Source organism: Citrobacter sp. Cpo091, from assembly GCF_030332645.1.
Lineage (GTDB): Bacteria > Pseudomonadota > Gammaproteobacteria > Enterobacterales > Enterobacteriaceae > Citrobacter > Citrobacter portucalensis.
Map to the genome: position 1 here is coordinate 1,095,758 of NZ_JAOWHL010000028.1, position 57,671 is coordinate 1,153,428.

At 51.3% G+C, this 57,671-nt stretch carries 55 protein-coding genes and 1 tRNA gene (1 of these 56 cut by a window edge); 26 read left to right on the top strand and 30 right to left on the bottom strand.

What is annotated here, in order from left to right:
- The 7 genes from OGY04_RS08810 to OGY04_RS08840 all read right to left on the bottom strand — a co-directional run.
- Positions 1-378, bottom strand: the 5' portion of a protein-coding gene (locus tag OGY04_RS08810) for an ArsR/SmtB family transcription factor (protein ID WP_125363224.1). Its footprint begins 330 nt before the window's first position; 378 of the gene's 708 nt are visible here — the first part of the coding sequence; it begins with the start codon at positions 376-378; its stop codon lies beyond the left edge, outside the window.
- A gap of 69 nt (positions 379-447) precedes the next feature.
- The gene (locus tag OGY04_RS08815) at positions 448-1,203 is read right to left on the bottom strand and encodes a sulfite exporter TauE/SafE family protein (RefSeq protein WP_286585118.1); all 756 of its coding nucleotides are present in this window, start codon (positions 1,201-1,203) and stop codon (positions 448-450) included.
- Positions 1,204-1,337: 134 nt separating this feature from the next.
- The gene (locus OGY04_RS08820; RefSeq protein ID WP_048235675.1) at positions 1,338-1,844 is read right to left on the bottom strand and encodes a protein disulfide oxidoreductase; all 507 of its coding nucleotides are present in this window, start codon (positions 1,842-1,844) and stop codon (positions 1,338-1,340) included.
- Positions 1,834-2,457: a DsbA family protein gene (locus OGY04_RS08825; RefSeq protein WP_008784317.1), complete on the bottom strand. Its 624-nt coding sequence runs from the start codon at positions 2,455-2,457 to the stop codon at positions 1,834-1,836. Before OGY04_RS08825 ends, OGY04_RS08820 begins: the two co-directional genes overlap by 11 nt.
- Positions 2,454-4,334, bottom strand: a complete 1,881-nt coding sequence (locus OGY04_RS08830; protein ID WP_286585120.1) for a cytochrome c biogenesis protein CcdA — start codon at positions 4,332-4,334, stop codon at positions 2,454-2,456. The genes OGY04_RS08825 and OGY04_RS08830 overlap by 4 nt, the downstream gene beginning before the upstream one ends.
- A gap of 48 nt (positions 4,335-4,382) precedes the next feature.
- On the bottom strand, positions 4,383-4,745 hold the full coding sequence (locus OGY04_RS08835) for a hypothetical protein (protein WP_008784315.1): 363 nt from the start codon (positions 4,743-4,745) through the stop codon (positions 4,383-4,385).
- Between the two features lie 70 nt (positions 4,746-4,815).
- Complete coding sequence (locus tag OGY04_RS08840; RefSeq protein ID WP_003832040.1) at positions 4,816-5,220, bottom strand: VOC family protein; 405 nt, start codon at positions 5,218-5,220, stop codon at positions 4,816-4,818.
- A gap of 396 nt (positions 5,221-5,616) precedes the next feature.
- On the opposite strand from OGY04_RS08840, the gene dsbA reads away from it, so the two are divergent.
- The 4 genes from dsbA to OGY04_RS08860 all read left to right on the top strand — a co-directional run bounded on the left by dsbA (position 5,617) and on the right by OGY04_RS08860 (position 8,467).
- The gene (gene dsbA / locus OGY04_RS08845) at positions 5,617-6,240 is read left to right on the top strand and encodes a thiol:disulfide interchange protein DsbA (RefSeq protein ID WP_008784313.1); all 624 of its coding nucleotides are present in this window, start codon (positions 5,617-5,619) and stop codon (positions 6,238-6,240) included.
- A gap of 205 nt (positions 6,241-6,445) precedes the next feature.
- Positions 6,446-7,366, top strand: a complete 921-nt coding sequence (cbpA, locus tag OGY04_RS08850) for a curved DNA-binding protein (protein WP_071444952.1) — start codon at positions 6,446-6,448, stop codon at positions 7,364-7,366.
- On the top strand, positions 7,366-7,659 hold the full coding sequence (gene cbpM, locus OGY04_RS08855; RefSeq protein WP_003832033.1) for a chaperone modulator CbpM: 294 nt from the start codon (positions 7,366-7,368) through the stop codon (positions 7,657-7,659). Before cbpA ends, cbpM begins: the two co-directional genes overlap by 1 nt.
- Positions 7,660-7,780: 121 nt before the next feature.
- On the top strand, positions 7,781-8,467 hold the full coding sequence (locus tag OGY04_RS08860) for a Crp/Fnr family transcriptional regulator (protein WP_286585122.1): 687 nt from the start codon (positions 7,781-7,783) through the stop codon (positions 8,465-8,467).
- A 47-nt stretch (positions 8,468-8,514) separates the two neighbouring features.
- On the opposite strand, the gene OGY04_RS08865 is transcribed toward OGY04_RS08860, so the two are convergent.
- The 6 genes from OGY04_RS08865 to OGY04_RS08890 form a co-directional block, all read right to left on the bottom strand.
- The gene (locus OGY04_RS08865; RefSeq protein WP_353655328.1) at positions 8,515-9,351 is read right to left on the bottom strand and encodes a nucleoside-specific channel-forming Tsx family protein; all 837 of its coding nucleotides are present in this window, start codon (positions 9,349-9,351) and stop codon (positions 8,515-8,517) included.
- A 96-nt stretch (positions 9,352-9,447) separates the two neighbouring features.
- A complete protein-coding gene (gene tsgA / locus OGY04_RS08870) occupies positions 9,448-10,602 on the bottom strand; it encodes an MFS transporter TsgA (RefSeq protein WP_286585124.1) in 1,155 nt (384 codons plus the stop codon).
- 38 nt (positions 10,603-10,640) lie between these two features.
- The gene (gene deoD / locus OGY04_RS08875) at positions 10,641-11,348 is read right to left on the bottom strand and encodes a purine-nucleoside phosphorylase (RefSeq protein ID WP_048214493.1); all 708 of its coding nucleotides are present in this window, start codon (positions 11,346-11,348) and stop codon (positions 10,641-10,643) included.
- 162 nt (positions 11,349-11,510) lie between these two features.
- Complete coding sequence (locus tag OGY04_RS08880) at positions 11,511-11,870, bottom strand: YcgJ family protein (protein WP_103014513.1); 360 nt, start codon at positions 11,868-11,870, stop codon at positions 11,511-11,513.
- A 78-nt stretch (positions 11,871-11,948) separates the two neighbouring features.
- Positions 11,949-12,036: transfer RNA gene (locus OGY04_RS08885), tRNA-Ser, on the bottom strand.
- A gap of 142 nt (positions 12,037-12,178) precedes the next feature.
- Positions 12,179-13,807: an ABC transporter substrate-binding protein gene (locus OGY04_RS08890; protein WP_208744471.1), complete on the bottom strand. Its 1,629-nt coding sequence runs from the start codon at positions 13,805-13,807 to the stop codon at positions 12,179-12,181.
- 270 nt (positions 13,808-14,077) lie between these two features.
- Here OGY04_RS08890 and yccA point away from each other — a divergent pair, with 270 nt between their 5' ends.
- Both yccA and tusE read left to right on the top strand, forming a co-directional pair.
- Positions 14,078-14,737 carry an FtsH protease modulator YccA gene (gene yccA, locus OGY04_RS08895; RefSeq protein WP_008784297.1) on the top strand — a complete coding sequence of 220 codons (660 nt, stop codon included), beginning with the start codon at positions 14,078-14,080 and terminating at the stop codon, positions 14,735-14,737.
- Between the two features lie 88 nt (positions 14,738-14,825).
- On the top strand, positions 14,826-15,155 hold the full coding sequence (tusE, locus tag OGY04_RS08900) for a sulfurtransferase TusE (protein ID WP_008784296.1): 330 nt from the start codon (positions 14,826-14,828) through the stop codon (positions 15,153-15,155).
- Here tusE and yccX read toward each other — a convergent pair.
- Positions 15,152-15,433, bottom strand: coding sequence for an acylphosphatase (gene yccX / locus OGY04_RS08905; RefSeq protein ID WP_020996508.1), 282 nt, complete (start codon positions 15,431-15,433; stop codon positions 15,152-15,154). The two genes, tusE and yccX, sit on opposite strands and share 4 nt — an antisense overlap.
- 94 nt (positions 15,434-15,527) lie before the next feature.
- Here yccX and rlmI point away from each other — a divergent pair, with 94 nt between their 5' ends.
- A complete protein-coding gene (gene rlmI, locus OGY04_RS08910; RefSeq protein ID WP_008784294.1) occupies positions 15,528-16,718 on the top strand; it encodes a 23S rRNA (cytosine(1962)-C(5))-methyltransferase RlmI in 1,191 nt (396 codons plus the stop codon).
- 57 nt (positions 16,719-16,775) lie between these two features.
- Positions 16,776-17,093: a heat shock protein HspQ gene (gene hspQ, locus OGY04_RS08915; RefSeq protein WP_003035905.1), complete on the top strand. Its 318-nt coding sequence runs from the start codon at positions 16,776-16,778 to the stop codon at positions 17,091-17,093.
- Positions 17,094-17,160: 67 nt separating this feature from the next.
- Here hspQ and OGY04_RS08920 read toward each other — a convergent pair whose 3' ends face one another.
- Positions 17,161-17,574: a CoA-binding protein gene (locus tag OGY04_RS08920; protein WP_286585127.1), complete on the bottom strand. Its 414-nt coding sequence runs from the start codon at positions 17,572-17,574 to the stop codon at positions 17,161-17,163.
- A 172-nt stretch (positions 17,575-17,746) separates the two neighbouring features.
- Between OGY04_RS08920 and csgI the strand changes: the two genes are divergently transcribed.
- Together csgI and mgsA are read left to right on the top strand one after the other, a co-directional pair.
- A complete protein-coding gene (gene csgI / locus OGY04_RS08925; protein ID WP_016149882.1) occupies positions 17,747-18,409 on the top strand; it encodes a curli synthesis inhibitor in 663 nt (220 codons plus the stop codon).
- 93 nt (positions 18,410-18,502) lie between these two features.
- Positions 18,503-18,961 (top strand): methylglyoxal synthase, encoded by a 459-nt coding sequence (gene mgsA / locus OGY04_RS08930; RefSeq protein WP_003035897.1) that lies wholly within the window; start codon positions 18,503-18,505, stop codon positions 18,959-18,961.
- Between the two features lie 32 nt (positions 18,962-18,993).
- Here the strand turns inward: mgsA and helD are convergent, their stop codons facing one another.
- Positions 18,994-21,048, bottom strand: coding sequence for a DNA helicase IV (gene helD, locus OGY04_RS08935; RefSeq protein WP_048235691.1), 2,055 nt, complete (start codon positions 21,046-21,048; stop codon positions 18,994-18,996).
- Between the two features lie 125 nt (positions 21,049-21,173).
- Here helD and OGY04_RS08940 point away from each other — a divergent pair, with 125 nt between their 5' ends.
- Entirely contained in the window at positions 21,174-21,620 is a 447-nt protein-coding gene (locus OGY04_RS08940; protein ID WP_003831998.1) for a YccF domain-containing protein, read from the top strand.
- An 18-nt stretch (positions 21,621-21,638) separates the two neighbouring features.
- Positions 21,639-23,792 carry a YccS family putative transporter gene (gene yccS / locus OGY04_RS08945; RefSeq protein WP_286585128.1) on the top strand — a complete coding sequence of 718 codons (2,154 nt, stop codon included), beginning with the start codon at positions 21,639-21,641 and terminating at the stop codon, positions 23,790-23,792.
- Here yccS and OGY04_RS08950 read toward each other — a convergent pair.
- Positions 23,770-24,384, bottom strand: coding sequence for a TfoX/Sxy family DNA transformation protein (locus tag OGY04_RS08950; RefSeq protein WP_003831996.1), 615 nt, complete (start codon positions 24,382-24,384; stop codon positions 23,770-23,772). The genes yccS and OGY04_RS08950 overlap by 23 nt on opposite strands.
- Positions 24,385-24,601: 217 nt before the next feature.
- Between OGY04_RS08950 and sulA the strand changes: the two genes are divergently transcribed.
- Together sulA and ompA are read left to right on the top strand one after the other, a co-directional pair.
- Positions 24,602-25,108, top strand: a complete 507-nt coding sequence (gene sulA / locus OGY04_RS08955; protein WP_153687008.1) for an SOS-induced cell division inhibitor SulA — start codon at positions 24,602-24,604, stop codon at positions 25,106-25,108.
- A gap of 357 nt (positions 25,109-25,465) precedes the next feature.
- Entirely contained in the window at positions 25,466-26,524 is a 1,059-nt protein-coding gene (ompA, locus tag OGY04_RS08960; protein WP_048235693.1) for a porin OmpA, read from the top strand.
- Positions 26,525-26,612: 88 nt separating this feature from the next.
- On the opposite strand, the gene matP is transcribed toward ompA, so the two are convergent.
- Complete coding sequence (gene matP / locus OGY04_RS08965; protein WP_032942905.1) at positions 26,613-27,065, bottom strand: macrodomain Ter protein MatP; 453 nt, start codon at positions 27,063-27,065, stop codon at positions 26,613-26,615.
- A gap of 185 nt (positions 27,066-27,250) precedes the next feature.
- On the opposite strand from matP, the gene OGY04_RS08970 reads away from it, so the two are divergent.
- On the top strand, positions 27,251-29,011 hold the full coding sequence (locus OGY04_RS08970) for an AAA family ATPase (RefSeq protein WP_286585132.1): 1,761 nt from the start codon (positions 27,251-27,253) through the stop codon (positions 29,009-29,011).
- 68 nt (positions 29,012-29,079) lie between these two features.
- Positions 29,080-29,598 (top strand): bifunctional 3-hydroxydecanoyl-ACP dehydratase/trans-2-decenoyl-ACP isomerase, encoded by a 519-nt coding sequence (gene fabA / locus OGY04_RS08975; RefSeq protein ID WP_003035875.1) that lies wholly within the window; start codon positions 29,080-29,082, stop codon positions 29,596-29,598.
- A gap of 107 nt (positions 29,599-29,705) precedes the next feature.
- Here the strand turns inward: fabA and rmf are convergent, their stop codons facing one another.
- From rmf to rlmKL, 6 genes are all read right to left on the bottom strand, one after another.
- Positions 29,706-29,873 (bottom strand): ribosome modulation factor, encoded by a 168-nt coding sequence (gene rmf, locus OGY04_RS08980; RefSeq protein ID WP_003035871.1) that lies wholly within the window; start codon positions 29,871-29,873, stop codon positions 29,706-29,708.
- 256 nt (positions 29,874-30,129) lie between these two features.
- Complete coding sequence (gene pqiC / locus OGY04_RS08985) at positions 30,130-30,693, bottom strand: membrane integrity-associated transporter subunit PqiC (protein WP_003035868.1); 564 nt, start codon at positions 30,691-30,693, stop codon at positions 30,130-30,132.
- Positions 30,690-32,330 carry an intermembrane transport protein PqiB gene (gene pqiB / locus OGY04_RS08990; RefSeq protein ID WP_048235695.1) on the bottom strand — a complete coding sequence of 547 codons (1,641 nt, stop codon included), beginning with the start codon at positions 32,328-32,330 and terminating at the stop codon, positions 30,690-30,692. Before pqiB ends, pqiC begins: the two co-directional genes overlap by 4 nt.
- Positions 32,331-32,334: 4 nt before the next feature.
- Complete coding sequence (gene pqiA / locus OGY04_RS08995; RefSeq protein ID WP_234692927.1) at positions 32,335-33,588, bottom strand: membrane integrity-associated transporter subunit PqiA; 1,254 nt, start codon at positions 33,586-33,588, stop codon at positions 32,335-32,337.
- A 15-nt stretch (positions 33,589-33,603) separates the two neighbouring features.
- On the bottom strand, positions 33,604-35,511 hold the full coding sequence (locus tag OGY04_RS09000; RefSeq protein ID WP_286585134.1) for an ABC transporter ATP-binding protein: 1,908 nt from the start codon (positions 35,509-35,511) through the stop codon (positions 33,604-33,606).
- Between the two features lie 12 nt (positions 35,512-35,523).
- Positions 35,524-37,632 carry a bifunctional 23S rRNA (guanine(2069)-N(7))-methyltransferase RlmK/23S rRNA (guanine(2445)-N(2))-methyltransferase RlmL gene (gene rlmKL / locus OGY04_RS09005; RefSeq protein ID WP_286585135.1) on the bottom strand — a complete coding sequence of 703 codons (2,109 nt, stop codon included), beginning with the start codon at positions 37,630-37,632 and terminating at the stop codon, positions 35,524-35,526.
- A gap of 98 nt (positions 37,633-37,730) precedes the next feature.
- Here rlmKL and OGY04_RS09010 point away from each other — a divergent pair, with 98 nt between their 5' ends.
- Positions 37,731-38,837 (top strand): YcbX family protein, encoded by a 1,107-nt coding sequence (locus OGY04_RS09010; RefSeq protein ID WP_032942901.1) that lies wholly within the window; start codon positions 37,731-37,733, stop codon positions 38,835-38,837.
- Here the strand turns inward: OGY04_RS09010 and zapC are convergent.
- Both zapC and pyrD read right to left on the bottom strand, forming a co-directional pair.
- On the bottom strand, positions 38,834-39,376 hold the full coding sequence (gene zapC, locus OGY04_RS09015; protein WP_003035852.1) for a cell division protein ZapC: 543 nt from the start codon (positions 39,374-39,376) through the stop codon (positions 38,834-38,836). The two genes, OGY04_RS09010 and zapC, sit on opposite strands and share 4 nt — an antisense overlap.
- Before the next feature lie 165 nt (positions 39,377-39,541).
- Positions 39,542-40,552, bottom strand: a complete 1,011-nt coding sequence (pyrD, locus tag OGY04_RS09020) for a quinone-dependent dihydroorotate dehydrogenase (protein ID WP_003831973.1) — start codon at positions 40,550-40,552, stop codon at positions 39,542-39,544.
- Between the two features lie 243 nt (positions 40,553-40,795).
- Between pyrD and ssuE the strand changes: the two genes are divergently transcribed.
- From ssuE to ssuB, 5 genes are read left to right on the top strand one after another with little or no spacing between them, the layout of a single operon-like run.
- Entirely contained in the window at positions 40,796-41,371 is a 576-nt protein-coding gene (ssuE, locus tag OGY04_RS09025) for an NADPH-dependent FMN reductase (RefSeq protein ID WP_048235697.1), read from the top strand.
- A complete protein-coding gene (locus tag OGY04_RS09030; RefSeq protein WP_048235698.1) occupies positions 41,364-42,338 on the top strand; it encodes a sulfonate ABC transporter substrate-binding protein in 975 nt (324 codons plus the stop codon). Before ssuE ends, OGY04_RS09030 begins: the two co-directional genes overlap by 8 nt.
- Positions 42,335-43,480 carry an FMNH2-dependent alkanesulfonate monooxygenase gene (ssuD, locus tag OGY04_RS09035; RefSeq protein WP_286585137.1) on the top strand — a complete coding sequence of 382 codons (1,146 nt, stop codon included), beginning with the start codon at positions 42,335-42,337 and terminating at the stop codon, positions 43,478-43,480. The genes OGY04_RS09030 and ssuD overlap by 4 nt, the downstream gene beginning before the upstream one ends.
- Positions 43,481-43,490: 10 nt before the next feature.
- Complete coding sequence (gene ssuC / locus OGY04_RS09040) at positions 43,491-44,282, top strand: aliphatic sulfonate ABC transporter permease SsuC (RefSeq protein WP_286585138.1); 792 nt, start codon at positions 43,491-43,493, stop codon at positions 44,280-44,282.
- Entirely contained in the window at positions 44,279-45,046 is a 768-nt protein-coding gene (gene ssuB, locus OGY04_RS09045) for an aliphatic sulfonates ABC transporter ATP-binding protein (RefSeq protein ID WP_032942896.1), read from the top strand. Before ssuC ends, ssuB begins: the two co-directional genes overlap by 4 nt.
- 96 nt (positions 45,047-45,142) lie before the next feature.
- On the opposite strand, the gene pepN is transcribed toward ssuB, so the two are convergent.
- Positions 45,143-47,755 carry an aminopeptidase N gene (gene pepN, locus OGY04_RS09050; RefSeq protein WP_286585141.1) on the bottom strand — a complete coding sequence of 871 codons (2,613 nt, stop codon included), beginning with the start codon at positions 47,753-47,755 and terminating at the stop codon, positions 45,143-45,145.
- Between the two features lie 266 nt (positions 47,756-48,021).
- Between pepN and pncB the strand changes: the two genes are divergently transcribed.
- The 4 genes from pncB to aspC all read left to right on the top strand — a co-directional run bounded on the left by pncB (position 48,022) and on the right by aspC (position 53,841).
- A complete protein-coding gene (gene pncB / locus OGY04_RS09055) occupies positions 48,022-49,224 on the top strand; it encodes a nicotinate phosphoribosyltransferase (RefSeq protein WP_003836860.1) in 1,203 nt (400 codons plus the stop codon).
- A 166-nt stretch (positions 49,225-49,390) separates the two neighbouring features.
- Positions 49,391-50,791: an asparagine--tRNA ligase gene (gene asnS, locus OGY04_RS09060; RefSeq protein WP_020996514.1), complete on the top strand. Its 1,401-nt coding sequence runs from the start codon at positions 49,391-49,393 to the stop codon at positions 50,789-50,791.
- A 599-nt stretch (positions 50,792-51,390) separates the two neighbouring features.
- Positions 51,391-52,467, top strand: a complete 1,077-nt coding sequence (ompF, locus tag OGY04_RS09065) for a porin OmpF (protein ID WP_048235705.1) — start codon at positions 51,391-51,393, stop codon at positions 52,465-52,467.
- Between the two features lie 183 nt (positions 52,468-52,650).
- Entirely contained in the window at positions 52,651-53,841 is a 1,191-nt protein-coding gene (aspC, locus tag OGY04_RS09070; RefSeq protein WP_048235707.1) for an aspartate transaminase, read from the top strand.
- 52 nt (positions 53,842-53,893) lie between these two features.
- Here the strand turns inward: aspC and OGY04_RS09075 are convergent, their stop codons facing one another.
- The 3 genes from OGY04_RS09075 to ldtD all read right to left on the bottom strand — a co-directional run bounded on the left by OGY04_RS09075 (position 53,894) and on the right by ldtD (position 57,047).
- A complete protein-coding gene (locus tag OGY04_RS09075) occupies positions 53,894-54,541 on the bottom strand; it encodes an MBL fold metallo-hydrolase (protein WP_003831949.1) in 648 nt (215 codons plus the stop codon).
- A 28-nt stretch (positions 54,542-54,569) separates the two neighbouring features.
- Positions 54,570-55,118 carry a peptidoglycan L,D-endopeptidase MepK gene (mepK, locus tag OGY04_RS09080; protein WP_003831948.1) on the bottom strand — a complete coding sequence of 183 codons (549 nt, stop codon included), beginning with the start codon at positions 55,116-55,118 and terminating at the stop codon, positions 54,570-54,572.
- Positions 55,119-55,295: 177 nt separating this feature from the next.
- Entirely contained in the window at positions 55,296-57,047 is a 1,752-nt protein-coding gene (gene ldtD / locus OGY04_RS09085) for a L,D-transpeptidase (protein ID WP_191238687.1), read from the bottom strand.
- Between the last annotated feature and the right edge of the window lie 624 nt (positions 57,048-57,671).

Here is a 57,671-nt window from a genome sequence, read left to right on the forward strand (position 1 = left end):
GGCGAGATGGTCGTAGCAGGTGCGGGCATGCCGCAAATCTGGCGGTGTAGTGATTCTGCGGGGCGTTGATGTCGCCCACGCAACGCCCATCAGGCGTTCCAGCAGTTCAGCGATATCGGAACCTGCAAGGCGAAAATAACGATGTCTGCCCTGCGCCAACGCGACAACAAAACGTTGTTCGCACAGACGCGCCAGATGCGCGCTGGCGGTCGACGCGGATATATCCGCCACCGCGCTGAGCTCAGTTGCAGTCCAGGCGCAGCCATCCATTAGGGCGCACAACATACGCGAGCGCGATTTATCGGCCATCACTGCCGCAGTGAGTGCCATTTTTGACTCCAGATCGCCCTCTTCTTCATGTAACATCACGGATGCCATAACGACCTCATTGGCCCTGAATATCTGAATTAACGATGCCATGAAAGTCGCGCAAAGTCACCGCACCGGTCACACAGCACGCAGCATCATCTCTGTACCCAACCCTACCAGACAAAACAGAAAACAGCGTTTAAACACGAGCGGAGAAATAACCCTTCGCACACGGGTACCTATCCATTGGCCAATCAGCGCAGGAACAATGGCCAAAGCCGACAAACTTAGCGATTGTATGGGCAGCGCGTTGTGCCACCACAGACCCAGCGCCAATGCCAGGGTCGAAAAGGTAAAAGAGATCCCGAGCGCCTGCACCAGTTCATCTTTCTCAAAGCCGAGGGACTGGATCCAGGGCACGGCGGGCATCACAAACACCCCGGTTCCGCCGGTCAATAAGCCGGTCACAAATCCAATAACGAGGGAGTACGGTTTTTCACGCTGCGGGGCCACCGCGATTTTCTTTCCCGCCAGCGTCCAGATAGCGTAGGCCACCAGTGCTACGCCGAGTGCAAACTGGGTTCGGGTGGTGTCACCACCGGTAATCCAGGCGCTGGCAAGCAGTGTCGCCACCACTACTGTCAGCAGCATTGGCCACAGTCGTTTGAGTAATTGGCGTGTATTTCCACCACCGCCAAACTGGAACAAATTGCTTATCAGCGAAGGCAATAACAGCATGGCCGCCGCGGCAACCGGCGAAATAAGCGATCCGAGGATCCCCATTGCCACGGTGGGTAACCCCATACCCGTAACGCCTTTCACCATCCCGGCGAGGACAAATGTGACGGCAATCATCACCACCAGAGCGGGTCCAAACGCTAAAGAACTCGTCATGTTGCACTTTCCTGGAAAAGAGAAGATGACTGATTCTGGACGTTAATCACCGTGTTTGCTTCGTCAGGCAACGAAATATGCCTTCCTGGGGAGGGCGACGCCATAAAAAATGCCGGGTTTCCCCGGCACATTTATCAGAACGTTTTCGCCCACCACAACCGAAGTTTCATGCCCCAGTAGCTGGTCCAGCCGCTGGTGGTTGATACTACCCGACCTTGTGACATCACCACCAGCGTTGGCGTGACGCTGATTGCCCAACTGCGGGAAATGGCCCCGTTCGCATCATTGATGACCGGAAAGTCCACGCCTTTACGCGACAGCCAGCGAGATACCTCAGCTTCATTTCCGGAACGTAACGCAATGGTCATCACATTTTCCCCTTCCGAACGCAGCCTGGCGACTTCCGGCGTCGTGAAGCGGCATACGCCGCACCAGCTCGCCCAGAAATAAAGCAACACCGGCTCGTCTTTGCTGAGCGCCGCCAGCGTGACGGTTTCACCATCCAGTGTTTGTAAAGGCGTGCTGTCAAAGGAGGCAGGGAGCTGCGGCGCGCGCCAGACATCCATCAGCAACATTGCCCCCGCCAACAGTGCCAGTAAGATCAGCCCTTCGCGCAACCAGCGGCGCAGTTTACTGAGCATTGGCCGCCGCCAGTTTTTCTTTTACTACTTCCTCAAGGGTTTCCCACGGCACCGCGCCGGGAATAAGTTCATCACCAATAATCGTTGCCGGGGTTCCCTGCACCCCCACCAGTCGCGCCAGTTGCAGGTTAGTGCTCAGCGTTTCAGCACTTTGGGCGTCCAGCGTCACCGGACTGGCCCCCGCTTTTTCCTGCGCCTGTTTGATACTGACGTCGGTATGATAGCCCTTCTTCTGCATCAATTTTTCATGTAATGCCAGGGACTGTTGCGGATGCTCATGCCATGTCGTCAGCACGGTCCGCGCCGCCAGTTCCGAACTTTCACCTTTAAACGGCAGCGGTTTAATTACTACCGCCACGTCAGGATATTTCTGCACAATTTTTTCCAGCATTGGATCCAACTGCTTGCAGTATGGGCAGTTGTAATCGGTGAAGTTTATCAGGGTCAGTTTCGCCTGCTTCGCGCCAATCCGCGGGCTGTTAGGATCGTTAAACAAGGCTTCCTGAATTAATGCTTCAATTTGCTTTTCCTGTTCCGGGGTAAACGGCGCAGGCTCTTTCGCGATACTGACGGCAGAAAACAGGGTCAACAGCAGAACAATCATCATTTTCATGGGGTTACTCCTTTGGCATCATTCAACGTTTGCAGTACCGCATCGCGGGTTAACAACGTGGGTAACGCCTGGCCATCCGGCAGACCGGGGCCATAAATTTGGTTATACGGCACAGCAACCTGGCCGCGTTTTTTTAGAAATTCTGTAATAGCTTCAGAAGGGAGTGTCCAGTCGCCGCGCAGCGCCACCACATCCGGCTGTTGCAATGCGGCCTGTACGTCTTCTTTATGCAACACGTTGTATTTGTTTACCTTACAGGTGATGCACCAGTCGGCTGTGACGTCAATGAATACGCGCTTATGTTGCGCCAGCGCATCCTCAATCGCCTGCTCGCTTAGCGGTTGCCAGTTCACGCTTTCTTTAGCGCTACTTTGTCCGCTAACCCCTAAGTGTGGGAGCAACAACGTCGCAAGCCAGATAGCCGAACCCAGCATCATCACGCCAAGCAGACGCCGCAAAATATTCATCCACCGCCCTGGCCGCGGCAAACGCAGCGCCAGACCGGGACGCAGGGCCACCAGCAGCCACGGTAAGCTCATCCCCAGCCCAAGTGCGATAAACAATCCCCACAACGTCGGCAGCGAAGCAGTCAATGCTACCGCCACCGCCGTTCCCAGAAACGGGGCACTGCACGGCGTGGCAAGCAGTGTCGCAAATGCACCTTGCCAGAAATGTCCCGACAGTCCGTTGCCGCCGTGAGTCGCCAGCGTAGTGGTCATCGCAGAAGGGAGTCGGAATTCAAACCACCCGAACAGGCTGGCGCTGAACGTCAGCATCACTAGCACCATGACGCCAATGAACCACGGATTCTGAAACTGGATCCCCCAGCCAAGGGCCTGATTGGTTAAACGCAGCACCGTCATCAATAGCGCCAGTGCCATAAACGAGACCAGTATTCCGGCTACCGATGCGAGGAACTGACGACGGATCTGGCGACGACTTTTTTCCTCGACCAGCAAAATAGAGCCCAGCTTCATGCCCAGAACCGGTAACACACAAGGCATCAGATTGAGGATCAAACCGCCCAGCAGCGCCATGAGCACCACTTGCCACAGTGGGAGTGAGGCGTTCTCAATAACCGGGGCTTCGCCAATCGCAAGACGACTCTCCTGGGCAACACCGTTGTCTGCCAGCACCAGCGTGACTGACTTACCACGCAGATCCGGCGCGCCTTCTCCCCAACCGTCATGTACAGGTACCGTAGCGCGTAACGTCTCCCCCGCAACATGAATTTGCGGCATGCCAAAATCCGCATCATCAACAGCATCCAGATACAGCCCTGGTTCAGTCCAGCCTCCCGCACGGCGAGCCTCGACGACTAACTCTCCCGCCCGTGCTCCAGCGCTCAGAGCATCGGTCAGGCCGCTGGCAAGTGGGATCTGTCCCATCGCCTGAGCATAGTCATGTGCAAAAGTCGGGTCCTGGGCTGTGGGCGTCACGGAAAAAGGAAAATCCGTCAACAGGCAAACGTTGCTACAGGTGGATAGCGTCAAAACGCCGTTAAGCGTGGCGGGCGCTCTACCGCGCACCACCATCGGGAACGTCACCTTATCGTGATACCCCTGGGTAGTGATATTGGCGACCTCAAAACGAGCAGGGGTTGGCCAGGACCAGTCGACCGCGGGCATTTCCCCTTTCCAGACGATAGCAGGTGCAACGCCTCCCTCGCCCGGAGAACGCCAGTAGGTTTTCCAGCCGTCCTCCAGTTTGACATCCAGCAACAGACGGGTTTCTCCACCTGCGGACGTATCAGCGCGTAACCGCACGCTGGCGTGATCGTTATCGGGTGAACGCAGCCAGCCGGGTTCAGCCGCCCAGGATACGGGCAGCCATAGCAATAACAGACAGAGCAGCGCCTGTCTGAAAACAGTCATCATAGTTTTTCTCCGTGAATAATTATCTAACAGTCAGCAACGGCTGTTCTGTCATTCACGGAAGACGCAAAATCGGAGATGCACCCGGAGAGTGGGCGGCGAGATGGCTCGCGGTGGGAAAAAAGGTAGACGAAACGCCCGTACTGGCGCCAGCAATGACAGCAGCAGGCACAGCACCAGAATAGCACCTTCAAACAATACGGGTGGCGCAGCCAGTAATGATTTCGCACTCAGTTCACAAGGGGTAACGGGTGAGGCCTCATCGGTCTGCACTTGTGCGCTGGCGACAACGCTTGTAACGGCGGTATCCATCTGCAACGCGTGCAGGCCCGCCATGCGTTGTGCGGTGCAAACCATCACCACAACACATGCCAGACAGAGGAACCACCATCCCATCCGTTGACGTTTCGCCATTATACCCTCACTCATTGATGCGAGTTATCTTAACCACTCGCCAGGTTTTGGCAACCTTTCCGCTGTAAAGTTATGTCCTGCTATCTGCTGGATATACCGCGATTTCAATCAGATTAAGATCGGGATCCCTGACATACACCGAGCGAATAGGTCCTGTCGCACCGGTACGTGCAACGGGCCCTTCAATAATCTCGACTCCGTGGGTTTGAAACGTCTCCATCACCTCTTCCAGCGTACGCGTGGTGATAAAACATAAATCCAGCGCCCCCGGCGTTGGCGCGTAGGCTTTGGGTTCAAACTCTTTTCCCCGAATGTGGAGATTGATTTTCTGATTGCCAAAGACGAAGGCTTTCCGACCTTGCGCGAAGGTTTCCAGCCTCATGCCTAAGAGCTCGACATAGAAACGAACGCAAGCCTCTTCATGATTGGTGGTTAGTACCAGGTGATCCAGGTGGTCAATCATAGCGATATCCATTTGGGTTGCTCATCTCTGACACTTACCCTATTCATTCACGCGCGACAAGAAAAAGAAAATCTACGGAGTTATTTGCAGAACTTAACGCAACAACCTGTAATTCACGCTTTAAAAACGAAATGATAATTAATCATATTTCCGCCTTTATTTATTACGCTATAACATTGCTAAAAACATCCCTGAAAATATCACGCAAGTTATCATTCACTATTTACGAAGAATGCCAAAAGATATTTCCATGACAGCACACAGATAATGCCCACCACGTACTGATGCGTAAATGAAAGTAAGGGTCAGCGCATTTCCAGAGAATTTCCTTATTATATTCAGACGCAATGAATAACGTATTCATTAGCAGATAATTTGTTTATTAAATGTTATTTAGAGTATATGGAAATGAAAAAATATTTATTACCCCTGATTGGGTTACTTTTTACAGTTAGCGCTCAGGCAGCATCATTTACCGACGGCAAAGAGTATATCTCACTGGAAAAACCTGTCGCTTCCGCTCCAGCCGCACTGAAGTTTTTCTCATTCTATTGCCCTTCCTGTTATCAGTACGATGAAGTTTTTGAAATCACTGATAACGTGAAAAAAGTATTGCCTGCAGATGTCAAACTCACCGAATACCACGTCGACTTTTTAGGTCCGCTGGGGCAAGACATGACCCACGCCTGGTCCGTCGCCATGCTGTTGAACGTACAAGATAAAGTTAAGCCGTTGCTTTTTGATGCCGTTCAGAAAAAACAAACCGTTAAAACAGCGGACGATATTCGTAACGTATTTATCAGCGCGGGCGTCAGCGCCAGTGATTATGATGCGGCATGGAATAGCTTTGCCGTGAAATCACTGACCGCTAAGCAGCAAGAAATGGCGAAGGCAGTTGATTTAACCGGTGTGCCCGCCATTTTTATCAACGGAAAATATATGATCAATCCAAAAGGACTGAAGTCAGATGATCTTAATGCATTCGTGCAAAACTATGCTGATACGGTCCGCTTCCTGATAAGCAAATCCTGATGTTTAGCTAATCTCATTTTTCGCACCACACAACAGATGCCGTAACCTCAACTGCGCTGTTGGTGGTGCAATGCCTGCATCGTTTATCGCAATATCCTCCCTTCCCGGTTGGCATTCGCCGTTATCAGGATTACCCTAAACTTAGCGGTGATACCTGTTGTCAGGGTTCACCTTCTGCAAGTGTTGATTTACACGAGAGAACGCTATGGAATTAAAGGATTATTACGCCATTATGGGCGTGAAACCGACAGACGATCTCAAGACAATCAAGACCGCCTATCGTCGACTCGCCCGTAAATATCATCCTGATGTCAGCAAAGAGACTGACGCAGAGGCCCGGTTTAAAGAGGTTGCAGAAGCCTGGGAAGTTTTGAGTGATGAGCAGCGACGCGCCGAGTACGACCAGCTGTGGCAGCACCGCAACGACCCACAGTTCAGCCGTCAATTCCAGCAAGGAGAGAATCAAAGCTACAGCGCCGAAGATTTCGACGATATCTTCTCCTCCATTTTTGGCCAGCGTGCGCACCAGTCGCGCCAGCGCCCTGCCAGCCGCGGGCACGACATTGAAATTGAAGTTGCCGTATTCCTCGAAGAAACGCTTACTGAGCATAGCCGCACTATCAGTTACAACCTGCCAGTCTATAATGCGTTTGGCATGGTAGAACGAGAAATTCCTAAAACGCTGAATGTGAAAATTCCGGCTGGCGTCGGTAACGGTCAGCGTATCCGTCTGAAAGGCCAGGGTACCCCCGGCGAAAACGGTGGACCGAACGGTGATTTGTGGCTGGTGATTCATATTGCGCCGCATCCGCTGTTCGATATTGTTAATCAGGATCTGGAAGTTGTCGTTCCCCTCGCGCCGTGGGAAGCTGCGCTGGGTGCGAAAGTAACCGTTCCGACGTTGAAAGAGAACATCCTGCTGACCATTCCTGCAGGCAGTCAGGCCGGCCAGCGACTCCGCATTAAGGGCAAGGGTCTGGTAAGTAAAAAACATACCGGCGATTTGTATGCGGTGATCAAGATCGTCATGCCACCGAAACCAGACGACGCCAGTGCCGCCCTGTGGCAACAATTGGCGGATGCACAAAAGACCTTTGATCCGCGCAAAGAGTGGGGGAAAGCATAATGGCTAACGTTACCGTCACTTTTACCATTACCGAATTTTGTCTGTACACCGGTGTGTCAGAAGAAGAACTGCATGAGATTGTCGGCTTAGGGGTGATAGAACCCCATGAAGACGAGACGTTTGACGATCATGCGCTGACAGTAATGCGTCGCGCGGTGCGCCTGCGTCAGGAGCTGGAACTTGACTGGCCAGGGATTGCCGTTGCGCTGACGTTGCTGGAGGAGAACGCTCAGTTACGCCAGGAAAACCGCCTGCTGCGCCAGCGCCTGTCTCGCTTTATCAGCCATCCTTAGTGTGTCAGGACCGGCATGGTGCTGGTCCTTTTATTATCCGCCCCGCGCTCTTAATGACATTGCCCAGCAGATGGCATACAGTCTGAGATAAGAATTATCTTAAACAATAAGACGTTGAGTCATGCAGCTTAAACCCCTCACGAAAGGTCGTTTTCACAACATCTGGCAGCAGGATGATGCCTTGATTGAGAAGATATTTCAGGAACTGCTCTCTGAAACGCAGATTATCCAAGAAGATGAGTATCTATACCGCCAGGGACAGGTTGTCGATCGACTGATCATGGTGCAATCCGGAAGAATTTCGCTGCGTTACAGCGCGGAGAATGGTCGCCGATTCCAGTTGGGCGCCATGGAATGCGACGAGCAGCTGTTTGGTGAAATGGAGTTTTTTACCGGGTATCGCTGCCAGCTTGATATCGTCGCGGAAGAACCACTGACCGTAGCGGTGTGCAGCTGTGACCGTCTGGAAGAAGCGCTAAATCAGCACCCCAGACTGGCGATATTTTTTGCCAGTGCAATGGCGATTGATTATCAGGATATGCTGGAAATCTTCCTGCACCGGATGCTCTACCCTATCGTACATAACGTGGCGTATGACCTGTATCGCCAGCATCAGAACAAGCAGCCGATGGATGGTTTCCATAAAAAACACCAGGAAGCTGAGCGATTCGGTACTACCGACCGGGTCTATCGGCGGGCGGTTAAAGCGCTGACGGATGCCGGGCTGGTAACGCGAACGAAGCAAGGACTGGAAATTAAGGATCTGGATGGGCTGCGTAAATTTCTCGGCAATGACATCATTGACTGACACACCAACGCTCGTTAACAGAACATTGGTGTATCATTTCGGCGCAATCAGAACTTATAGGTGAGGCTGAAATAGTGACCGAGCCCGGTGGTACGCCCTGCTCCGCCGTGGTTTTCCATCAATGCCATGTTACGGAAATACTTCAGGCCATAACCGACTGCATAATGCTCTGAATGCCAGTAGATACCGTTATACCATTCAATCGCGTTATTGCTGTATAACGGTTGATTAGCAATCTTATTCGCGGCGAACTGGTAGTCAAAGTACCCCTGATAGTTCAGATAACTGCCGTTGGCAAAGGTATAGAATGGCGTCGACCAGTTAGTCGAGAACATATAGCCATCCCACTTTCCTTCGTTATCCGCACCGTAGTTTTCACGAACATAGTGCGCATAGATGTTCATTCCCACCAGACCAAACCACGGGACCTTCACATCTGTACCCAGGCCAACGTAATGTTCAAATAATTCCCGGTCGCCAATGTTATTTACCGTTGCAATATAGAATTCGTTAAACGGCCCAACGGATAAATCTTTATTAAAAATGGCGTCCATGGAAAAACGCGGAGATATCTTGGCAAAGAAGTTATCACCACCATGACGATCGTCCTGCTCGCGATCCAAAATATCAAAGAAATCCACATAACCGTACAGATCGATAATGCCAGAGCGTGCACCAAACTCCAGCTCCAGATAGGTGTCATTGCGAATACCATATGGCACTTTCGCGTCCACACTTTGCATTAAGTTCATCTGCATCCAGTTAAAATCATTTTTACGGATGTTGCCATCAGTATAGTCAGCTGCGAATGCTTGCATACAGCTCATTGTCACTACTGCACCCAGGATTGTTTTTTTTATCATTAACTTATTGTTCTTCAGCATTTTTCAATTCCTTTGAGTAAGGTTGAGTATCGCCCCACCATATAAATAGTGTGGCGACTGGCTATTTAATTAAAGTGGTAAGTGTTATTAGTGCTTTTAATTACGCTTGAGTTTTAATGTCACCATCAACATGACAAAGATAATTAAATACAACACCGGTATTGCGTACATAATTTTCTGCAATCCCATTGTTTTTTCCATGAGCGCGCTAATCGCCGGACTAAACATGGCCCCGGCACTGCCGCTAATTAAAATATAAGAAACGTTCTGACTGCTCGCGCGCTTCACGAAAGAAACACCGTAGGCAATAAATGAGTTATACAGTGCAGCACAGACAAACCCGTAACTGTAGGCCAGATAATCAAGCCCGGAGATATTATCCTTCGTGACGATAATTGTGGTAATAATGCTAGCCAGCAAAATAATACTTAGCAGGAAATAATGTATCTTCACCCGAGAAACAATGACGGTTGATACTAATGCCCCGACCAGTGCAGCGCCCCAGTATTGCGTAATAATATTTCCTGCTTCTTCAAAGGGAATGCCAAATTTGTTCTTCACAAATAATGGTGCCCAGGTCAGGAAGGTGTACAGCGCCAGCATACCTAAGAACAGGCCAATGCCTCCGCTGATGATCCCTGGATTCCACTCTGATTTTACCTTGTCTGTCCGATCTGCCGTGGGAGCCGCCTCGCAGGCAGTAAAGCGGGTGAGCGCTACAACACCCAGCGTAAGTAAGGCCACCATACCTACGCTCAGATAGCTGTAACTCCACGACATATTGTGCGTCAGGGCGAAGGTTGTGATCAGCGGAAAAACCACGCCCGCGACGTTAAAGGTGGCGTCCTGCACCACCAGCATTGTACTTTGAATGCGATCCTGCCAAACCGAAACCACGATCGTTCCCGCCACGCACAAACCGATCCCGCCGCAAAAACCCACCAGGGTCATGGCGACCATCACCGGCCATAAGCATGGGCTTAAATGCATTGCCAGAGCGCAAAGGAACACTATCGAATAGATAATGAGCGTCATACGCTTCACACCGATTTTCTCAATCAGGAAAAAGGCGGCGATGGTGCCGGCTAATGCTCCACCATTGAGCAACGAAAATATCGAAGCAACGGTATTCACATCGGCACCGTAGCGTAGTGCAATCGGTTCAATCAGCATGCCAAACTGACTGGCAAACCCTGCCATAATAAAATTTGCCAGAAAACTAATCAGCGTAAGTGCTATTTTATTCTTCATATAATGCCATCTCTGATTGGTTCAATTAAAAGCCGGAACTAAGCGGTAACAGCCGTATTTAGCGCCAGCTCAATCATGTTGTTAAAGGTCAATTGCCGTTCTTCTGCGGTTGTTTCTTCACCGGTCAGACAATGATCGGAGACAGTTAAAATAGCCAGCGCTTCAATATTAAACTGATGCGCTAAAGCGTATAAGCCTGCTACTTCCATATCTACACCCAGCACACCGAATTTTTCCAATGCCGGTATTAAATTTTCGTCAGGATCGTAATAAAGATCGCCGCTGAAAACATTGCCGACTTTAATATCGATACCGGCCTTCTGTGCCAACGTCCACGCCTGCTGTAATAATGGGAAATAGGCGGATGTTGCCATCGCATAGCCTGCGCTACGTTTTAAATTTGTGACTGAATCCGTTCCGGCGGCGACGGCCAGGATAATATCGCGCATTTTGACATGATGTTGTGTTGCCCCTAAACTGCCGACGCGAATAATTCTTTGCACACCAAAATCATGTACCAGTTCATGGGCATAAAGCGTCATTGAAGGAATGCCCATTCCATGTCCCATCACCGATACAGGTTGCCCAAAATATAAACCGGTATAACCCAGCATATTACGTACATTGGTGACTTCGCGGTAATCCATTAGATAATTTTCGGCAATAAATTTAGCGCGGAGCGGATCGCCCGGCATAATAACGGTTGGCGCGAAATCACCTGGCCTGGCATTAATATGTGCAGTCATAACAATTCCTGAATTATGGGTATTGAAGATATGCAGGGATTGTAACCAGACGTTTGTGAGGTGATTGAGGACAAAAGTCCTGCTCAGAGGATCGGCCTCTCATTTTTGAGAGTTAGTGTTGTAGTGCCCCCGCAATACAGGCTGGGGACACGTCAGAGATTGTCAGGGCTTGTCGACCTTTCCGAACAGTAACGCGGTGTAATGGGTGTTTATTTTACCGCTGCGCTTACCGTCGGTGCCGAAATAGCGGTCATCCCGACACAAACGTTCGTTGGTGTCACAAAACAGGCCACCGCGGAATGTAAAAGCCGAGGTATCGAACTGTCCGGCAGCTGCCAGTTTTTCGGCCTGCTGCTTGCCAAGATATTTCGTGGTCAACGCCACCGACAAACCGTGTTCATCGGCACAGATGGTTTTATCGCACAATACGCCCGGCGCTGGACTGTTTAGCCCAGTCGTTGCTGCGTACGCCGACAATGACAGAATGCTTAGCGCCAGCAAGGTGCCAACTTTTATCATCATAATCTACTTATATCAGCTGACTTGCGCCAAAAGTATAAAGCAAAAAGGGGTTACCTTTCGGTAACCCCTTTTCATGTTTGGCGGAAGCGTAGAGATTCGAACTCTAGAACCCTTTCGGGTCGCCGGTTTTCAAGACCGGTGCCTTCAACCGCTCGGCCACGCTTCCAATGAGGCGCACTATAAACATCCCGAACGGACCTGTAAAGCACCAATGTGTTCGCTTGCCTGAAAAACAGCCAAAATGTTGTTAATCGACTGAAATAACAACAAATTGACCATTTATTCAGCACGAATACCGGCTATAGCGCTTAATGTTTTTTGATGTACATATCTTTGGTGTAGTAATTTCCCCGGTTATCCGGCGCAAATCCCCCCACCCACGGCTTCACCAGATGCGTGCGGACATAGTGGTAAACCGGAATCGCGGGCACATCCTCACCTAAAAGGTCTTCAGCCTGCTGATAGTATTTACCGCGTTCTTCCAGTGAACTTGCTTTTGCCGCATTACGCATCGCTTCATCAAAGGCGGGGTTACTGTACTTGGTGGTGTTCTCGCTATCACCGGTCCGGAAGATATTGAGGAAACTTGAGGCATCATCATAGTCGGCTATCCACGCATAGCGCACGACGTCAAAATTACCGGTGTGCATAGTGTCCAGCATGGTTTTCCATTCCTGGTTTTGCAGCTTCGCCTCGACGCCAAGGTTTTTCTTCCACATCGACGATGCGGCAATCGCAATACGCTGGTGCGTTTCGAAGGTGTTGTAGAGCAGGTTCAAGCTAAGCGGATGCTCAGGACCAAAACCGGCTTCAGCCAGCAGTTTTTTGGCTTCAGCAATACGTTTTTCGAGCGGCCATGACGCATACTCCGGCGCATGCAGTTTCACCCCACCTATTTCCGGCTGGCTGATAACCCACGCTGCTCGCTGCCCCTGCCCCATCACCTTTTGCGCAATGATATCTTTATCCAACGCCATATTCAGCGCCCGGCGCACGCGCGGATCATTAAACGGCGCGCGGGTTGTATTGAACTGATAGTAATACGTTGAAAGCTGAGGCGAGACATGCAGTTCATCCCCCATTGTTTTTTTCAGTTGCGCGAACTGGTTAACCGGTACGCTATACACAATGTCGATTTCACCGGCCTTATAGCGATTTACGTCAGCCGACTCTGAGCTAATAGGCAAATAAGTAACTTTATTAATAACCGTATGCCGATCGTCCCAGTAATATGGGTTACGCTCGGCAACGATGCGCTCATTAACCACCCACTGCGATAATTTGTACGGCCCGCTGCTGACAAAATGCTCTGGCCGGGTCCACTTATCGCCAAAACGACCTATCAGCACTTTATCCAACGGGACCAGAGATGGATGTGCCAGCATCGCCAGAAACGCCGCCGTCGGTTGCGTCAGGGTAATTTCCAGCGTGGTATCATCCAGGGCTTTGACTCCCAGCGTGGCGGGATCTTTTTTCCCCTGGGCAATATCAACCGCGTTCGCAACGTGCATGTTGCCCAGATACGAAGCATAAGGTGAAGCCGTTTGCGGCGAGACCAGACGCTGCCAGCTCCAGACGACATCCTGTGCGGTAATAGCAGATCCATCTGACCAGGTTATGCCCGGGCGTAAATGGAAGGTCCAGACAGCGTTGCCTTTATTCTCCCAGGACGCGGCTAGACGGGGTTCGATAGACCCATCCTGCTTGACAGCCACCAGACCGTCGAACATATCGCTGATTAAATTAAACTCAACGTTGCTTTCAACTTTATGCGGATCCAGCGATGCCGGCTCACTGCCGTTGTTTCTGACCAGTTCCTGTTTTTCTGCCAGTAGTGTTCCTGCGGGAACATTTGCCGCCCTCGCCGCGCCATTTATAGACATCAAACAGACAGCCAACAGCGTAAACGTCAATATCTTCGATTTATGTTGAATCATTCCCTTTACCTTATTGCTCTGTTTTATGTAGACACCGATGTCACTGTCAGAGAGATTCAGGAATAACGCAATATTTTTCAGTTACCTGGTAGATAGCGATCTGACATTTTTGCACATACAGTGCTAACATCTAATTCGGGAACTTTTGTTGAAATAATATGCTTAAGTCTGGCGGGCTAAAATGCGTAAAGATGGGTAAAACCGCTGTGTCATTCCCCTTGATTTCATTATCCTCCATCATTAATTACATCTGTCATAAGAGAGTGACTCATGGATCGTATTATTAGTTCTTCGCGCGAGCGTACATCGCTACTCAGCACGCATAAGGTGCTGCGCAATACCTATTTCCTGCTCAGCCTGACGCTGGCGTTTTCAGCGATCACTGCGACCGCCAGTACCGTACTGATGTTACCTTCTCCGGGACTTATCCTGACGCTGGTGGGTATGTATGGTCTGATGTTCCTGACCTATAAAACGGCAGATAAACCGGTTGGTATTTTGTCAGCGTTCGCCTTCACTGGCTTCCTGGGCTACATCTTGGGACCGATGCTGAATACATACCTGTCCGCAGGCATGGGTGATGTTATCGCCATGGCGCTGGGCGGTACGGCGCTGGTCTTCTTCAGCTGCTCGGCCTATGTGCTGACCACGCGTAAAGATATGTCCTTCCTCGGCGGTATGCTGATGGCGGGTGTTGTAGTGGTGTTGATTGGTATGGTTGCCAATATCTTCCTGCAACTGCCAGCATTACATCTGGCAATCAGCGCGGTGTTCATTCTGATTTCTTCAGGCGCAATCCTGTTTGAAACCAGCAATATCATCCGCGGCGGTGAAACCAACTATATTCGTGCCACCGTTAGCCTGTATGTTTCGCTGTACAACATCTTCGTCAGCCTGCTGAGTATTCTGGGCTTCGCCAGCCGCGATTAAGATGTCCACACGCATTATCCAGCCCCGCTTATGCGGGGCTTTCTTTTTTGGTAAACTGCCGCCAGTTTGACTAACGCAGTGACGAATTATGTTGATCTTTGAAGGTAAAGAAATCAGTACTGATAGCGAAGGCTATCTGAAAGATACCACGCTGTGGAGCGAGGCGCTGGCGGAGAGAATCGCCGAAAACGAAGGCATTACGCTCTCCGCGGAACACTGGGAAGTGGTGCGTTTTGTCCGCGAGTTTTATCTGGAGTTTAATACCTCCCCCGCTATCCGCATGCTGGTAAAAGCAATGGCCAACAAGTTTGGCGAAGAGAAAGGCAACAGCCGTTATCTCTACCGCCTGTTCCCGAAAGGTCCGGCCAAGCAGGCGACTAAAATTGCCGGCCTGCCGAAACCGGTGAAATGTATTTAATAGCGGATACTAAATCCCTTTAGCTCGTCGCCAGGACGATGTGGTTCACTAAGAACCCGGTCAACCCTGGCGCTGCTCGGCCCCCCGGCTTTCAACCACTTCATCAGTTGTTCAACCCGGTCGCTTTCACCGCAGGCGACAACCTCTACGCTGCCGTCATCCATATTCTTCGCGTAGCCGGTCAACCCCAGCCGTTGTGCTTCATGCTGGGTGGTGTAGCGAAATCCTACCCCCTGAACCCGGCCATAGACCCAGGCGATTATGCAGACTTTCGACATTGCGGTTCTCCTTATCATCACAGCGCGCGTTGCAAATATGCGTAAAACTCAGGACAATGGCGCCCATTTCTTTGAATTGACAGAATAGTAAATTATGAGTGTACGTTTAGTGTTAGCCAAAGGGCGCGAAAAATCATTACTGCGCCGCCATCCGTGGGTATTTTCCGGTGCTGTCGCACGTATGGAAGGTAAAGCCAACCTCGGTGAAACCATCGATATTGTTGACCATCAGGGTAAATGGTTAGCACGCGGCGCGTACTCACCCGCGTCGCAGATCCGTGCACGCGTCTGGACATTCGACAAGTCTGAGTCCATCGATATTGATTTCTTCACCCGTCGTCTGCAGCAGGCGCAGACATGGCGTGACTGGCTGGCGAAAAAAGACGGTCTGGACAGTTACCGTCTGATCGCCGGAGAATCCGATGGCCTGCCGGGCATCACCATTGACCGCTTCGGCAACTTCCTGGTGTTGCAGTTGCTCAGTGCGGGGGCTGAATACCAACGCGCCGCGCTGATTAGCGCTCTGCAAATTGTTTTCCCGGACTGCGCCATTTATGACCGTAGCGATGTGGCCGTACGTAAAAAAGAAGGTATGGAGCTAACTCAAGGGCCAGTAACGGGTGAGCTTCCGCCAGCCCTGCTGCCAATTGAAGAGCACGGAATGAAGCTGCTGGTTGATATTCAGCATGGTCACAAAACCGGCTATTACCTCGATCAACGCGACAGCCGCCTGGCCACGCGTCGTTATGTGGAAAATCAGCGTGTGCTGAACTGTTTCTCTTATACCGGCGGCTTTGCGGTCTCAGCATTAATGGGCGGATGCCGTCAGGTTGTCAGCGTTGACACCTCTCAGGAAGCGCTCGATATTGCCCGCCAGAACGTGGAATTGAACAAGCTGGATCTGAGCAAAGCTGAGTTCGTGCGTGATGATGTGTTCAAACTTCTGCGTGCTTATCGCGATCGTGGTGAGAAATTCGACGTCATCGTGATGGATCCGCCGAAATTTGTCGAAAACAAAAGCCAGTTGATGGGCGCCTGCCGCGGCTATAAGGACATCAATATGCTGGCTATTCAGTTGCTCAATCCGGGCGGTGTGCTGCTGACTTTCTCCTGCTCTGGGCTAATGACCACCGATTTATTTCAGAAAATCATCGCTGATGCCGCAATAGATGCTGGTCGTGATGTACAATTTATAGAGCAGTTCCGTCAGGCCGCCGATCACCCGGTGATCGCTACCTACCCGGAAGGGCTGTATCTGAAAGGGTTTGCCTGTCGCATCATGTAACTTGAAAAGTGGAATATTACCCTTACATTAAGGGTATCTATTTCCCGGGAGGTGACTATGATTGCCAGCAAATTCGGTATCGGCCAGCAGGTCCGCCATTCCCTGTTAGGTTACCTCGGAGTGGTCGTGGATATCGACCCGGAATATTCGCTTGATCAACCGTCAGCCGATGAGTTGGCGGTTAACGACGAACTTCGCGCCGCTCCCTGGTATCACGTGGTGATGGAAGACGATAATGGTCTGCCAGTGCATACGTATCTGGCCGAAGCACAACTGAGTAGTGAGCTACAGGAAGAACATCCGGAGCAACCGTCGATGGATGAACTGGCGCGAACAATTCGAAAACAGCTTCAGGCCCCGCGCCTGCGCAATTGATGCTAACACAGGCCCGATGGCGATTCGCTAATCGGGCCTGTGCGTTTTGTTCGGCTACAGATCAGCCTTACTTCGCCAGCCCCAGCCGCGGAATCTCAATCGCCGGGCAGCGATCCATCACCACCGTCATCCCTGCATCGCGAGCCAGCACGGCTGCCTGCTCGTTAATCACGCCGAGCTGCATCCATAAGGCCTTCGCGCCGATGGCAATTGCCTCCTGAGCAACACCCCACGCCGCTTCAGAATTACGGAAGACATCTACCATATCCACTTTCTCTGGTACATCTGCCAGCGTCGCATAGCCCTGCTGCCCCAGCAGCGTTTTTCCGGCAACCTTCGGTGAAACAGGAATAACGTGATAACCCTGATCGAGTAAATATTTCATCACCCGATAGCTTGGACGATCGGGTTTATCGCTTGCCCCCACCAGCGCAATCGTACGGGTCGTTGTCAAAATGCCAGCAATATCGGTCTCTTTCATCGTTTTCCTCCAGGCTGTTTAGCAAAGTGTACGACAAACCTGCCCCCGCAACCATTCATCCCATACTGGCGCATGAGAGCTAAACTTAAAAATATGTCTATATGTTAGTAAACATGATTATCGAAAAATTTAGATACATCTTATAGAGATATTTTCTGGACAGGAGAAACCTATGAAAGCCGGCATTGTGACAGCCTTGATTGCCCTATGTTTGCCGGTAACCGTTTTTGCTACCTCTTTACGTCTGTCTAATGATATTGACCTTCTGGTACTGGACGGAAAAAAAGTCTCCAGCTCATTACTGCGTGGTGCCGACAGTATTGAGCTGGAAAATGGTCGGCACCAGCTCGTGTTTCGCGTAGAAAAAACCATTCGCCTGTCCAGCCACGAAGAACGTCTGTATATTTCGCCTCCGTTGGTCATCAGCTTTGATACCCAACTCGTCAGTCAGGTTAATTTCCACCTCCCACGTCTGAGCAACGAGCGGGATGCAACGCATTTTGATGATGCCCCGCGCGTAGAACTGCTGGATGGGGACTCCATGCCTATACCGGTTAAGCTGGATATTCTGTCAATCACGTCCACCGCAAAAATCGTAGATTATGAAATGGAAACAGAGCGCTATAACAAAGCGGCTAAGCATGCGTCTTTACCGCAATTTGCCACAATGATGGCCGATGACAGTTCGCTGCTTTCCGGGGTGTCTGAACTGGATCGCGTACCGCCTCAGTCGCAAACACTGACCGAGCAGCGCTTAAAATATTGGTTTCAACAGGCTGACGCACAAACGCGAAGTAACTTCTTACAATGGGCGGAGAAACAACCCCCATCGTGACATTTATGTTCGTATACGCATTTTTTTTGTCTTTCTCTTGCAGCGTCAAGTGCTTCCAGTACTCTGTAACAAGGTTAACTTGGGAGCTGTACTATGGAATTAACGACTCGCACATTGCCAGCGCAGAAACATATTGCGTTGGTCGCACACGATCACTGCAAAAAGATGTTGATGAGCTGGGTTGAACGCCACCAGCCATTACTGGAAAAACACGTTCTGTATGCTACAGGAACAACAGGAAACTTAATTCAACGCGCGACAGGAATGGACGTCAACGCCATGCTGAGCGGCCCGATGGGGGGTGACCAGCAGGTGGGTGCGCTGATTTCAGAAGGGAAAATTGATGTGCTGATTTTCTTCTGGGATCCGCTCAACGCCGTTCCCCACGATCCTGATGTTAAAGCCCTGCTACGTCTGGCCACAGTCTGGAACATTCCAGTCGCCACCAACGTGTCAACGGCTGATTTTATTATCCAGTCGCCAAACTTCAACGACGCAACGGATATCTTGATCCCGGATTACGCCCGTTATCTGGCAGAACGCCTCAAATAAACGCTAAGCAGGCGGTAATTGCCGCCTGCTTTTCAGGGTTTCCGGGTCACCGGAACGTCTAATTGCTTAAGCTCATCAACAAAGCATGATGGCGCGTCTTTGCTAAACAGTAGCCATACCCGATGCCGCGCACGCGTTAGCGCCACATACAGCAACCGTCTCTCTTCCGCATCAGGAAAATCTTCAACAGCCGGGAGTAACGCCTCTTCCATAATCGACTCGCGAGCCGGAGCCGGGAAACCGTCATTCCCTTCATGAAGCCCCATAACAATGACATAATCCGCCTGCTGCCCTTTGCTGGCATGAATAGTCATAAAATCCAGCTGCAGCTTGGGCCAGCGGGTGGCCGCTTTGTCCAGGCTGGCAGGTTTGAGATGATGGTATCGCGCCAGCACCAGAATTCTCTCTTCGGCTTTCACAAAACCCGACAGCTTATCCAGCAACAGATCTAACTGGCTTTCGTCGAGCAACGTGACGGCTTTTTTATCACCGGTCGTCAGACTGTTCAGCGGTTTCGTGAGCTGATGGGGATTTTGCTGGATAAACTGGTTTGCTACCTCACCAATACGGCTATTAAAACGGTAAGTCGTATCCAGATTACAGCGATCGCCCTCGCCGAAGTTTTGCTGGAATGCGGTTGTCAGAGAAAGCTGTGCCCCGCTGAACCGGTAAATTGCCTGCCAGTCATCTCCCACGGCAAACAGCGTGGTCTGCGAGTTTTGCTTACGCAAGGCGGCCAACAGGGCGGCGCGCTGAGGGGAAATATCCTGAAATTCATCGACCAGAATATGTTTCCACGGACTGATAAACCGCCCCTTCTCCAGAATGACAATAGCCTGATGGATCAACCCGGAGAAATCGACGGCATTCTCATCCTTCAGGGCACTCTTCCAGGCCTTGAGCAGCGGCGCCATTAGCTTTATGCGTTTACTGAACAGATCACGGATCTCCTCCGGAGCATTAGCAATCATCTCCGCCTGTGCTCCGCCATGCATACGCATCAAACTAACCCAGCGATCCAACCGGGAAGCCAGACGGCGCTGTAATTTTTCGTCATCCCAGAAGTTACCTTCGGGTACAGACCACTGCATTTCTTCTTCTAACCATTGTCGCCAGCCTTTAGCCTGAGCCTTTTTCTCACTGCACTGCTGACGCCAGGTTGTTATAAAGAGTTTGTTGCGCGCGATAGCATCATTTTCAAGCTTGCTCACCGTTGGAACTTTTTTGCTACCTTGCGAAATAATATGCAACGCGAGTGAATGGAACGTCCGTGCGGTGACCTCATCCGTATGCAGACGCTCACGGATGCGGTCATCCATCTCCTGGGCTGCTTTGCGTCCAAACGCCAGCAACAGGATTTGTTCTGGTGCAGCTTCTCCTCGTGCAAGCAACCAACCAGCCCGGGCAACCAACACAGATGTTTTACCGCTTCCAGCACCTGCAAGTACCAACAATGATTGCTCACCATTCACCACCGCGCGCGCCTGAGCAGGGTTCAACGGCGAAGATTCAATATGCTGGAAAAACTCGGCATACTCTTCCAGCATTGCATCGGTGTACGCCTGATTGTGCTGTAAGCGACAGGCTTCAATGTCTTTCAACCATGCCTGGCATTGACGTAACGCCTCCCGGCAATTTTCAAATTCCTCCAGCCGATTAACCGGGAGCGGTAACGCGGCAAAGGCACGGCGAATCTGCTGCTGCAGCCCTGACGTTTGTTCGCGCGTCAGCCATTTACTTTCACTAGTACGCGCCGCTATCGCATCCAACTGCTGCTGTAAAACCCCCGCAGCAACGTCACTCATTTCCTGGCTCCACTGTTGCCAGAGCGCATTCAAATGATGATGGAAGCGCTGGGTTTCCGCCCACTCTGTACCGTGAAGACGAACCACCTTCTCATCCGGGAGTACAAACTCCAGCTCGCCCCATACCAGGCCGCGTTTGCAATGAATAGCCAGTAACTGATTGAAGGGAATAAGATACTCGTGACGATCGCCGGAAACTTTAATCCCGGCATTGAGAATAACGGCCCGATCGTAAGGGTGTTGTGCCAGACGTTTTCCAAGAGAAGTTGCTTTCAGTTCCATAAGACTCAAGCGGATCCACACGAAGAGGTTTGCTTATCAGTGTAACCGCCAGAGAAAACGTGCTCCAGCCCAAAAAAACGTTACAATTGCCGAATTCACAGAAAACCAGAGTTAACCGAGGGTTTATGCGTACTGTTCTGAATATTTTAAATTTTGTGCTTGGGGGGTTCGCCACCACCCTGGCCTGGTTACTGGCAACACTGGTCAGTGTCGTGCTTATTTTTACTTTACCCTTGACCCGTTCATGCTGGGAGATAACCCGACTTTCGCTGTTTCCCTATGGTAACGAAGCGATTCATGTCGATGAACTGAATCCGGCCGGTAAAAGCGTCCTGTTAAATACCGGCGGCACCGTGCTCAATATTTTCTGGCTGATTTTCTTCGGCTGGTGGTTGTGCCTGATGCACATTATCTCTGGTATTGCCCAGTGCATAACGATTATTGGTATACCGGTTGGCATTGCGAACTTTAAAATCGCTGCCATTGCGCTCTGGCCGGTGGGTCGCCGGGTGGTTTCAGTAGAAGTTGCCCGTGCAGCGCGTGAAGCCAATGCACGTCGTCGTTTTGAATAATCAGGACCGATGGCCTTTATGTTAAGTCCTCTGCTCAAACGCTATACCTGGAACAGCACCTGGCTGTACTACGTGCGGATTTTTATCGCGCTATGCGGCACAACGGCGCTACCCTGGTGGCTGGGTGACGTCAAGCTGACTATCCCACTCACGCTGGGTATGGTCGCTGCCGCACTTACCGATCTGGACGATCGTCTCGCAGGCCGATTGCGCAATTTGATCATCACACTGGTGTGCTTTTTTATTGCCTCAGCCTCCGTTGAACTGCTCTTCCCATGGCCATGGCTGTTTGCTATTGGTTTAACGCTTTCCACCAGCGGCTTTATTCTGCTGGGGGGATTAGGCCAGCGCTATGCAACTATTGCTTTTGGTGCATTGCTGATCGCCATTTACACGATGCTGGGCACCTCGCTTTACGATCAGTGGTATCAACAACCCATCCTGCTGCTCGCTGGGGCTATCTGGTATAACCTGCTGACGCTCACCGGACATCTTCTGTTCCCCATCCGCCCCTTACAGGACAATCTGGCACGCAGCTACGAACAGTTAGCGCACTACCTGGAACTGAAATCGCGTCTTTTTGACCCCGACATAGAAGATGAAAGCCAGGCACCGTTGTATGATTTAGCTCTCGCGAATGGCCAACTGATGGCAACGCTGAATCAGACTAAAGTATCGCTGCTGACCCGCCTGCGCGGTGACCGTGGACAACGGGGAACACGTCGCACGCTACATTACTATTTTGTGGCGCAGGATATTCATGAACGCGCAAGCTCTTCACATATTCAGTATCAAACGCTACGCGATCATTTCCGTCACAGCGATGTGATGTTCCGTTTCCAGCGGTTGATGTCGATGCAAGGGCAAGCCTGTTCACAATTATCTCGCTGTATTTTATTGCGCACGCCTTACCAGCACGATCCGCACTTTGAGCGCGCCTTCACCCATATAGATGCCGCACTTGAGCGCATGCGTGCCAGTGGTGAACCTGCCGACCTGCTCAATACGCTGGGTTTTTTACTGTCAAACCTACGGGCAATCGACGCGCAGCTTGCTACCATAGAGTCTGAACAGGCTCAGGTACTCTCGCGCAATGAGTCTGAAAATCAGCTTGCCGATGACAGTCCCCATGGATTCAGTGATATCTGGTTACGTCTGAGCCGTAATTTCACCCCTGAGTCTGCTCTATTTCGCCATGCCGTTCGCATGTCGTTAGTGCTCTGTGTTGGTTATGCCATTATCCAGATAACCGGCATGAATCACGGATACTGGATCTTGCTGACCAGCCTGTTTGTCTGTCAGCCAAACTACAACGCCACCCGACATCGCCTGGCGCTCAGGATTATCGGCACGTTGGTTGGGATTGCCATTGGTTTACCGATCCTGTGGTTTGTGCCCTCTCTCGAAGGGCAACTGATACTCCTGGTGATCACTGGTGTACTGTTTTTTGCCTTTCGCAACGTCCAGTATGCTCACGCCACCATGTTTATCACGCTGCTGGTGTTACTGTGCTTTAACCTGCTCGGCGAAGGCTTTGAGGTTGCGCTGCCGCGTGTCATCGATACGCTAATTGGCTGTGCTATCGCCTGGGCTGCTGTCAGTTTCATCTGGCCAGACTGGCGTTTTCGTAACCTACCACGGGTAATTGAACGGGCGACTGACGCTAACTGCCGCTACCTTGATGCTATTCTCGAGCAATATCATCAGGGCCGTGATAATCGTCTGGCATACCGTATCGCTCGCCGTGATGCGCATAATCGTGATGCTGAACTCGCCTCCGTGGTGTCAAACATGTCGAGCGAGCCTGATGTCACGGCCCAGACGCGCGAAACGGCGTTCCGTTTACTGTGTCTCAACCATACGTTTACCAGCTATATTTCTGCGCTGGGCGCACATCGCGAACAGTTGACCAATCCAGACGTTTTGGCATTGCTGGATGACGCTGTTTGCTATGTTGATGATGCCCTTCACCATCAACCCGCTGACGAGCAGCGTGTATACCAGGCGTTAGAAGGGCTGAAGCAGCGAATTCAGCACCTGGAACCACGCCCGGACAGTAAAGAGCCGCTGGTCGTTCAGCAAGTTGGGCTATTGATCGCCCTGCTCCCAGAGATCCGGCGATTACAGCAGCAAATTGACGTGCTGCCGTCTAATACCCCGGCTCCGGAGTAAGAGAACTTACCCACTCAACCAGCTCCTGGCGACGCGTCGCCGGGAGCGCGGCTTCATGTATCCCCCCTACCGCGCCTTCAAGGGCATAGAGTACTTTTACCGTCAGAGCCGGGTTATTTTGCCGAAGTTTCAGCCAGCACATTTGTGCTCCCAACGATCGCATGGTCCCCTCATCTTTAATTCCTGCTTCATTCAACAGAGTCTCCAGATGAAACGTCATATTCGGCAATTCCCGCAGACGATGCTGGGCAAAGCGACTCTGTTTTTCCTTAACCGCTGCATCCAACGAATATCGCGATAGCGACACCAGCTGCTGCTGGTTTTGCCACAGGGCATCGTTCACCTGGTAATAATTAAGTACAAGAGGACGTCCGCGCTTAATAAATGTCAGCCAGACAGGAGAATTTTGTACACAATACTGGGCGCTCTGCTCACAGGCGCGAAGATACAGCTCACCATTAGCGACCATGGCAAAGACCGTATCGCCAACCGTCAGACTGTAGCCACCAAACAGTGAGCGATAGTGAATTGTCCCCAGAGAAGCCAGATATTCCTGCGATTTATAGATCCTTGCATAAGAAAGCTCTTTCATAAAAATCCTTTTTAAATCATAACGTAAGCAAATGATTTTCAGTAGCGGATCCGTTAATGACGAAAATAGGCAACTTATGCGTATGGGGCAAGATGAATTTTATTTTTCCCGTGACGACGACTAAAAAATGCGAACCTGTTTCCGAAAATAAGGTTGATCTTTGTTGATGGCAGGGTTACTGTATATCCATACAGTAACTCACAGGGCTGGATTGATTATGTACACTTCAGGCTATGCAAATCGTTCATCGTCGTTCTCTTCCACATCAAGCAACATTGCGCGCGTTTCATCAGAGAACGCAACCGCTGGGCTTATCAGTGAAGTTGTCTATCGCGAGGACCAGCCCATGATGACACAACTGCTGCTTCCCCTGCTGCAACAGTTAGGGCAACAATCACGCTGGCAGCTGTGGCTGACGCCTCAGCAAAAATTAAGCCGGGAGTGGGTGCAGTCAGCTGGACTTCCATTGACGAAAGTCATGCAAATTAGTCAGCTCTCCCCCTGCAATACGCTGGAATCGATGATTCGTGCGCTGCGCACGGGTAATTACAGCGTCGTTATTGGCTGGCTGGCGGAAGAATTAACGGAAGATGAACATGCCGAACTGGTCAAAGCGGCTGATGAAGGTAATGCGATGGGTTTTATCATGCGTCCGGTTCGCGCCCAGACACTTGCGGGGAGACAGCATTCCGGGCTAAAAATTCACTCGAATTTGTATCATTGAGTAAAATTAGGATTTATCCTGGAATTTTTTTTCATCTCTCAATTTGTCTTTGAGCTGTAATGTGTTTTTCGTCTGAACGCTTGTCTGAAGCGGTTTTCAGGATATCCTCAGTACATTTATTCAGCCATAAATGTTAAATATTGTGTATACAAGCCTTTTTTTTTCATATGCCTGACGGACTTCACACTTGTAAGTTTTCAACTACGTTGTAGACTTTACATCGCCAGGGGTGCTCGGCGTAAGCCGCAGATATCGGTAGAGTAACTATTGAACTGGTCCCCGGGTGAAGGATTTAACCGTGTTATCTCTCTTCGGAGATATTCATGGCGAATTTTGGATGATAACGAGGCGCAAAAAATGAAAAAGACAGCTATCGCAATTGCAGTGGCACTGGCTGGTTTCGCTACCGTGGCGCAGGCCGCTCCGAAAGATAACACCTGGTACGCTGGTGCTAAAATGGGCTGGTCTCAGTACCATGATATTGGCAACAACCAGATCAACAACGCCGGTCCTACCCACGAAAGCCAACTGGGTGCTGGTGCGTTTGGTGGTTATCAGGTTAACCCGTACGTTGGTTTTGAAATGGGTTACGACTGGTTGGGCCGTATGCCGTACAAAGGCTACACCGACTCGACTCATCAAAACGGCGCTTTCAAAGCTCAGGGCGTTCAGCTGACCGCTAAACTGGGTTACCCAATCACTGACGATCTGGACGTTTATACTCGTCTGGGTGGTATGGTTTGGCGTGCAGACGCTAAAAACAACGAAGGCTTCAAAGACCACGACACTGGTGTATCCCCAGTATTCGCTGGTGGCGTAGAGTATGCAATTACTCCTGAAATCGCTACCCGTCTGGAATACCAGTGGACCAACAACATCGGTGACGCGAACACCGTTGGCGGTCGTCCGGATAACGGTCTGTTGAGCGTTGGTGTTTCTTACCGTTTCGGCCAGCAGGAAGAAGCAGCTCCAGTAGTTGTTGCTCCGGCTCCGGCTCCAGAAGTACAGACCAAGCACTTCACTCTGAAGTCTGACGTTCTGTTCAACTTCAACAAAGCAACTCTGAAACCAGAAGGCCAGCAGGCTCTGGATCAGATGTACAGCCAGCTGAGCAACCTGGATCCGAAAGACGGTTCCGTAGTAGTTCTGGGCTTCACTGACCGTATCGGTTCTGACGCTTACAACCAGGCTCTGTCCGAGAAACGTGCTCAGTCCGTTGTTGATTACCTGATCTCTAAAGGTATTCCTTCTGACAAAATCTCTGCACGTGGCATGGGTGAATCCAACCCAGTTACTGGCAACACCTGTGACAACGTGAAAGCTCGCGCTGCACTGATCGACTGCCTGGCTCCGGATCGTCGTGTTGAGATCGAAGTTAAAGGCATCAAAGACGTTGTAACTCAGCCTCAGGCTTAAGTTATCGTCTTATAAAAAACCCCGCTATGCGGGGTTTTTTTTCATCTGTTTTCATCCAAAGTAAGCCACGCATTAAACCAGCCGACCGCTACTCTTTCCCCAGCAACGCCTGTAAATCCTGTTTCAATGTCGACATTTTGTTCGCGTACTTCTCTTTATGCTCTGCGTCTTCAATCAGCTGCACAATAGTTTCAGAAAGCGTTTTTCCGCGCCGCTGCGCAAGACCTGCCAGACGCTGCCAGACCATAAATTCCAGATCGATGGATTTCTTCCGGGTATGCTGATGCTCAGCATTAAAGTGCCGCTTGCGCCTGGCACGTATGGTTTGTTTCATACGATTAAGCAGCGCAGGATTCATGTGTTCTTCAATCCAGCTATTGACCCGAACCGGTTCATTTTCGAGGGTTAGCAATAAATCAACGGCTTCTTTGGCAGCGCTGGCCTCGACGTAACGGGTGATTAATTCCCCCTCACGATGCTTCTTCACCAGGTACTTCCATTTCCAGCCGCTTTCAAGGTTTTCAAGTTGTTGATATTTCATTGCGATCTCAATGTTACCGTGTAACTCTTATCAGAATATCAGCTTTTTCGGCATCTGAAGAAAAGAATATCCAGCCTGTGAACTGCCGCGCGTCATCACAAGCGTTTCGCGGCGCTTTCCAGGTGTTTAGTGGTGAGGGTTACGGTATAATCTCGTTTTTTACAACAGACTAAAAAACATCAACTTTGACCATTACGAAACTTGCATGGCGTGATCTGGTTCCTGATACCGACAGTTATCAGGAAGTATTTGCACAGCCGCACGTCACTGACGACACCGACACCTTACTTAGTGATACTCAGCCACGTTTACAATTCGCGCTAGAGCAGCTTCTTCAGCACTGGACAACATCCTCGTTCATGTTGGTAAAAGCACCGGAAGAGCTTGAGTATCTCAACCTTATTGCAAAGGCTGCACGTCCCTTGCACACGGATGCAGGAAGCCTGACTGGCGGTCATTACGACATCTCCGGTCACACTATTCGTTATCGTACAGCTGAGAAAGCGGAAGACAATTTTGCGACGTTGACGCAGGTGGTCAGCGTTGACTGGGCCGAAGCCGAACAACTGTTTGGCTGTCTGCGTCAGTTCAATGGCGAAATTACGCTGCAGCCAGGTCTGGTACATCAGGCCAATGGAGGTGTGCTGGTTATCTCATTGCGCACGCTGTTGGCCCAACCGCTGTTATGGATGCGCCTGAAAGCCATTGTCAGCCACGAGCGTTTTGATTGGGTGGCTTTTGATGAGTCTCGCCCGCTGCCTGTCTCCGTTCCGCCTATGCCGCTTAAACTGAAAGTGATTTTAGTAGGTGAGCGTGAATCGCTGGCGGATTTCCAGGACATGGAACCAGAGCTGGCTGAGCAGGCCATTTACAGCGAGTTTGAAGATAATCTGCAGATAGTGGATGCCGAAACCATGACGCAGTGGTGTCAATGGGTCACGCATACTGCTATGCGCAATAATTTGCCTTACCCCGCTCCTGATGCCTGGCAGGTTCTGATCCGTGAAGCCGTTCGCTATACCGGTGAACAGGATACATTGCCGCTTAACCCGCTGTGGATCACCCGACAGTTCAAAGAGGTGGCTCCGTTATGCGAGGGCGAAACCTGCAACGCTGAACAGTTCAGCCTGATGCTGGCTCAGCGCGAATGGCGTGAGGGATTCCTGGCTGAACGCATGCAGGATGAAATTCTGCAAGAGCAGATCCTTATCGAGACAGAAGGCGAGCGTATTGGCCAGATCAACGCCTTGTCGGTGATTGAGTTTCCAGGCCACCCACGCGCATTTGGCGAGCCTTCTCGTATCAGTTGCGTCGTGCATATTGGCGACGGCGAGTTTACGGATATTGAGCGCAAAGCCGAGCTTGGCGGAAATATTCATGCCAAGGGTATGATGATTATGCAGGCGTTCCTGATGTCGGAACTCCAGCTGGAGCAACAAATCCCCTTCTCTGCCTCGCTGACCTTTGAGCAATCTTACAGTGAAGTGGACGGTGACAGCGCGTCTATGGCAGAACTGTGCGCATTGATTAGCGCCCTCGCCGACGTTCCTGTTAATCAAAGTATCGCCATTACAGGTTCTGTCGATCAGTTTGGTCGGGCACAACCTGTCGGTGGTCTGAATGAGAAAATTGAAGGTTTCTTCGCCATCTGCCAGCAGCGTGAGCTGACGGGCACGCAGGGCGTTATCATTCCTTCGGCTAACGTCAGACACCTCAGCCTGCAGCCTGCGCTGTTACAGGCCATAGAAGAAGAAAAATTCACTATCTGGGCGGTGGACGACGTGACCGATGCGCTGCCACTGTTGTTAAATCTGGTGTGGGATGGCGAAGGCCAGACAACGCTGATGCAAACCATTCAGGAGCGTATTGCCACGGCAACGCAACAGGAAGGTCGTCACCGTTTCCCATGGCCGCTACGTTGGCTGAACTGGATTATTCCGAACTGATCGGACTTGTTCAGCGTACACGTGTTAGCTATCCTGCGTGCTTCAATAAAATAAGGCTTACAGAGAACATGGTAGATAAACGCGAATCCTATACGAAAGAAGACCTTCTTGCCTCTGGTCGCGGTGAGCTGTTTGGCGCTAAAGGGCCACAACTGCCAGCACCAAGCATGCTGATGATGGACCGTGTCATCAAGATGACCGAAACCGGTGGCAACTTTGACAAAGGTTATGTTGAAGCTGAACTGGATATCAACCCGGACCTGTGGTTCTTCGGTTGTCACTTTATCGGCGATCCGGTGATGCCGGGCTGCCTGGGTCTCGACGCCATGTGGCAACTGGTTGGATTCTATCTCGGCTGGCTGGGCGGCGAAGGTAAAGGCCGTGCGCTGGGCGTAGGCGAAGTTAAATTCACCGGCCAGGTTCTGCCGACCGCGAAGAAAGTCACTTACCGCATTCACTTCAAACGCATCGTTAACCGTCGCCTGATCATGGGCCTGGCAGATGGTGAAGTGCTGGTTGATGGTCGTCTGATCTACACTGCAAACGATCTGAAAGTGGGTCTGTTCCAGGACACTTCCGCGTTCTAATCCAGAACTGCGAAGCAGCCAGACATTAACGTTTCCCCGTTTTATCTGGTGTGCAAAAAGGCGAAACCTCCGCTCTGCGGAGGTTTCTTTTATCTAAAGAGACAGAATCAGGCCATTAAAACCCTATCCCCCATGGCTTCTCGCCAGCCTCCCAGCCAGTATGACCTCTGATTCAGCGTCTGATAGGGACACATTTCTTTTGAGCGTCCGGCAATGCCGGCCTGATATCCACGTTGATGTGCCCGTTCCAGGCGATCTCGTTTTTGTCTCTTCATGCCTCGTTTCCCTCATTTTTGGGTCTGGTGGAAAAGAAAACAGTGATTACTAAGTGTGCAATCACACTAAACGAATACCCCTAAACATCAGGCTCGTCAATGCGCAAAATTCACGCCAGTGTCATATTTGTGAGCTAGCCTCTAAATCATTTGTACAAAAATAGTCAGTCAGAACAGCTATCTTCACGGCTAAAAAAATAAAAAAAACCGCCCCGGGCAATGAACCAGGGGCGGCATAATTTACAATTATTTAAGCTTAAGGGATGCGTTTCAGCTCTTGAGCAATGGCCGTCGCTTCCTGACTCCAGGCATTGGCTAGAACCTTCACCATCTCATCGTAGCCGTCTTTGGTTTGTACAGCTTCGATGTGGAATGGACGTTTGATCAGTTGTCCCTGATGATTCAGCAACCATTCACCGCTCACAATAACCTTACCATCGTACCGACCGTGGAAGCCGGTTACGGTAACGTTCAGCGTATCCTGAGTGCTTCCCAGCGGTTGTGAAGCGACAACCCAGCCAGGCAACTGCATACTGAGGTTCGCAACCAGTGTATTGCGCAATTGCTGATCTAATGGGCTGGCCCAGAGATTATTATTGGCTATCACATATTGCACATCGCTGGTCTGGTAAACCACCCCATTACCGGCCAGATAATCAGGTACCGCAATCTGTTCAACCCACAGCAGACGGTTTCCCTGATTGGCAGAGCTCTGCACACCACCTTGTGCGATAGGGAGCTGGTAATAGCTTTTATTTTCTCCGCTGGAGCTGCATGACGTCAGCCAGACCGCCATCATCACCACTAGCCACTTTTTCATTGTTTCGCCCTCTTCGGCTCTGGATCTTTTTTGTCCTTCGCTTCAAATACCAGCGCATTACTCTTATCGTTCAACGTTTTCAGTACCGGTTGCAGTTCACGCAGTACCTGATCAAGACGCTGCATATCCGCCACCATCTTGTTGTAGGCCGCGGAACCAGGCTGGAAGCCCTGCATACTACGATTCAGTTCACGTAGCGTGTTCTGCATATCCGCCGGCAGATCCTGCATCGACTGGCTGGACGTGATCTTGTTCATATTATCCAGCGTGGTTTGCAGATGTTTCATTGTGCGCTGGCTTTCCGACAGCGTATTGGTTGCCTGCTCAATCATCGGATTCAGCGGCAGATTGTTAATCTTATCCAACGCTTCCATCAGACGCTGTTGGATCTGCGCCAGACCACCGCTCACGGTCGGAATAATTTGATAACCATTGAATTCGCGTACACCGGTAATCGGCGGCTCTTTCGGGTAGAAGTCGAGATCGACATACAGCGCGCCGGTTACCAGGTTCCCGGTTTTGAGCGATCCTCGTAATCCGCGTTTAAGCAGTTGCTCCAAATGAGCGCCAACATCGGTATCTTCTCCCAGCTGTGCCTTCAGACGTTCAGGTTCAATACGCACCAGCACCGGAATGCGGTAATCATTGTTAAATACCTGACGCATATTCGGTGAGAAGAAAGGTACTTTACTCACCGTACCCAAGCGGATGCCACGGAATTCCAGCGGTGCACCAGGCTGTAGGCCACGAATCGAATCTTTAAAGAACATCAGGTAATCAATATGATCGGTATACAGGGAATCCTGAATACTTTTTTGATCGTCATAGAGGTTAAATGAGGCCTGCTGCTCAACCGGTTGACCTTGTTCCAGCCCTTCGGGCACATCAAAACTTACACCACCGCCAAACAGCGTGGAGAGCGATCCCATTTCTACGCGCATACCTGCTGAGGTAAGATCTACGGCGATCCCGCTGTCTTTCCAGAAACGTACATTGCTGGTCACCAGACGATCGTTAGGCGCATTGATGAAAAGCTGATAGCTGATCGTACGCTTTTGCGCATCAAACGTGCTGGTTTCAACCGAGCCCACACGATAGCCGCGGAAAAGCACCGGATCGCCTGGGCTCAACTGACCGGCTTTTTTGCTGTCCAGAATCACACGGATCCCTTTTGCATCTGGCGGGGCCAGCGGCGGTGAATCCAGCAGTTGGTAATTTTCCAGCTTACTGCCTTTATTGCCAGGCTGCAGTTCAATATAAGCCCCGGACAATAGCGTGCCGAGCCCACTGATACCTTCACGTCCAACCTGCGGCTTCACCACCCAAAAGACAGAATCTTTATGCAGCAGCTTTTCCATTCCGGAGTTAAGACGCGCTTTAATCTCCACATGGGTCAAATCATCAGTCAGGGTTGCGCTCTCGACGATACCGACATCCACGCTGCGGCTCTTAATCGTCGTTTTGCCCCCTTCAATACCTTCGGCATTGGTGGTAATCAGCGTGACTTCCGGCCCCTGATGACTGTAGTGATAAAACAGAACCCACGCGCCAATGAGTGCAGTGACGATAGGGAATATCCACACGGGCGACCAGTTTTTTACCTTTTGCACTTTGGCTTCCCCACTTTTAGATTCCATGCTGTCAGGACTCCTCATGGCCTGGTTCTGGTTCACGGTCCCACGACAGACGCGGATCAAATGTCATCGCAGAAAACATTGTCATAATGACGACTAAAGCAAACATCAAAGCACCCATTGCAGGATAAATGTTCATTAACCCTCCCATGCGCACCAGCGCAGAGAGTACCGCAATCACAAAGACGTCGATCATTGACCAGCGACCGACAAATTCCACAACTTCATAAATCAGGTGCATACGTTCGCTGTCACGTTTGCCGTGGCCTTTGGCATCCCAACATAACCAGGCAATGGCGATCATTTTCAACGTCGGCACCATAATACTGGCGATAAAAATAACCGCAGCCACCGGGTAAGAGCCTTCGCTCCAGATTAAAACCACCCCCTCAAGTATCGTTGATGGCAGCTTTGACCCGAGCAGATCGGTAATCATAATCGGCAAAATATTGGCAGGAAGATAAAGCATGATTGACGTAAACAGTAATGCCAACGTCCATTGCAGACTGTTTTTACGCCGCACATAGCCTTTCGTCTGGCAGCGCGGACACACCCGCTCATCAGCGGGAAGAATCGCGGTGCAGCAAGAGCAGGAACGCAGTCCCTGTCGAATGCCGGGCACGCCAGGTTTTAACTCCTGCTTAATCACTGGCATTGGCGCAATATCATCCCACAGCCAGCGACGGTCAACGCACTGGAATGCGCGCAGTTGCAAAACGCAAAAGAAGCACCACGGAATAAAGCTGCTGCCCACGCCGATATCGCCGTAAGCCATAAGCTTAACGAAGCTGACCAGCACGCCGGCAAGGAAGATTTCCGCCATCCCCCAGCTTTTTAACTGGAACAGGACGCGTGCAAGACCCGCCTTAAGTCTGGCGGGCATCTGCACCCGATTCACCAGCAGCAGGATAGTCAGCAGGCAAAACGCGGGGACCAACTGCACGAATAATAAAAAGAAGGTGCCGAGACTGGCGTAGTCTTCAGAAAAGAGAACGCTGGGGATCTCCATCAACGTCACTTCGCTGCTCACCCCTGCAACGTTCATATTCACAAAGGGGAAGAGATTTGACAGAAGCAGCATGAACAATGCTGCTAAAACATAGGCGGTAGGACGCTGCCGCGGCGCGTCCCACTCAACCGTTAACGTAGTGCCACATCGTGGACATGCCGCTTTCTGACCATGCTCAAGGCGAGGTAACGCCACCAGCATGTCACACTGCGAGCACAAAATATGCTTCGCGGCATGGTGATGTTCGCACATATGTGCTCCTTTAAATTATGCGCCGTTCTTCAAAGACTCAAGATACTCCCAGCGCTCAAAGGCTTGCTCAAGTTCTTGTTCCGCTTCGTTCAGATTAGCTAATACCTGCTGTGTTTGCTCATGTGGCTGACTGAAAAAAGCGGCGTCAGCAACCTGAGCTTGTAGTCTTTCCAGTTTAGCTTCCAGTTCTTCAAGCTGAGCGGGGAGCTGCTCCAGTTCGCGCTGCAGTTTATAGCTTAGTTTGCTCGTGCCACGTTTGACAATTTCTGCTTTAGGAGCAACAGCTTCCTCTGTTTTTTTCGCGACCGGTTGTTTAAACGCCACATACTGAGATTGCTGGCTGCGCGCGTCATGATAACCGCCGACATAACGACCAATTTTACCACCGCCCTCGAAGATCCAGCATTCAGTTACAGTATTATCCACAAACTGACGGTCGTGGCTTACCAGCAGTACAGTCCCCTGATAGCTATCAATTAGTTCTTCAAGCAGTTCCAGCGTTTCGACGTCAAGATCGTTCGTTGGTTCATCGAGAATCAAAAGATTGCTGGGTTTCAGAAAAAGACGCGCCAACAGCAGGCGATTTCGTTCCCCACCAGAGAGCGCTCGCACTGGCGTCATCGCGCGTTTCGGATGGAACAGGAAGTCCTGCAGATAACCCAGCACATGGCGAGGTTTACCGTTAACCATCACCTCTTGCTTACCTTCAGCCAGGTTGTCCATCACGGTTTTATCGGGATCCAGTTCGGCGCGGTGCTGATCGAAATAGGCCACTTCCAGCTTGGTGCCGACGTGAATGCGTCCACTGTCAGCCTGAAGCTGGCCTAACATCAGCTTCAGCAGCGTTGTTTTGCCGCAGCCGTTCGGTCCGATTAGCGCAATTTTGTCGCTGCGCTGTACCTGTGCGGAGAAATCTTTTACCAGCTGCTTTCCATCAACCTGGTAATCCACGTTCTCCATTTCGAAAACAATCTTGCCTGAACGGCTCGCCTCTTCGACCTGCATCTTCGCCGTGCCCATCACTTCGCGACGTTCGCCACGCTCGCGACGCATGGCTTTCAGTGCGCGCACGCGGCCTTCATTACGGGTACGGCGCGCTTTGATCCCCTGACGGATCCAGACCTCTTCCTGCGCCAGCTTGCGGTCAAACTCTGCATTTTGTAACTCTTCTACGCGCAGCGCTTCTTCTTTATCCAGCAAATACTGATCGTAATTCCCCGGATAAGTCACCAGCTTGCCACGATCGAGGTCGACGATACGCGTCGCCATATTTCGTATAAATGAACGGTCATGGGAAATGAAGATGATTGTCCCATTGAAGGATTTCAGGAACCCTTCCAGCCAGTCGATGGTTTCAATATCCAGGTGGTTCGTTGGCTCATCCAGCAGCAATACACGCGGATTACTCACTAACGCGCGGCCCAGCGCCGCTTTACGCAGCCAACCGCCAGAAAGCGAAGAAAGTGCGGCGTTTGGATCCAGCCCCAACTGCTCCAGCACTTCATTAATACGGCTTTCGAGCTGCCACAGATTGTGGTGATCGAGCATTTCCTGAACCCGCGCCATCTCATTCAGATTTCTGTCGCTCGGATCAGTCATCACCAGACGCGAAATATCGTGATAACGCTTGAGATATTCGGCCTGCTCTTCGATACCCTCGGCAACGAAATCATACACGCTGCCCTCAACATTACGCGGCGGATCCTGTTGCAGACGCGCCACAACCAGATCCTGCTCATAAATGATACGCCCGTCGTCAAGCCCCTGCTCACGGTTCAGGATCTTCATCAGCGTCGATTTACCTGCGCCGTTACGGCCAACCAGACAGACGCGTTCGTTATCTTCGATATGCAGTTCTGCATTATCAAGAAGCGGCGCATCGCTGAACGACAGCCATGCACCATGCATACTGATCAATGACATTTATTTATCCTTTCAGGCTGCGGTAATCAGCCAGCAATTGTGGATCTGACGGTTACGGGCAAAATCCTGGGAAAGCGTTTTTTGGGTAATTTCTTGTGCTTTCAATCCCAGTTCAGCCAAACCGTCGAGATCCATACGGAACCCACGTTTGTTGTTGGAGAACATGATCGTGCCGTCTTTACGCAGCAGACGTTTCAGATCTTTCATCAGCGCCAGATGATCGCGCTGCACATCAAACGAATCTTCCATACGTTTTGAGTTAGAGAACGTCGGCGGATCGATGAAAATCAGATCAAACTGTTCATTCGCATCACGCAGCCAGCCCAGGCAATCGGCCTGAATTAAACGGTGAGCGCGACCGCTCAGGCCGTTCAGACGCAGGTTACGTTCCGCCCATTCCAGATAGGTACGCGACATATCGACCGTCGTGGTGCTACGCGCGCCGCCCAATCCTGCATGTACGCTGGCGCTACCGGTGTAGGAAAACAGGTTGAGGAAGTCCTTACCTTTACTCATCTGCCCCAGCATGCGGCGCGCAATACGGTGATCGAGGAATAAACCCGTATCAAGGTAGTCAGTCAGGTTAACCCACAGGCGCGCGTTGTACTCGCTTACCTCAATGAATTCACCCTTCTCATTCATCTTCTGATACTGATTCTTGCCTTTCTGACGCTCACGGGTTTTCAGCACCAGTTTGTTTGGCGCGATTTCCAGTACTGACAGCGTGGCGGCAATGATGTCGAACAAGCGTTGACGTGCTTTTTGCGCATCAACCGTCTTCGGCGGTGCGTATTCCTGAACCACGACCCAATCACCGTAACGATCTACTGCAACGTTGTATTCCGGCAGGTCAGCGTCATACAGGCGATAGCATTCAATGCCTTCCTGACGCGCCCATTTTTCCAGCTTCTTAATATTCTTGCGCAGGCGGTTGGCATAATCTTCCGCTACCGTAGCCGGCTTGCTGTCCGCAGTGGTCTCTGCAACGTGATAATTCTTCTGCACACAATCCAGCGGGCCGTTTTTCGCTTTGAACTGCTTGTCGGCACGTAATTGCAGGCTGCTGAGCAGATCCGGCGAGGCGCTGAACAGCGACAAATTCCAGCCGCCAAACTGGTTTTTCATCGTACGGCCCAGCAGGCTGTGCAGGGCAATCAGCGCCGGTTCGCTATCCAGACGTTCGCCGTAAGGCGGGTTACTGATAACTGTCCCATACGGTCCTTTCGGCAGCGGGTTGCTCAGTTTGGCGACATCTTTCACGTCAAACGTCATCAGATCGGCGATACCGGCGCGGCGAGCATTACTACGCGCTTTTTCAATCACGCGCGCATCGCAATCGGATCCATAAAAATGCGAGGTATAGTCAGCCAGTCCCTTACGCGCACGCACCTGCGCTTCGGCTTTAACTTCTTGCCAGACAGCTTCGTCGTGTTGCGCCCAACCGCTGAAGCCCCAGTATCCACGGTGCAGACCCGGCGCGCGATCGGTCGCCCACATTGCCGCTTCAATCAGCAGCGTGCCGGAACCACACATCGGATCGAGTAACGGGGTTCCTGGCTGCCAGCCAGAACGCATAACAATTGCCGCGGCCAGCGTCTCTTTAATCGGTGCCTGACCCGCGCGATCGCGATAGCCACGCTGATGCAAACCGTCACCGCTCAGATCGAGCGCAATGCTGGCAGTATCTTTGTTCAACCAGACGTTGATGCGCAGATCCGGAGATTCACGATCCACATTCGGACGCGGCATATTTTTGCGGGTAAAGGCATCGACAATCGCATCCTTGACCTTCAGCGCGCCGTACTGGCTGTTACGAATGGTCTCGTTCAGTCCGCTAAAATGGACGGCAAACGTAGCACCAGGGTTAAATATCTCTGTCCAGTCGATTGCCTGAACACCGAGGTACAGATCAAGATCGCTGTAGACCTTGCACTCTCCCATCGGCAGGATAATGCGCGAGGCCAGGCGGCTCCACATCAGGCTCTGGTAAACAAGCCGTGTGTCGCCCTTAAAATGGACCCCACCCTGAACGACCTGACACTCCAGCGCGCCGAGGTTTTCCAGTTCAGTTTTTAACAGCTCTTCCAGCCCGCGGGCCGTACTGGCAAACAGAGAATTCATAATGTCACTTTTACTCCGAGAAAATTGCTGCGCATTATAGCTAATATGGGCTGTATGTCATAAAGTTGAAGGCTTATTTTCATTCGAGGGGCTGTACAGTGGTCACGTTAACCCGACTTTTTATTCATCCGGTTAAATCAATGCGCGGCATTGGGCTTACGCATGCCCTGGCAGATATTAGCGGTCTCGCCTTTGATCGCATATTTATGATCACTGAACCTGACGGAACGTTCATAACTGCCCGCCAGTTCCCACAAATGGTCCGTTTTACGCCTTCCCCATTCCACGATGGGCTGCATCTTACTGCGCCAGATGGCAGCAGCGCGCTCGTGCGATTTGCCGACTTCGCTCCCCAGGATGCGCCAACAGAAGTATGGGGAAACCATTTTACCGCGCGTATTGCGCCAGCGGCTATCAACCAGTGGCTTAGCGGCTTTTTCTCCCGTGAAGTGCAGTTACGCTGGGTCGGACCGCAGCTGACGCGCCGTGTAAAACGCCATGTTGATGTTCCTTTATCCTTCGCTGATGGTTATCCCTATCTGCTGGCCAACGAAGCATCCCTGCGCGATCTGCAACAGCGCTGTCCGGCAAGCGTCAAAATGGAACAGTTTCGCCCCAATATAGTAGTTTCGGGAGCTGGTGCCTGGGAAGAAGATACCTGGAAAGTGATTCGTATTGGCGACGTCATTTTTGATGTAGCAAAACCCTGTAGCCGCTGTATTTTCACGACAGTTAGCCCGGAAAAAGGCCAGAAACATCCATCCGGTGAACCGCTTGCCACATTGCAAACCTTCCGTACTGCGGTAGATAACGGCGATGTCGATTTCGGTCAGAATCTTATCGCGCGTAACAGTGGCGTTATTCGCGTCGGCGATGAGGTAGAAATTTTGGCAACCGGCCCCGCCAGAGCGTACGGCGCGGCTGAATCAGACGAAACTACACCCGAACAACAACCTGATGCCACGGTGCTTATTGACTGGCAGGGACAGACCTTTCGCGGAAATAATCAACAGGTATTGCTTGAGCAGTTGGAAAACCAGGGTATCCGGGTTCCCTATTCATGCCGGGCAGGCATTTGCGGATGCTGTCGAATTCGACTGGTAGAAGGCGAAGTTAGCCCGTTGAAGAAATCAGCGATGGGGGACGACGGAACGATTCTGTGCTGTAGCTGTGTTCCCAAAACGGCAATCAGGCTGGAGAGCTAAACCGCCTGCTCAAGGCTGAAACTGTCAACAACGGCCTGCGGTTTCAGTCTGTCATTCATTATTTTAATCGCATCGCCAAGCTGCATCGTACGCCCGGCGATAACCACGCCAGGTTGCGCAAGCAGGCAAAGCGCGGCGTTTTCACCCGGCTCAACCACTAGCAGGTTTACCTGTTCATCGGTATCGCTTAAATCAACACAGGCTGCGTCACCCACGACCGGCGACCAGTTAATACCGTGTGCGACAAAGTGCCAGCTTTTTGGCATTTGCGGTTTGAGATAACGAATCGCCACCAGCGCATTAAGCACCAGTTCCGCTTTTTGTTCTTTGGCTAAATCCAGGTAGCGACATTTTTCTTCAAAGGAAAAATAAAGCGCGGCGTCATCAACACAAAAACCTGACGGAGAAAATGCATCAGGAGTGAGCATTTTACGAGCAAAACGCGAACGGAATAACATGCCATTGGCTAAATCGAGCATCATACGATCGTGCTCTTCATCATAATACCAGCGCCAGTTATCGTCGGGTTTAATTCGCATCAGTTTCTCTCCTTTCCTTAATCATCACCGTTACGACAGTATCCTTTTGCCGCTTCGTTTATTGCCCTAATAATAAAAGCTCAGAATGTTTAAATAAGCAACAGTAAAGGAATATAAAACAACCAGGGCTAGAAATAAAGCCCTGGATTGTGATTAAGGTAGCATTCAGATATTGCTGACGATTTCTTTTATCAACGGCGGACCTTTAAAAATAAAGCCCGAATAAATCTGTACGAGGGTTGCACCAGCAGCTATTTTCTCACGTGCAGCAATCACCGAGTCGATACCACCAACACCAATAATCGGCAGCTGACCTTTTAATTCCTGAGACAACTGGCGAATAATTTCTGTACTTTTTAATTGCAACGGTCGACCGCTCAGACCACCCATTTGATCGCAATTTTTCATTCCCTGAACAAGAGAACGATCGAGGGTGGTGTTAGTCGCAATTACGCCATCAATATTATGACGAACTAAACTATCGGCGACCTGGATCAGTTCTTCCACAGAAAGATCCGGCGCGATCTTTACCGCCACCGGAACATATTTATGGTGGATCGCTTGCAGATCGTTTTGCTTATTTTTAATTGCCGTCAGGAGATCGTCCAGCGCCTCGCCGTATTGTAGCGTACGTAATCCCGGCGTATTCGGCGAAGAGATATTAATCGCGATATAACCAGCATAAGCATAGACTTTTTCCATACAAATCAGATAGTCATCTTTGCCGTTCTCCACTGGGGTATCTTTGTTCTTACCAATATTAATCCCCAGAATACCGTCGAAATGCGATTTTTTAACGTTCTCAACCAGGTTATCAACCCCGTGGTTATTAAACCCCATGCGGTTGATCAAACCTTCTGCATCGACCAGACGGAACAGACGTGGTTTATCGTTACCCGGCTGAGGGCGTGGCGTCACGGTACCAATCTCAATGGAACCAAATCCCATCGCGCCGAGCGCATCAATGCACTCCCCGTCTTTATCCAGTCCGGCAGCAAGCCCGAGCGGATTTTTAAACGTCAACCCCATACAGGTAACCGGTTTTGCCGGTACTTTCTGGCGCACAAGCGCTTCAAGCGGTGTGCCGGTAATGCGACGTAATTGCTGGAATGTCAATTCATGAGCGCGCTCTGGATCGAGCTGAAAAAGGGCTTTACGAACGAAGGGGTAGTACATGAACTCTCCTGGATTCCCGGTGTGCAAACCGGGGGCGTATTATGTGCGATCGCGAGCAAAAAGGGAATTGACCTGCGGCAATAAATAGCAATCGTTTTCCTCGCTTCTGCCTTTTTATTCAATTTCTAACTTTTCTATCCCGTATAAATCATTTCGATAAACAAAATCTCTCTGCCAGACTGCTCAAATTGTTATCAATGTTAACCAAAAGCAAACAATTAGTTATAAGGGGAGAATGAAATTATGCGCGTCATCACTCTGGCGGGGAGCCCTCGCTTTCCCTCTCGATCCAGTGCGTTACTGGAATATGCCCGAGAAAAACTTCACGGTCAGGATGTCGAAATCTTTCACTGGAACCTGCACAATTTTGCCCCGGAAGACCTGATCTATGCTCGTTTCGACAGTCCGGCGCTGAACACATTTATCGAACAATTGCAGGATGCAGACGGGCTGATTGTCGCAACACCAGTCTATAAAGCCGCTTACTCTGGCGCCCTGAAAACCCTGCTCGACCTACTCCCCGAGCGGGCGCTGGAAGGGAAAGTGGTTTTGCCGTTGGCGACCGGCGGCAGCGTGGCGCATTTACTTGCCGTCGATTACGCGCTGAAACCGGTACTGAGCGCATTAAAGGCCCAGGAGATCCTGCACGGTGTGTTTGCCGATGATTCACAGGTGATTGATTATCAGCATAAACCTCAGTTTACGCCCAACCTTCTGCAGCGTCTGGACAGTGCGCTCGATACCTTCTGGCTGGCGTTGCATCGTCGCGATGTCCAACTTCCTCAACTGAACACCCTGCGAGGTGCCGCTCATGCTTGATTTTCTCAGGCGTCACACGTCATGGCTGGCACTGACCGGGTTGTTGTCGCTGTCAACGCTGGGGCATGCCGCAGAATCGGCCCCCGATGCTCTGCGTATTGGTTACCAGAAAGGAAGCGTCAGTATGGTGCTGGCCAAAAGCCATCAGCTACTCGAGAAACGCTATCCGCAGACTAAAATCTCGTGGGTCGAATTCCCGGCTGGACCGCAAATGCTGGAAGCACTCAATATCGGCAGTATCGATCTCGGCAGTACCGGTGACATTCCGCCGATTTTCGCCCAGGCAGCCGGGGCCGATCTGGTTTACGTGGGCGTCGAGCCGCCCAAACCGAAAGCCGAAGTGATTCTGGTGCCAAAAAATAGCCCGATCCAGAGTGTCGCGCAGCTTAAAGGACATAAAGTCGCCTTCCAGAAAGGCTCCAGCGCCCACAATTTACTGCTCCGGGCGCTGCAACAGGCCGGACTGAAATTTACCGATATTCAACCGACGTATCTGACTCCCGCCGATGCGCGAGCGGCCTTTCAGCAAGGAAACGTGGATGCGTGGGCTATCTGGGATCCCTATTATTCCGCCGCGTTACTGCAAGGTGATGTACGCGTACTGAAAGACGGCTCAGACCTCAAGCAAACCGGTTCGTTTTATCTCGCCGCCCGTCCTTATGCCGAGAAAAATGGCGCTTTTGTACTTGGCGTACTGGATACCTTTAGCCAGGCCGATGCGTTAACGCTCAGTCAGCGCCAGCAAAGCATTACCCTGCTGGCCAAAACCATGGGGCTACCCGAACCGGTGATTGCGTCTTATCTGGATCATCGTCCGCCAACCACCATTGTGCCAGTCAACGCCTCTGTTGCTGCCCTGCAACAACAAACCGCCGATCTGTTTTATGACAACCGTTTGGTGCCGAAAAAAATCGATATTCGCCAGCGTATCTGGCAACCCACTCAGCAGGCAGGAGAAAAATTATGAGTCTGAATATGTTCTGGTTTTTACCCACCCACGGTGACGGTCATTATCTTGGAACGGAAGAAGGTTCGCGCCCGGTCGATCACAGTTATCTGCAACAAATCGCGCAAACGGCCGATCGTCTTGGATTTACCGGCGTCCTGATCCCAACCGGTCGCTCTTGCGAAGATGCCTGGCTGGTCGCCGCTTCGATGATCCCGGTCACCCAGAGATTAAAGTTTCTGGTCGCGCTGCGCCCAAGCGTCACCTCGCCAACGGTTGCCGCACGTCAGGCTGCGACGCTCGACAGACTCTCAAATGGCCGGGCGTTATTTAACCTGGTGACCGGCAGCGACCCGCAGGAGCTGGCAGGCGACGGCGTGTTCCTCGATCACACAGAACGATATGAAGCCTCTGCTGAATTTACTCAGGTCTGGCGGCGCTTGCTGCAAGGTGAAACGGTGGATTTCAACGGCAAACATGTTCATGTCCGCGGCGCAAAGCTGCTTTTCCCTCCCGTACAACAACCCCGGCCACCACTTTATTTCGGCGGCTCGTCTAATGTCGCACAAGACCTTGCTGCCGAACAGGTTGATCTCTATCTGACCTGGGGCGAGCCGCCGGAACAGGTGAAAGCGAAGATTGAACAGGTGCGGGCCAAAGCAGCGGCGCTCGGGCGCAAGATCCGCTTTGGTATTCGTCTGCATGTGATCGTACGGGAGACAACCCACGAGGCGTGGCAGGCAGCGGATCGGCTGATAGCCCACCTTGATGACGACACCATTGCCAAAGCCCAGGCCGCCTTCTCAAGAACGGATTCGGTTGGTCAGCAGCGAATGGCTGCACTGCACAATGGTAAACGCGACAAACTGGAAATTAGCCCGAACCTGTGGGCAGGCGTTGGACTGGTACGCGGTGGTGCGGGTACCGCGCTGGTCGGAGATGGTCCGACTGTCGCGGCGCGTATCAACGAGTATGCCGCGCTGGGAATCGACAGCTTTGTGTTGTCCGGATACCCACATCTGGAAGAGGCATACAAGGTTGGCGAGCTGCTGTTCCCGCATCTGGATGTTGCTATACCGGAAATTCCGCAGCCGCAATACCTGCAACAACAAGGTGAAGCGGTGGCAAACGAATTTATCCCGCGCAAAGTCGCGCAAAGCTAAGGAGCGGCTAATGGCAACGCCGAAAAACAGGTGGTTATTACGCCTCGCGCCCTGGTTTTTACCGGTAGGTTTGGTGGCGCTCTGGCAGCTCGCATCTTCAATGGGCTGGCTGTCCACTCGCATTCTGCCCTCTCCGGAAGGTGTTATCGAAGCTTTCTGGACGCTTTCCGCCAGCGGCGAGCTTTGGCAGCATCTGGCCATCAGTTCCTGGCGCGCGCTGATCGGATTCTCCATCGGTGGATCGATTGGCCTGACGCTGGGACTGATCAGCGGTCTTTCGCATTGGGGAGAACGCCTGCTGGATACCTCGGTGCAGATGCTGCGTAACGTACCGCATCTGGCGCTGATCCCGCTGGTGATTTTGTGGTTCGGCATTGATGAATCCGCCAAGATCTTTCTCGTGGCGTTGGGCACGCTGTTCCCAATTTACATCAACACCTGGCATGGGATCCGTAGTATCGATCGTGGGCTAGTAGAAATGGCGCGCAGCTATGGATTATCCGGCTTTTCACTGTTTGTTCATGTGATCCTCCCCGGCGCCCTGCCCTCGATTATGGTCGGCGTGCGTTTTGCTCTCGGGCTGATGTGGCTGACGCTGATTGTGGCGGAAACCATTTCTGCCAATGCTGGTATTGGTTATCTGGCGATGAACGCCCGCGAATTTCTGCAAACCGATGTGGTCGTGGTGGCCATTATTCTCTACGCCCTGCTCGGCAAACTTGCCGACATCAGCGCCCAATTGCTGGAGCGAGTCTGGCTACGCTGGCACCCAGCTTATCATGTAAAGGAGGCTACCATATGAATACCGCTCGCCTGAATCAGGGTACACCGCTGTTGCTGAGCGCCGTGACAAAACAATACGCTGCCAATACAGTGCTCAATCAATTAGATTTGCATATTCCGGCCGGACAGTTTGTTGCTGTGGTTGGCCGCAGCGGCGGTGGTAAAAGTACATTGCTGCGTCTGCTGGCAGGACTGGAATCGCCAACCTCAGGCGCATTACTTGCCGGAACCACCCCACTGGCGGAAATTCAGGATGATACGCGTATGATGTTCCAGGATGCGCGTCTGCTGCCATGGAAGACGGTTATCGATAATGTGGGCCTGGGTCTGAAAGGTCAGTGGCGCGATGCGGCCCGAGATGCGCTGGCCGCCGTTGGGCTGGAGAGTCGTGCTCACGAATGGCCGGCTGCGCTGTCCGGTGGACAAAAACAGCGTGTCGCCCTGGCACGGGCATTAATTCATCGCCCCGGTTTGCTGCTGCTGGATGAACCCCTCGGCGCTCTGGATGCCCTAACCCGCCTTGAAATGCAGGATCTGATCGTCTCTTTATGGCAAGAGCACGGCTTTACCGTACTGCTGGTCACTCATGACGTCAGTGAAGCGGTGGCAATGGCCGATCGCGTGTTGCTGATTGAGGACGGAAAAATCGGACTGGATCTTACGGTGGATATTCAGCGCCCCCGCCGTTTGGGATCGGTACGGTTAGCCGATCTGGAAGCGGAAGTGTTGAACCGGGTTATGAAACGCGGCGAGACGGAACAACCGATCCTTCGACATGGATAACCGCTCAGAAAACCAGGCCCGGTAGCGCTTACCGGGCCTTTTGCCGGATGGCGGCGTTACCGCCTTATCCGGCCTACTAAACTACAGGTCAACGTTTCAGGCTAACGCTTTGTCAATCTTCTCGAACAGATCGCCGGAGAGATTCTCCAGACCTTTCAGCTGTTCCAGCGCCGCACGCATTTTCGCCTGACGTTTTGCATCATAACGTTTTAAGCGAATCAGCGGCTCAATCAGACGTGACGCCACCTGCGGGTTACGACTATTAAGCTCAGTCAACATGTCGACCAGGAACTGATATCCACTACCATCTTCCGCATGGAATGCCGCCGGGTTGCTACCTGCAAAGGCACCGATCAGCGAACGGATTCGGTTCGGGTTACTCATACTGAAAGAGCGATGCTTCAGCAGGCCGCGTACCGTTTCCAGCACGTTTTTCGCCGGGCTGGTGGATTGCAGGATAAACCATTTGTCCATCACCAGACCGTCATGGTGCCACTTATCGTCATACTCCTGCATTAGCGCGTCGCGACAAGGCAGCTGCGCCGCCACTGCCGTGGATAGCGCCGCCAGCGCATCGGTCATATTGTTCGCTTCACGATACTGCTTGCTTACCAGCGTGTCAGCCAGATGGGTTTCGCCAAAGGCCAGGAAACGCAGGCAGGCGTTACGCAGCGTACGCTTGCCAATATCGGCATGCTCAACGCGGTACTCATCAAGATGATTAGCGTTATAGATGGCGAGGAATTCATCTGCCAGCTCGGCCGCCAGCGTGCGGGTTAACGCTTCGCGTACTTCGGTTATCGCCACCGGATCGATGATGTCGAACAGTTCGGCTATTTCATTTACTGAAGGCAGCGTCAGGATCTCTGCCGCCAGCGCCGGATCGATTTTCTCATCCAGTAAAATTGCGCGGAATGCATCAGCCACGTGTACCGGCAGCGACAGCGGTTGTCCCTGCTGATGACGAGCAACGTTAAGCTTAATATAGGTCGCCAGCAGGCTTTGCGCCGCGTCCCAACGAGAGAAATCGTTACGCGCATGACGCATCAGGAAGGTCAGCTGCTGATCGCTCCATTTGTATTCCAGTTTTACCGGCGCGGAGAATTCGCACAGCAGCGCCGGAACCGGCTGGAAGTAGACGTTATCAAAGACAAAGGTCTGCTCTGCCTGGGTGACGTTGAGTACAGAATTCACCGGGTGCCCGCCTTTTTGTAACGGGATCACTTTCCCTTCGTTGTCATACAACTCGAGGGCGAAAGGAATATGCAGCGGCTGTTTTTCGGCCTGATCCGGCGTGGCCGGCGTGCGCTGGCTGATCGTCAGCGTGTACTGCTCAGTTGACGGATTGTAGTCATCACGCACGGTCAGAATCGGCGTACCGGACTGACTGTACCAGCGGCGGAAATGGGAGAGATCAACGTTAGAAGCATCTTCCATCGCCTGCACGAAATCATCACAGGTTGCAGCACTGCCGTCATGACGCTCAAAGTACAGTTGCATCCCTTTCTGGAAGTTAGCCTCACCGAGCAGGGTGTGGATCATACGAATGACTTCAGCGCCCTTTTCGTACACGGTCAGGGTATAGAAGTTGTTCATTTCAATGACCATATCCGGACGGATAGGATGCGCCATCGGGCTGGCATCTTCAGCAAACTGCAGACCACGCATGGTGCGCACATTGCTGATGCGGTTTACCGCGCGTGAGCCGAGATCGGAACTGAACTCTTGATCGCGGAACACGGTTAAGCCTTCTTTCAGGCTCAACTGGAACCAGTCACGGCAGGTCACACGGTTGCCGGTCCAGTTGTGAAAATACTCATGACCGATAACGCGCTCAATATCGAGGTAGTCTTTGTCGGTGGCGGTATCGGTACGTGCCAGCACATATTTGGAGTTAAAGATGTTCAGACCTTTATTCTCCATCGCGCCCATGTTGAAGAAATCCACAGCGACAATCATATAGATGTCGAGGTCATACTCGAGGCCAAAGCGCTCTTCATCCCATTTCATGGAGTTTTTCAGCGAGGTCATCGCCCACGGCGCGCGGTCAAGGTTGCCGCGATCGACGTACAGTTCCAGCGCCACTTCACGCCCGGAACGGGTGGTAAAGGTATCGCGCAGAACGTCGAAATCACCGGCTACCAACGCAAACAGATAGCACGGTTTCGGGAACGGATCTTGCCACTGTACCCAGTGACGACCATTTTCCAGTTCGCCCTGCGCCACACGGTTGCCGTTAGAGAGCAGGAACGGATATTGGGTTTTATCGGCGATAATTTTGGTGGTAAAACGCGCCAGGACATCAGGCCTGTCCAGATACCAGGTAATATGGCGGAACCCTTCCGCTTCACACTGGGTGCACAGCGCTTCGCCAGACTTGTACAGCCCTTCCAGCGCGGTATTGGCCGCTGGGCTAATTTCATTCACGATACGCAGCGTAAAACGTTCCGGCAACTGACTAATGACCAGAGCGCCCTCTTCTTCTTTATACTCTGTCCACGGCTCGTCGTTCACGTGGATCGACACCAGGGTCAGATCTTCGCCATTCAGGCGCAGGGGCACATCGGACGCGCCATGACGGACAGCCTGGCTCACTACGGTGACCACGGTTTTTTCAGCATCCAGGTCAAAGGTCAAGTCAATATCAGTAATCTGGTAATCCGGCGCACGATAGTCGTGACGGTATTTGGCTTGTGGCTGTTGTGTCATAAAAAAACCTTTAGCATCTTTAATAGAGTCTCGGCTTCAGTCTATTCCTGTTGCGTAAATCGCGCTACGCAGAATGTTCATCTTTTCAGGCACAAACACCCTTTTTGCTACATTTTCATAACACGTGGCACGAATTGCCCTCGACCAGAAAGAGAGCTTATGGTGTGATCGGGGTTCAATAAATCGCTAAACAGGGTATACTCCAGCGGTTTTCTTAGTTGTTTATTGTACTAAACGCTCCCGTGAGAGGATGCTACTGCGCACCTATGACACAATTCGCTTCTCCTGTTCTGCACTCGCTGCTGGATACAGACGCTTATAAGTTGCATATGCAGCAAGCCGTTTTTCACCACTACTATGATGTACAAGTAGCGGCTGAATTTCGTTGCCGTGGCGATGACCTGCTCGGTATTTATGCCGATTCTATTCGTGAGCAGGTGAATGCTATGCAGCACCTGCGACTGCAGGAGGATGAGTACCAGTGGCTCTCCGGCCTGCCTTTCTTTAAAGCTGATTACCTCACCTGGTTACGTGATTTCCGCTATAACCCGGAACAGGTTTGCGTCACCAATGATAACGGCAAGCTAAACATCCGCTTAACCGGTCCGTGGCGTGAAGTGATCATGTGGGAAGTCCCGCTATTAGCGGTGATTAGCGAACTGGTACATCGTTACCGTTCACCTGAATCAGGCGTCCCGCAGGCACTCGATGAGCTGGAAAGCAAACTAGTAGAATTCTCTGCTTTAACGAAAGATGTCGATATGTCCCGCTTCCATTTGATGGATTTCGGTACGCGTCGTCGTTTTTCGCGCGAAGTACAGCAGGCTATCGTTAAACGCCTGCAGCAAGAGCCCTGGTTTGTCGGCACCAGTAACTACGATCTGGCCCGCCGCCTGTCATTAACCCCAATGGGTACGCAGGCGCATGAGTGGTTCCAGGCTCATCAGCAAATCAGTCCAGAACTTGCCACCAGCCAGCGCGTAGCCCTGGCAGCCTGGTTAAATGAATACCCTGATCAACTCGGCATTGCATTGACCGATTGCATCACCATGGACGCATTTTTACGCGACTTTGGCGTTGAGTTCGCTACCCGCTACCAAGGGTTACGCCATGACTCAGGCGATCCGGTGGAATGGGGTGAAAAAGCCATCGCTCATTATGAAAAACTGGGTATTGATCCGCTGAGCAAAACGCTGGTCTTCTCAGATAATCTCGATCTGAAAAAAGCGATTGAACTCTACCGCCACTTCTCTTCCCGCGTACAGTTGAGTTTTGGTATTGGGACACGGCTAACATGCGACATTCCGCAGGTTAAGCCACTCAATATTGTGATCAAGCTGGTGGAATGTAACGGCAAACCGGTGGCGAAGTTATCTGACAGCCCGGGTAAAACCATCTGCCACGATAAAGCATTTGTTCGTGCATTGCGCAAAGCCTTCGATCTTCCGCATATCAAAAAAGCCAGTTAAGCCTTCCAGGGAGCCATTTTGGCTCCCTTTTTCGCGTTTATTTCCGAAATCTTTCACTCCAGCTACGAATTCTGCTTGTCTGATTGCAGATGCCAGGTAACATAGGTATCCCCCCATTACGGGTGGACATGTGTTTATATATCCGACTATTAACAGAGAGAATATTATGAGCGTTGTGCCTGTAGCCGACGTACTCCAGGGCCGCGTAGCCGTTGACAGCGAAGTCACCGTGCGCGGATGGGTGCGTACCCGCCGAGATTCAAAAGCTGGCATCTCCTTCCTCGCCGTTTATGACGGTTCCTGCTTTGATCCTGTACAGGCCGTCATCAATAATTCTCTGCCCAATTACAATCAGGACGTACTGCGCCTGACGACGGGTTGTTCAGTTATCGTAACGGGTAAAGTCGTTGCATCTCCTGGACAAGGACAGAGCTTTGAAATTCAGGCCACTGAGGTTGAAGTAACGGGCTGGGTTGAAGATCCTGACACTTACCCAATGGCAGCCAAGCGTCACAGCATTGAGTATCTGCGTGAAGTGGCGCACATGCGTCCGCGTACCAACATGATTGGTGCGGTAGCGCGTGTACGTCATACGCTGGCGCAAGCTCTGCATCGTTTCTTCCACGAGCAGGGTTTCTTTTGGGTATCGACTCCGTTGATCACCGCTTCCGATACGGAAGGTGCCGGTGAAATGTTCCGTGTTTCTACGCTGGATCTGGAAAACCTGCCGCGTAACGATCAGGGCAAAGTCGATTTCGACAAAGACTTCTTTGGTAAAGAAGCCTTCCTGACCGTTTCCGGTCAGCTGAACGGTGAAACCTACGCCTGCGCCCTGTCTAAAATTTATACTTTTGGCCCGACATTCCGTGCAGAAAACTCTAACACCAGTCGTCACCTGGCAGAGTTCTGGATGCTGGAACCAGAAGTGGCTTTTGCTGACCTGAATGATGTTGCAGGCCTGGCTGAAGCGATGCTGAAGTACGCGTTTAAAGCCGTACTGGCAGAGCGTGCGGATGATATGAAATTCTTCGCTGAACGTGTCGACAAGGACGCGATTTCACGCCTGGAACGTTTCATTGACGCTGACTTCGCGCAGGTGGATTACACCGACGCGGTAAGCATTCTGGAAAAATGCGGTAAACAGTTCGAAAACCCAGTTTACTGGGGTGTGGATCTGTCTTCTGAGCATGAACGTTACCTTGCTGAAGAGCACTTTAAAGCGCCGGTGGTAGTGAAAAACTACCCGAAAGATATCAAAGCGTTTTATATGCGCCTTAACGAAGACGGTAAAACCGTTGCTGCAATGGACGTACTGGCCCCGGGAATCGGTGAAATCATCGGTGGTTCTCAGCGTGAAGAGCGTCTGGACGTGCTGGATGCCCGTATGCTGGAAATGGGTCTGAACAAAGAGGATTACTGGTGGTATCGCGACCTGCGTCGCTACGGTACCGTTCCGCATTCCGGCTTCGGATTGGGCTTCGAGCGTCTGATCGCTTACGTCACCGGCGTACAGAACGTCCGTGATGTTATTCCGTTCCCGCGTACTCCACGTAACGCCACCTTCTAACGTGCGTTATTGTTTCAAAGGCCAGCATTGCTGGCCTTTTTTATACCCTTTTCGTGTTATCTGGATACCCATCTCACGTTAAACACAACCTTTCAATCCCCTCCACCTGTTACGTAATATTTCATCGCAATACATTTGCACAAAAAATAATCAGCAATTTTATTGTGGATTAGCATTTTCTGATTAAATAGTACATTTTTTAGCCTCTCGCACGGCACTCCAGACGTCCAAAAATCGTTACCTGTAAAATCCGAACTTTCCGGCATAACGGATAAAAAACGACCTTAGCAAAATTAAACATAAGAAAATCATATAAATAGAAATAAAAACGAGAATTTTAAGCGCAGGGGCATCCGAAGTTTGACGCTGTTCACAAAGTTGCACAAAAATAACATCTTGTTACATATTTTTTCTTTTTGAAACCAAATCTTTATATTTGTAGCACTTTGACGGTAGCGAAACGGTAGTTTGAATGGAAAGATGCCTGTCAGACACATAAAGACACCAAACTCTCATCAATAGTTCCGTAAATTTTGATTGACGGAATTTATTGGCGGCAGTGGCAGGTGTCATATAAAAACCGATGAGGGTAATAAATAATGATGAAGCGCAATATTCTGGCAGTGGTTATCCCTGCTCTGCTGGTAGCCGGGGCAGCTAACGCTGCAGAAGTTTATAACAAAGATGGCAACAAGCTGGATGTATACGGTAAAACCGTAGGTCTGCACTATTTTTCTGATAACGCTGGCAACGATGGCGATCAGACTTATGCCCGTCTTGGTTTCAAAGGGGAAACTCAGATTAATTCCGATCTGTCCGGTTACGGTCAGTGGGAATACAACTTTGCCGGTAATAACTCTGAAGGCGGCAGCGACGCTCAGAACGGCAACAAAACCCGTCTGGCATTTGCTGGTCTGAAATATGCCGATCTGGGCTCTTTCGACTACGGTCGTAACTACGGTATCGTTTACGATGCACTGGGTTACACCGATATGCTGCCAGAATTTGGTGGTGATACCGCATACAGCGACAACTTCTTCGTTGGCCGTGTGGGTGGTGTTGCAACCTACCGTAACTCTAACTTCTTCGGTCTGGTTGACGGCCTGAACTTCGGTATCCAGTATCTGGGTAAAAACGAGCGTGATGGCAATACCGGTCGTTCTAACGGTGACGGCGTTGGCGGTTCTGTAAGCTACGAAATGGATGGCTTCGGTATCGTCGGTGCATACGGTGCAGCTGACCGTACCAACGCGCAGGAAAACTCTTTCTACGCTAACGGCGGCAAAAAAGCTGAGCAGTGGGCAACTGGCGTTAAATACGATGCTAACAACATCTACCTGGCAGCGAACTACGGTGAAACCCGTAACGCAACTCGCATCTCAGGTGCCGGAAACAGTGGCTTCGCCAACAAAACTGAAGATTTCTTTGTTGTCGCTCAGTACCAGTTCGATTTCGGTCTGCGTCCATCCCTCTCCTACAACAAATCTAAAGCGAAAGACGTAGAAGGCGTGGGTAACGAAGATCTGGTTGACTACATTGAAGTAGGCGCTACCTACTACTTCAACAAAAACATGTCCACCTATGTTGACTACCAGATCAACCAGATCGACTCTGATAACAAACTGGGCGTGAACTCTGACGACACCGTAGCAGTCGGTATCGTTTACCAGTTCTAATAGCAGACCTCTTTGTTAAATGCCTATAAAACAGGACTTCGGTCCTGTTTTTTTATATCTGCTAGCGAATTCTTGCGTCTTAAAAAAACACCTCAGCTTTTCGTCAGTAACGGTTGGCATTTTGTAAATCTACCGTTAACCTGATAGCGGACTTCCCTTCTGTAATCACTATGGAACCTCGTCATGTTTGAGAACATTACCGCCGCTCCTGCCGACCCCATTTTGGGTCTGGCTGATTTGTTTCGTGCCGATGACCGCCCTGGAAAAATAAACCTCGGGATCGGTGTATATAAAGATGAGACAGGCAAAACGCCGGTGCTGACCAGCGTTAAAAAAGCCGAGCAATATATACTGGAAAATGAAACCACCAAAAATTACCTTGGCATTGACGGTATTCCAGAGTTTGGTCGCTGCACTCAGGAATTACTGTTTGGTAAAGAAAGTTCGCTGATCAACGATAAGCGTGCACGTACCGCACAGACCCCTGGCGGCACTGGTGCACTGCGTGTGGCAGCTGATTTTCTGGCAAAAAATACGTCGGCTAAACGCGTATGGGTGAGCAATCCAAGCTGGCCGAACCATAAGAGCGTCTTTAACTCTGCAGGCCTGGAAGTTTGTGAATACAACTATTACGATGCAGCAAACCACTCGTTAGATTTTGATGCGCTGCTGGCAAGCCTCAGCGAAGCGCAGGCTGGCGACGTGGTGCTATTCCACGGCTGCTGCCATAACCCTACCGGCATCGATCCTACGCTGGAACAGTGGCAAACGCTGGCTCAGATGTCTGTCGAAAAAGGTTGGTTACCGCTGTTCGACTTCGCATACCAGGGTTTTGCCCGTGGCCTGGAAGAAGATGCAGAAGGTCTGCGCGCATTTGCGGCTCTGCACAAAGAGCTGATCGTTGCCAGCTCCTACTCCAAGAACTTTGGACTGTACAATGAGCGTGTAGGCGCCTGTACGCTGGTTGCTGCCGATACTGAAACCGTTGACCGTGCGTTCAGCCAGATGAAATCAGCCATTCGCGCTAACTATTCCAACCCACCAGCACACGGTGCATCCGTAGTGGCCACGATTCTGAGCAACGACGCGCTGCGTGCTATCTGGGAACAGGAACTGACTGATATGCGCCAGCGCATTCAGCGCATGCGTTTACTGTTTGTGAATACGTTGCAAGAGAAAGGTGCAAACCGCGACTTCAGCTTTATCATCAAACAGAACGGCATGTTCTCGTTTAGCGGCCTGACCAAAGAGCAGGTTCTGCGTCTGCGTGAAGAGTTTGGCGTCTATGCCGTCGCTTCCGGACGCGTAAACGTGGCAGGAATGACGCCAGATAATATGGCGCCGCTGTGCGAAGCGATTGTCGCAGTACTGTAATCTATCGCGCACAAAAAAGGCCGCAATAGCGGCCTTTTGTTTATCTGAGATATTACCAGACAGGCATTTCATCCTGCAGGAACGGGTTATGTAGCCGTTCGTTACCCAGCGTAGAAAGTGGTCCATGACCCGGAATAAACGTCACATCATCGCCCAACGGCAAAAGTTTACGTTTAATCGAATCGATCAGTTGGCTATGATCTCCGCGCGGGAAATCGCTGCGCCCTACGCCGCCTTTGAAAATCACATCACCAGAAATCAGTAATTTTGATTGCTCATCAAAGAAGACCACATGTCCCGGTGTATGACCCGGACAATGCAGAACCTGTAACGTCACGTTGCCAACGCTTATCCGGTCACCTTCATTCAACCAGCGATCGGGCGTCAGCGGCTCACAATCTCCCAAGCCAAACATGCGGCTCTGAGCAGGGAGTCCCTGTAACCAGAACTCATCTTCTTTTTCCGGGCCAATAACCGGTACACCATAATGCTGTGCCAGTTCAGCCGCCGCTCCAACATGGTCAAGATGACCGTGAGTAAGCAGGATCTGCATTAGCGTCAGACCGCTGGCATCCACTTCCTGTTTGATTTTCTCGGCATCGCCGCCGGGATCGACCAGCGCGGCCAGACGAGTCTGCTCACACCAGATTAGCGAGCAGTTCTGGGCGAAGGCAGTGACCGGAATAATACGATAGTTCATACAGCTCCTGTTTCATTAAGCTTATGGATCACCAGTGCCGTGCAGGGCCGGTGTCAATATGCACAAAGTTACTGCTGGGGTAGTATCCTACACCACCTGCGCGCATAGATAACGCAGCTTTGCGAATATTACTTAATGCAATGCCTTCAATATGGAAATCCATGGCCTGACCTTTAGTGTGGTAGCTTTTCTTGGCCACACCACGGCTACGTGCACGGAGTTCATTATTGGTATCGATAGAGCGATAGCCTGAGATCAGCTGTACGGGTTTACGCGTGCCCAGCAGGCCCTGCAGACGGAAGAGTTGATCAAACAGTCCCGGGTCAATGGATTTCACTTTATTGGCCCGAAAATCACGGAAAAAGTGGTTAAGTTTTGCTAATTCGTCCTGAATATAGCCCCTGCCATCAAAAAACTCTGCTTTTATTGACTCACCGGTATGCAGGTTATTCAGAGTCAATATACGCGGACGTGGGGTAGAGAGTGTTGCAAATGCAGGCGTAGGCAAGATGGCAGCGCCGAGGGCAATACCACCAAGCGCCAGCAGTTTGCGGCGATTAGCGTCAAATTTGTCCATGGTATTAAGGTCTACAAGGTCAATGTTATCGTATGTATGCTCTAGCGCACGCGGGAAACCTTATCTGGCTAAGTAGTCCACGTCAAGGCTCCCAACCCCAGGAAATACGGGGCTCACAGCCATTTTGCCCCGTTTCCAGCATAACTTACGACAATCATTTTCCTCGAACTGCTTCATTTATCTGATTAATTGCTCGGCTTTTGACACAATTTGTGCGCTGGATCGCGCTGTCAGATCGTAATTGTAAATATCTGTACGATACTGCGTGCGCCCATCAGGGCCGACAAATGCGGTCAGATAGTAGAGGTTGACCGGAATATTCTGGCGAATATTCACATACCGCGTATCCCCTTGCTTCAGGGCATCCGAGATGCGTGAATCATTCCAACCCGCGTCCTGTAGCAGCATATTCGCCAGCTCAGATGCCTTGTTCACACGCACGCATCCGGAGCTTAACGCCCGCGTATCTTTCTGGAACAGATTGTGGTTCGGCGTATCGTGCAGATAAATAGCGTCCGAACTCGGCATATTGAATTTATAGCGTCCGAGCGAGTTACGTGCACCCGGAGCCTGCTGAAAGCGGAACGGCAGATTGGACGCAGTGATGGTCGCCCAGTCAACCTGCCACGGATCTATCGTCTCTTTACTGTTCCAGCCGCGCATTACGGTATAGCCGTGACGTTCAAGATATCCCGGATCATTCCATAACTTAGGCAGAATATCTTTACGTGCCAGCGTCGGCGGAACGTTCCACGGTGGGTTAACGACCACGTTATTTAGCGCACTGCTCATCATCGGCGTTTTACGATCGGGACGCCCGACAATAACGCGCGAGGCCAGCACCTGATTGCCATTCTGATAATAAACCAGCGAATAGGCAGGAATGTTCACCATGATACCGGTAGACAGCTCACTCGGCAGCAGGCGCAAGCGCTGAATATTTAACGCCAGCACGCCCGCACGCTGAGCAGGCGTCACGTTCAGCCAGTCACGCGTCGCAGGGCCAATCGCGCCATCTGCGCCAAGTCCCTGCCACGTCTGAAAACGCTTTACCGCATCAACCAATTCACGATCGTAGGTACCACGCCCTTCTTTGCCAGACGTACTGACGGCAGGCTCCAGCATCCCGGTTCGACGCAAAATTTCACGTAGCGCGGGGATGTCATTACTCCACTCCCCCGGACGCAGCGTTGCTGTACTGGTGAGCTGTGGCCAGGGACGTGTATCGCCCACCAGCTTGAGCAGTGATTCATGCATGGCTGCATACTGCGGATGTTGAGGCGCAAGGCTGGCCACAAATGAAGTCAGTTGACCGTTATCCAGTGCGACCTGCCACTGGTTGATGACGGAAATCGGCGGCGTCGTTAGCGCATAGGGCTTATCGCTGTAAAGCCAGCGATTACCTTTGACAGGGATGTTAGCGATAAAGTGCAGATACCCCATCATCGCATCAGAGAGCACGATGTCTCTCGCCTGACCGGTTACTGCCGGGTCAGTCAGAAGTGCAACCCAGGTAGTGAACTGCGGCTGAAAGCCGGCAATTGCGACCTCGGCTAACTGTTGCTGAAATGCCTTTACCGCATCACGATTTTCCCACATCGGCTTCATTTCGCGTGCGGCATACAGCAGTTCCAGCTGGCTCATGTAAACCGGCGTATAACCTGCTGGCAGCTGAGAGTGTATTTCGGCGCGGGCTTTATCAACAGACACGCCTTCTGGCAGCGGTTGAATACCCGCCATGATAGCCGTCGCAGAAGATTGAACCTGCGGCTGCGATAACGCTGTTGGCTGTTCACTGACGGTCGCAGAGCTATCGCCAGGGATCATTTCAGGCTCATCGGCCTGAGCATTGAACAGTGGAGCGAATGTTACGGCCAGGCACAAACTAATTGCCGACAGCCGACGACCACACATTTTATTAAGCAACATCCCTTGCCCCCTGTTTTCTTTATCATACTCTGAATAGCCAGGCCGTCTGTATTCCCCTTTATTCTGACGAGGGTCGGACCTGTAAAACGCCGATACAAACTGAAGTATGACGAGCAAGCCCGTGACGCGTTAGGCTTACCTTTAGTATATAAACATCAAAAACTTTTTGCCTAACCTAATGTAAAGAAGTCTAAAGAAATTACACCAGGCATGAAGTCTTTTCGGAAAAAATAAGGCGGCCATGTAGCCGTAATGCCAGTCAGTTAGCGCCTCAGTTTCAGTAAACTGGCGGAGGTAAAGAACATGCTATCTCGGAAATAGAGTTCCGTTCACCTCATGCTCATTGTTTCTCTGAAACACGGATTCCCGTGAACGTGTAAAGGGCGTTCTCCGCCACGCCCTTTACAATCCCGGCTCCCGGCGGGAAAATTGTTGCTACGCAATACCCTCCGCTTATTCCTCCTGGCTACCGGGCCGGGCGCGAGGAAGCGTCCCTGCAAAGCGCGCCCTGAGCCAGCATCCATGCTGGCTCTCCCGGCCTTACGGAAACACGTCGGCAATTTTCAGCCGGACCAGCCCACACCTGACCATCTGCGTTTTTGTTTAAACAGCAAAACAGCTTTT

Bases quoted from the DNA above. Each gene is read 5' to 3' on its own strand.
- OGY04_RS09030 (WP_048235698.1), top strand. From the start codon at position 41,364: ATGCTTGATTTTCTCAGGCGTCACACGTCATGGCTGGCACTGACCGGG.
- OGY04_RS08920 (WP_286585127.1), bottom strand. From the start codon at position 17,574: ATGAAAGAGACCGATATTGCTGGCATTTTGACAACGACCCGTACGATT.
- ompF (WP_048235705.1), top strand. From the start codon at position 51,391: ATGATGAAGCGCAATATTCTGGCAGTGGTTATCCCTGCTCTGCTGGTA.
- csgI (WP_016149882.1), top strand. From the start codon at position 17,747: ATGAAAGCCGGCATTGTGACAGCCTTGATTGCCCTATGTTTGCCGGTA.
- mepK (WP_003831948.1), bottom strand. From the start codon at position 55,118: ATGGACAAATTTGACGCTAATCGCCGCAAACTGCTGGCGCTTGGTGGT.
- yccX (WP_020996508.1), bottom strand. From the start codon at position 15,433: ATGTCGAAAGTCTGCATAATCGCCTGGGTCTATGGCCGGGTTCAGGGG.
- tsgA (WP_286585124.1), bottom strand. From the start codon at position 10,602: ATGAAGAATAAAATAGCACTTACGCTGATTAGTTTTCTGGCAAATTTT.
- OGY04_RS08825 (WP_008784317.1), bottom strand. From the start codon at position 2,457: ATGAAAATGATGATTGTTCTGCTGTTGACCCTGTTTTCTGCCGTCAGT.
- pqiB (WP_048235695.1), bottom strand. From the start codon at position 32,330: ATGGAATCTAAAAGTGGGGAAGCCAAAGTGCAAAAGGTAAAAAACTGG.
- OGY04_RS08840 (WP_003832040.1), bottom strand. From the start codon at position 5,220: ATGGATATCGCTATGATTGACCACCTGGATCACCTGGTACTAACCACC.
- pyrD (WP_003831973.1), bottom strand. From the start codon at position 40,552: ATGTACTACCCCTTCGTTCGTAAAGCCCTTTTTCAGCTCGATCCAGAG.
- OGY04_RS08815 (WP_286585118.1), bottom strand. From the start codon at position 1,203: ATGACGAGTTCTTTAGCGTTTGGACCCGCTCTGGTGGTGATGATTGCC.
- OGY04_RS08950 (WP_003831996.1), bottom strand. From the start codon at position 24,384: ATGAAAGAGCTTTCTTATGCAAGGATCTATAAATCGCAGGAATATCTG.
- aspC (WP_048235707.1), top strand. From the start codon at position 52,651: ATGTTTGAGAACATTACCGCCGCTCCTGCCGACCCCATTTTGGGTCTG.
- rlmKL (WP_286585135.1), bottom strand. From the start codon at position 37,632: ATGAATTCTCTGTTTGCCAGTACGGCCCGCGGGCTGGAAGAGCTGTTA.
- mgsA (WP_003035897.1), top strand. From the start codon at position 18,503: ATGGAATTAACGACTCGCACATTGCCAGCGCAGAAACATATTGCGTTG.
- deoD (WP_048214493.1), bottom strand. From the start codon at position 11,348: ATGACTGCACATATTAATGCCAGGCCAGGTGATTTCGCGCCAACCGTT.
- dsbA (WP_008784313.1), top strand. From the start codon at position 5,617: ATGAAAAAATATTTATTACCCCTGATTGGGTTACTTTTTACAGTTAGC.
- pncB (WP_003836860.1), top strand. From the start codon at position 48,022: ATGACACAATTCGCTTCTCCTGTTCTGCACTCGCTGCTGGATACAGAC.
- rlmI (WP_008784294.1), top strand. From the start codon at position 15,528: ATGAGTGTACGTTTAGTGTTAGCCAAAGGGCGCGAAAAATCATTACTG.
- OGY04_RS08880 (WP_103014513.1), bottom strand. From the start codon at position 11,870: ATGATGATAAAAGTTGGCACCTTGCTGGCGCTAAGCATTCTGTCATTG.
- ompA (WP_048235693.1), top strand. From the start codon at position 25,466: ATGAAAAAGACAGCTATCGCAATTGCAGTGGCACTGGCTGGTTTCGCT.
- asnS (WP_020996514.1), top strand. From the start codon at position 49,391: ATGAGCGTTGTGCCTGTAGCCGACGTACTCCAGGGCCGCGTAGCCGTT.
- ssuD (WP_286585137.1), top strand. From the start codon at position 42,335: ATGAGTCTGAATATGTTCTGGTTTTTACCCACCCACGGTGACGGTCAT.
- hspQ (WP_003035905.1), top strand. From the start codon at position 16,776: ATGATTGCCAGCAAATTCGGTATCGGCCAGCAGGTCCGCCATTCCCTG.
- sulA (WP_153687008.1), top strand. From the start codon at position 24,602: ATGTACACTTCAGGCTATGCAAATCGTTCATCGTCGTTCTCTTCCACA.
- rmf (WP_003035871.1), bottom strand. From the start codon at position 29,873: ATGAAGAGACAAAAACGAGATCGCCTGGAACGGGCACATCAACGTGGA.
- ssuB (WP_032942896.1), top strand. From the start codon at position 44,279: ATGAATACCGCTCGCCTGAATCAGGGTACACCGCTGTTGCTGAGCGCC.
- cbpM (WP_003832033.1), top strand. From the start codon at position 7,366: ATGGCTAACGTTACCGTCACTTTTACCATTACCGAATTTTGTCTGTAC.
- ssuE (WP_048235697.1), top strand. From the start codon at position 40,796: ATGCGCGTCATCACTCTGGCGGGGAGCCCTCGCTTTCCCTCTCGATCC.
- zapC (WP_003035852.1), bottom strand. From the start codon at position 39,376: ATGCGAATTAAACCCGACGATAACTGGCGCTGGTATTATGATGAAGAG.
- yccS (WP_286585128.1), top strand. From the start codon at position 21,639: ATGTTAAGTCCTCTGCTCAAACGCTATACCTGGAACAGCACCTGGCTG.
- OGY04_RS08860 (WP_286585122.1), top strand. From the start codon at position 7,781: ATGCAGCTTAAACCCCTCACGAAAGGTCGTTTTCACAACATCTGGCAG.
- OGY04_RS08820 (WP_048235675.1), bottom strand. From the start codon at position 1,844: ATGCTCAGTAAACTGCGCCGCTGGTTGCGCGAAGGGCTGATCTTACTG.
- OGY04_RS08830 (WP_286585120.1), bottom strand. From the start codon at position 4,334: ATGATGACTGTTTTCAGACAGGCGCTGCTCTGTCTGTTATTGCTATGG.
- ssuC (WP_286585138.1), top strand. From the start codon at position 43,491: ATGGCAACGCCGAAAAACAGGTGGTTATTACGCCTCGCGCCCTGGTTT.
- matP (WP_032942905.1), bottom strand. From the start codon at position 27,065: ATGAAATATCAACAACTTGAAAACCTTGAAAGCGGCTGGAAATGGAAG.
- OGY04_RS09000 (WP_286585134.1), bottom strand. From the start codon at position 35,511: ATGTCATTGATCAGTATGCATGGTGCATGGCTGTCGTTCAGCGATGCG.
- OGY04_RS08890 (WP_208744471.1), bottom strand. From the start codon at position 13,807: ATGATTCAACATAAATCGAAGATATTGACGTTTACGCTGTTGGCTGTC.
- OGY04_RS08940 (WP_003831998.1), top strand. From the start codon at position 21,174: ATGCGTACTGTTCTGAATATTTTAAATTTTGTGCTTGGGGGGTTCGCC.
- fabA (WP_003035875.1), top strand. From the start codon at position 29,080: ATGGTAGATAAACGCGAATCCTATACGAAAGAAGACCTTCTTGCCTCT.
- helD (WP_048235691.1), bottom strand. From the start codon at position 21,048: ATGGAACTGAAAGCAACTTCTCTTGGAAAACGTCTGGCACAACACCCT.
- pqiC (WP_003035868.1), bottom strand. From the start codon at position 30,693: ATGAAAAAGTGGCTAGTGGTGATGATGGCGGTCTGGCTGACGTCATGC.
- tusE (WP_008784296.1), top strand. From the start codon at position 14,826: ATGTTGATCTTTGAAGGTAAAGAAATCAGTACTGATAGCGAAGGCTAT.
- cbpA (WP_071444952.1), top strand. From the start codon at position 6,446: ATGGAATTAAAGGATTATTACGCCATTATGGGCGTGAAACCGACAGAC.
- OGY04_RS08865 (WP_353655328.1), bottom strand. From the start codon at position 9,351: ATGCTGAAGAACAATAAGTTAATGATAAAAAAAACAATCCTGGGTGCA.
- ldtD (WP_191238687.1), bottom strand. From the start codon at position 57,047: ATGTTGCTTAATAAAATGTGTGGTCGTCGGCTGTCGGCAATTAGTTTG.
- yccA (WP_008784297.1), top strand. From the start codon at position 14,078: ATGGATCGTATTATTAGTTCTTCGCGCGAGCGTACATCGCTACTCAGC.
- pqiA (WP_234692927.1), bottom strand. From the start codon at position 33,588: ATGTGCGAACATCACCATGCCGCGAAGCATATTTTGTGCTCGCAGTGT.
- pepN (WP_286585141.1), bottom strand. From the start codon at position 47,755: ATGACACAACAGCCACAAGCCAAATACCGTCACGACTATCGTGCGCCG.
- OGY04_RS09075 (WP_003831949.1), bottom strand. From the start codon at position 54,541: ATGAACTATCGTATTATTCCGGTCACTGCCTTCGCCCAGAACTGCTCG.
- OGY04_RS08835 (WP_008784315.1), bottom strand. From the start codon at position 4,745: ATGGCGAAACGTCAACGGATGGGATGGTGGTTCCTCTGTCTGGCATGT.